This is a genomic window from Streptomyces polyasparticus (genome assembly GCF_014493765.1).
Lineage (GTDB): Bacteria > Actinomycetota > Actinomycetes > Streptomycetales > Streptomycetaceae > Streptomyces > Streptomyces polyasparticus.
Genome location: NZ_JACTVJ010000006.1, coordinates 738,690 through 794,787 on the forward strand (window position 1 = coordinate 738,690; position 56,098 = coordinate 794,787).

The 56,098-nt window shown below is 71.1% G+C and carries 53 protein-coding genes and 1 pseudogene (2 of these 54 only partly in view); 30 read left to right on the top strand and 24 right to left on the bottom strand.

All coding sequences use genetic code 11. The features are described from left to right. The 13 genes from H9Y04_RS15235 to hypE form a co-directional block, all read left to right on the top strand. Positions 1-85, top strand: partial view of a D-sedoheptulose-7-phosphate isomerase gene (locus H9Y04_RS15235; protein ID WP_187814348.1) — the 3' end only. It extends 521 nt beyond the left edge of the window; the window shows 85 of its 606 coding nt (coding positions 522-606); its start codon lies off the left edge, out of view; the stop codon is at positions 83-85. A 74-nt stretch (positions 86-159) separates the two neighbouring features. Then, a complete protein-coding gene (locus tag H9Y04_RS15240) occupies positions 160-354 on the top strand; it encodes a HypC/HybG/HupF family hydrogenase formation chaperone (RefSeq protein WP_214661201.1) in 195 nt (64 codons plus the stop codon). Next, the gene (locus tag H9Y04_RS15245; protein ID WP_187814350.1) at positions 347-1,051 is read left to right on the top strand and encodes a D-sedoheptulose-7-phosphate isomerase; all 705 of its coding nucleotides are present in this window, start codon (positions 347-349) and stop codon (positions 1,049-1,051) included. Before H9Y04_RS15240 ends, H9Y04_RS15245 begins: the two co-directional genes overlap by 8 nt. 11 nt (positions 1,052-1,062) lie before the next feature. Then, positions 1,063-2,133: an NADH-quinone oxidoreductase subunit B family protein gene (locus H9Y04_RS15250; protein ID WP_187814351.1), complete on the top strand. Its 1,071-nt coding sequence runs from the start codon at positions 1,063-1,065 to the stop codon at positions 2,131-2,133. Continuing rightward, complete coding sequence (locus H9Y04_RS15255) at positions 2,123-3,895, top strand: nickel-dependent hydrogenase large subunit (protein ID WP_187814352.1); 1,773 nt, start codon at positions 2,123-2,125, stop codon at positions 3,893-3,895. The genes H9Y04_RS15250 and H9Y04_RS15255 overlap by 11 nt, the downstream gene beginning before the upstream one ends. A gap of 3 nt (positions 3,896-3,898) precedes the next feature. Continuing rightward, positions 3,899-4,426 (top strand): NifU-related iron-sulfur-binding protein, encoded by a 528-nt coding sequence (locus tag H9Y04_RS15260; RefSeq protein ID WP_187814353.1) that lies wholly within the window; start codon positions 3,899-3,901, stop codon positions 4,424-4,426. 8 nt (positions 4,427-4,434) lie between these two features. Then, on the top strand, positions 4,435-5,052 hold the full coding sequence (locus tag H9Y04_RS15265) for a DUF5947 family protein (protein ID WP_187814468.1): 618 nt from the start codon (positions 4,435-4,437) through the stop codon (positions 5,050-5,052). Then, a complete protein-coding gene (locus tag H9Y04_RS15270; RefSeq protein ID WP_187814354.1) occupies positions 5,049-6,284 on the top strand; it encodes a hypothetical protein in 1,236 nt (411 codons plus the stop codon). Before H9Y04_RS15265 ends, H9Y04_RS15270 begins: the two co-directional genes overlap by 4 nt. A 5-nt stretch (positions 6,285-6,289) precedes the next feature. Continuing rightward, the gene (locus H9Y04_RS15275; protein WP_187814469.1) at positions 6,290-6,808 is read left to right on the top strand and encodes a hydrogenase maturation protease; all 519 of its coding nucleotides are present in this window, start codon (positions 6,290-6,292) and stop codon (positions 6,806-6,808) included. Further along, positions 6,801-7,067 carry a hydrogenase maturation nickel metallochaperone HypA/HybF gene (locus tag H9Y04_RS15280; protein WP_187814355.1) on the top strand — a complete coding sequence of 89 codons (267 nt, stop codon included), beginning with the start codon at positions 6,801-6,803 and terminating at the stop codon, positions 7,065-7,067. The genes H9Y04_RS15275 and H9Y04_RS15280 overlap by 8 nt, the downstream gene beginning before the upstream one ends. Position 7,068: 1 nt before the next feature. Continuing rightward, positions 7,069-7,317 carry a HypC/HybG/HupF family hydrogenase formation chaperone gene (locus H9Y04_RS15285; RefSeq protein WP_214661202.1) on the top strand — a complete coding sequence of 83 codons (249 nt, stop codon included), beginning with the start codon at positions 7,069-7,071 and terminating at the stop codon, positions 7,315-7,317. Continuing rightward, positions 7,317-8,444 carry a hydrogenase formation protein HypD gene (hypD, locus tag H9Y04_RS15290; RefSeq protein ID WP_187814357.1) on the top strand — a complete coding sequence of 376 codons (1,128 nt, stop codon included), beginning with the start codon at positions 7,317-7,319 and terminating at the stop codon, positions 8,442-8,444. Before H9Y04_RS15285 ends, hypD begins: the two co-directional genes overlap by 1 nt. Beyond that, positions 8,441-9,538 (top strand): hydrogenase expression/formation protein HypE, encoded by a 1,098-nt coding sequence (gene hypE / locus H9Y04_RS15295; RefSeq protein WP_187814358.1) that lies wholly within the window; start codon positions 8,441-8,443, stop codon positions 9,536-9,538. Before hypD ends, hypE begins: the two co-directional genes overlap by 4 nt. A gap of 38 nt (positions 9,539-9,576) precedes the next feature. Here hypE and hypF read toward each other — a convergent pair whose 3' ends face one another. Next, positions 9,577-11,937, bottom strand: coding sequence for a carbamoyltransferase HypF (hypF, locus tag H9Y04_RS15300; protein WP_187814359.1), 2,361 nt, complete (start codon positions 11,935-11,937; stop codon positions 9,577-9,579). Positions 11,938-12,438: 501 nt separating this feature from the next. On the opposite strand from hypF, the gene H9Y04_RS15305 reads away from it, so the two are divergent. Further along, the gene (locus H9Y04_RS15305) at positions 12,439-12,882 is read left to right on the top strand and encodes an ATP-binding protein (RefSeq protein WP_187814360.1); all 444 of its coding nucleotides are present in this window, start codon (positions 12,439-12,441) and stop codon (positions 12,880-12,882) included. Between the two features lie 86 nt (positions 12,883-12,968). On the opposite strand, the gene H9Y04_RS15310 is transcribed toward H9Y04_RS15305, so the two are convergent. Next, on the bottom strand, positions 12,969-13,559 hold the full coding sequence (locus H9Y04_RS15310; RefSeq protein ID WP_187814361.1) for a class I SAM-dependent methyltransferase: 591 nt from the start codon (positions 13,557-13,559) through the stop codon (positions 12,969-12,971). Positions 13,560-14,021: 462 nt separating this feature from the next. Here H9Y04_RS15310 and H9Y04_RS15320 point away from each other — a divergent pair, with 462 nt between their 5' ends. Further along, on the top strand, positions 14,022-14,654 hold the full coding sequence (locus H9Y04_RS15320; RefSeq protein ID WP_187814362.1) for a VOC family protein: 633 nt from the start codon (positions 14,022-14,024) through the stop codon (positions 14,652-14,654). 46 nt (positions 14,655-14,700) lie between these two features. Here the strand turns inward: H9Y04_RS15320 and H9Y04_RS15325 are convergent, their stop codons facing one another. Together H9Y04_RS15325 and H9Y04_RS15330 are read right to left on the bottom strand one after the other, a co-directional pair. Beyond that, on the bottom strand, positions 14,701-14,925 hold the full coding sequence (locus H9Y04_RS15325; RefSeq protein ID WP_187814363.1) for a hypothetical protein: 225 nt from the start codon (positions 14,923-14,925) through the stop codon (positions 14,701-14,703). Positions 14,926-15,298: 373 nt separating this feature from the next. Then, positions 15,299-18,658 carry an ATP-binding protein gene (locus H9Y04_RS15330; RefSeq protein WP_187814364.1) on the bottom strand — a complete coding sequence of 1,120 codons (3,360 nt, stop codon included), beginning with the start codon at positions 18,656-18,658 and terminating at the stop codon, positions 15,299-15,301. 165 nt (positions 18,659-18,823) lie between these two features. Between H9Y04_RS15330 and H9Y04_RS15335 the strand changes: the two genes are divergently transcribed. Both H9Y04_RS15335 and H9Y04_RS15340 read left to right on the top strand, forming a co-directional pair. Then, complete coding sequence (locus H9Y04_RS15335) at positions 18,824-19,465, top strand: hemerythrin domain-containing protein (protein ID WP_187814365.1); 642 nt, start codon at positions 18,824-18,826, stop codon at positions 19,463-19,465. A gap of 131 nt (positions 19,466-19,596) precedes the next feature. Further along, positions 19,597-20,037: a DUF4267 domain-containing protein gene (locus tag H9Y04_RS15340; protein WP_187814366.1), complete on the top strand. Its 441-nt coding sequence runs from the start codon at positions 19,597-19,599 to the stop codon at positions 20,035-20,037. Positions 20,038-20,119: 82 nt separating this feature from the next. Here H9Y04_RS15340 and H9Y04_RS15345 read toward each other — a convergent pair whose 3' ends face one another. Both H9Y04_RS15345 and H9Y04_RS15350 read right to left on the bottom strand, forming a co-directional pair. Beyond that, entirely contained in the window at positions 20,120-20,983 is an 864-nt protein-coding gene (locus tag H9Y04_RS15345; protein WP_187814367.1) for a fructosamine kinase family protein, read from the bottom strand. A gap of 39 nt (positions 20,984-21,022) precedes the next feature. After that, a complete protein-coding gene (locus H9Y04_RS15350; RefSeq protein ID WP_187814368.1) occupies positions 21,023-22,009 on the bottom strand; it encodes a glutathione S-transferase family protein in 987 nt (328 codons plus the stop codon). 107 nt (positions 22,010-22,116) lie between these two features. Between H9Y04_RS15350 and H9Y04_RS15355 the strand changes: the two genes are divergently transcribed. Beyond that, on the top strand, positions 22,117-22,878 hold the full coding sequence (locus H9Y04_RS15355; protein WP_187814369.1) for a DUF899 family protein: 762 nt from the start codon (positions 22,117-22,119) through the stop codon (positions 22,876-22,878). Positions 22,879-22,898: 20 nt separating this feature from the next. Here the strand turns inward: H9Y04_RS15355 and H9Y04_RS15360 are convergent, their stop codons facing one another. Both H9Y04_RS15360 and H9Y04_RS15365 read right to left on the bottom strand, forming a co-directional pair. After that, complete coding sequence (locus H9Y04_RS15360) at positions 22,899-23,270, bottom strand: VOC family protein (RefSeq protein WP_187814370.1); 372 nt, start codon at positions 23,268-23,270, stop codon at positions 22,899-22,901. Positions 23,271-23,393: 123 nt separating this feature from the next. Continuing rightward, complete coding sequence (locus tag H9Y04_RS15365; RefSeq protein WP_187814371.1) at positions 23,394-23,780, bottom strand: ArsR/SmtB family transcription factor; 387 nt, start codon at positions 23,778-23,780, stop codon at positions 23,394-23,396. A 145-nt stretch (positions 23,781-23,925) separates the two neighbouring features. On the opposite strand from H9Y04_RS15365, the gene H9Y04_RS15370 reads away from it, so the two are divergent. Next, complete coding sequence (locus H9Y04_RS15370) at positions 23,926-25,992, top strand: heavy metal translocating P-type ATPase (protein WP_187814372.1); 2,067 nt, start codon at positions 23,926-23,928, stop codon at positions 25,990-25,992. Positions 25,993-26,082: 90 nt separating this feature from the next. Then, positions 26,083-26,319, top strand: a complete 237-nt coding sequence (locus tag H9Y04_RS15375) for a WhiB family transcriptional regulator (protein WP_187814373.1) — start codon at positions 26,083-26,085, stop codon at positions 26,317-26,319. A 24-nt stretch (positions 26,320-26,343) separates the two neighbouring features. Here the strand turns inward: H9Y04_RS15375 and H9Y04_RS15380 are convergent, their stop codons facing one another. Then, complete coding sequence (locus H9Y04_RS15380) at positions 26,344-28,695, bottom strand: glycoside hydrolase family 65 protein (RefSeq protein WP_187814374.1); 2,352 nt, start codon at positions 28,693-28,695, stop codon at positions 26,344-26,346. A 177-nt stretch (positions 28,696-28,872) separates the two neighbouring features. Further along, a complete protein-coding gene (locus H9Y04_RS15385) occupies positions 28,873-29,763 on the bottom strand; it encodes an RNA polymerase sigma-70 factor (RefSeq protein ID WP_187814375.1) in 891 nt (296 codons plus the stop codon). Positions 29,764-29,999: 236 nt separating this feature from the next. Between H9Y04_RS15385 and H9Y04_RS15390 the strand changes: the two genes are divergently transcribed. Beyond that, positions 30,000-30,479: a Dps family protein gene (locus H9Y04_RS15390; protein WP_187814376.1), complete on the top strand. Its 480-nt coding sequence runs from the start codon at positions 30,000-30,002 to the stop codon at positions 30,477-30,479. On the opposite strand, the gene H9Y04_RS15395 is transcribed toward H9Y04_RS15390, so the two are convergent. Further along, complete coding sequence (locus H9Y04_RS15395) at positions 30,476-30,808, bottom strand: hypothetical protein (RefSeq protein ID WP_187814377.1); 333 nt, start codon at positions 30,806-30,808, stop codon at positions 30,476-30,478. The two genes, H9Y04_RS15390 and H9Y04_RS15395, sit on opposite strands and share 4 nt — an antisense overlap. Positions 30,809-30,990: 182 nt before the next feature. Then, positions 30,991-31,164, bottom strand: a pseudogene (locus tag H9Y04_RS15400) (RNA polymerase sigma factor); the annotation flags it as partial. Positions 31,165-31,306: 142 nt separating this feature from the next. On the opposite strand from H9Y04_RS15400, the gene H9Y04_RS15405 reads away from it, so the two are divergent. Further along, a complete protein-coding gene (locus H9Y04_RS15405) occupies positions 31,307-31,693 on the top strand; it encodes a DUF6479 family protein (protein WP_236070808.1) in 387 nt (128 codons plus the stop codon). 245 nt (positions 31,694-31,938) lie between these two features. After that, complete coding sequence (locus H9Y04_RS15410) at positions 31,939-32,955, top strand: SDR family oxidoreductase (RefSeq protein ID WP_438818105.1); 1,017 nt, start codon at positions 31,939-31,941, stop codon at positions 32,953-32,955. Positions 32,956-32,999: 44 nt separating this feature from the next. Here H9Y04_RS15410 and H9Y04_RS15415 read toward each other — a convergent pair whose 3' ends face one another. The 3 genes from H9Y04_RS15415 to H9Y04_RS15425 form a co-directional block, all read right to left on the bottom strand. After that, positions 33,000-33,962 carry an LLM class F420-dependent oxidoreductase gene (locus H9Y04_RS15415; protein WP_187814378.1) on the bottom strand — a complete coding sequence of 321 codons (963 nt, stop codon included), beginning with the start codon at positions 33,960-33,962 and terminating at the stop codon, positions 33,000-33,002. A gap of 83 nt (positions 33,963-34,045) precedes the next feature. After that, positions 34,046-35,155 (bottom strand): baeRF2 domain-containing protein, encoded by a 1,110-nt coding sequence (locus tag H9Y04_RS15420; protein ID WP_187814379.1) that lies wholly within the window; start codon positions 35,153-35,155, stop codon positions 34,046-34,048. 110 nt (positions 35,156-35,265) lie between these two features. After that, positions 35,266-36,270 carry a Ppx/GppA family phosphatase gene (locus H9Y04_RS15425; protein WP_187814380.1) on the bottom strand — a complete coding sequence of 335 codons (1,005 nt, stop codon included), beginning with the start codon at positions 36,268-36,270 and terminating at the stop codon, positions 35,266-35,268. Between the two features lie 142 nt (positions 36,271-36,412). Between H9Y04_RS15425 and H9Y04_RS15430 the strand changes: the two genes are divergently transcribed. Together H9Y04_RS15430 and H9Y04_RS15435 are read left to right on the top strand one after the other, a co-directional pair. After that, a complete protein-coding gene (locus H9Y04_RS15430; protein WP_187814381.1) occupies positions 36,413-36,577 on the top strand; it encodes a hypothetical protein in 165 nt (54 codons plus the stop codon). 44 nt (positions 36,578-36,621) lie between these two features. Beyond that, positions 36,622-38,433, top strand: a complete 1,812-nt coding sequence (locus tag H9Y04_RS15435) for a thiamine pyrophosphate-requiring protein (protein WP_187814382.1) — start codon at positions 36,622-36,624, stop codon at positions 38,431-38,433. A gap of 40 nt (positions 38,434-38,473) precedes the next feature. Here the strand turns inward: H9Y04_RS15435 and H9Y04_RS15440 are convergent, their stop codons facing one another. After that, on the bottom strand, positions 38,474-39,457 hold the full coding sequence (locus H9Y04_RS15440; RefSeq protein ID WP_187814383.1) for a helix-turn-helix domain-containing protein: 984 nt from the start codon (positions 39,455-39,457) through the stop codon (positions 38,474-38,476). A gap of 120 nt (positions 39,458-39,577) precedes the next feature. Between H9Y04_RS15440 and H9Y04_RS15445 the strand changes: the two genes are divergently transcribed. Then, positions 39,578-40,990, top strand: coding sequence for an aminopeptidase P family protein (locus H9Y04_RS15445; RefSeq protein WP_187814384.1), 1,413 nt, complete (start codon positions 39,578-39,580; stop codon positions 40,988-40,990). A 43-nt stretch (positions 40,991-41,033) separates the two neighbouring features. On the opposite strand, the gene H9Y04_RS15450 is transcribed toward H9Y04_RS15445, so the two are convergent. From H9Y04_RS15450 to H9Y04_RS15470, 5 genes are all read right to left on the bottom strand, one after another. Next, the gene (locus H9Y04_RS15450; RefSeq protein WP_187814385.1) at positions 41,034-42,431 is read right to left on the bottom strand and encodes an FAD-binding oxidoreductase; all 1,398 of its coding nucleotides are present in this window, start codon (positions 42,429-42,431) and stop codon (positions 41,034-41,036) included. Positions 42,432-42,542: 111 nt separating this feature from the next. Further along, entirely contained in the window at positions 42,543-45,125 is a 2,583-nt protein-coding gene (locus tag H9Y04_RS15455) for an ATP-binding protein (protein WP_214661203.1), read from the bottom strand. 94 nt (positions 45,126-45,219) lie between these two features. Further along, on the bottom strand, positions 45,220-46,149 hold the full coding sequence (locus H9Y04_RS15460) for a phosphatase domain-containing protein (protein ID WP_308800986.1): 930 nt from the start codon (positions 46,147-46,149) through the stop codon (positions 45,220-45,222). A gap of 3 nt (positions 46,150-46,152) precedes the next feature. Continuing rightward, positions 46,153-47,358, bottom strand: a complete 1,206-nt coding sequence (locus tag H9Y04_RS15465; RefSeq protein ID WP_187814387.1) for an RNA ligase — start codon at positions 47,356-47,358, stop codon at positions 46,153-46,155. 106 nt (positions 47,359-47,464) lie between these two features. Continuing rightward, positions 47,465-48,169, bottom strand: a complete 705-nt coding sequence (locus tag H9Y04_RS15470; protein WP_187814388.1) for an NAD(P)-dependent oxidoreductase — start codon at positions 48,167-48,169, stop codon at positions 47,465-47,467. A 219-nt stretch (positions 48,170-48,388) separates the two neighbouring features. Here H9Y04_RS15470 and sigJ point away from each other — a divergent pair, with 219 nt between their 5' ends. Then, complete coding sequence (gene sigJ / locus H9Y04_RS15475) at positions 48,389-49,354, top strand: RNA polymerase sigma factor SigJ (RefSeq protein ID WP_187814389.1); 966 nt, start codon at positions 48,389-48,391, stop codon at positions 49,352-49,354. Positions 49,355-49,390: 36 nt separating this feature from the next. Further along, positions 49,391-50,836, top strand: coding sequence for a glyceraldehyde-3-phosphate dehydrogenase (locus H9Y04_RS15480; protein WP_187814390.1), 1,446 nt, complete (start codon positions 49,391-49,393; stop codon positions 50,834-50,836). A gap of 70 nt (positions 50,837-50,906) precedes the next feature. Here H9Y04_RS15480 and H9Y04_RS15485 read toward each other — a convergent pair whose 3' ends face one another. Further along, positions 50,907-52,424 (bottom strand): peptide MFS transporter, encoded by a 1,518-nt coding sequence (locus tag H9Y04_RS15485; protein ID WP_187814391.1) that lies wholly within the window; start codon positions 52,422-52,424, stop codon positions 50,907-50,909. A gap of 313 nt (positions 52,425-52,737) precedes the next feature. On the opposite strand from H9Y04_RS15485, the gene H9Y04_RS15490 reads away from it, so the two are divergent. Both H9Y04_RS15490 and H9Y04_RS15495 read left to right on the top strand, forming a co-directional pair. Further along, the gene (locus H9Y04_RS15490) at positions 52,738-53,505 is read left to right on the top strand and encodes a YqjF family protein (RefSeq protein ID WP_187814392.1); all 768 of its coding nucleotides are present in this window, start codon (positions 52,738-52,740) and stop codon (positions 53,503-53,505) included. Between the two features lie 127 nt (positions 53,506-53,632). Beyond that, positions 53,633-54,964, top strand: a complete 1,332-nt coding sequence (locus tag H9Y04_RS15495; RefSeq protein ID WP_187814393.1) for a glycoside hydrolase family 18 protein — start codon at positions 53,633-53,635, stop codon at positions 54,962-54,964. 73 nt (positions 54,965-55,037) lie between these two features. Here the strand turns inward: H9Y04_RS15495 and H9Y04_RS15500 are convergent, their stop codons facing one another. Further along, positions 55,038-55,826, bottom strand: a complete 789-nt coding sequence (locus tag H9Y04_RS15500) for a phosphatase PAP2 family protein (RefSeq protein ID WP_187814394.1) — start codon at positions 55,824-55,826, stop codon at positions 55,038-55,040. After that, positions 55,823-56,098, bottom strand: the 3' portion of a protein-coding gene (locus H9Y04_RS15505; RefSeq protein ID WP_187814395.1) for a DUF421 domain-containing protein. 294 nt of this gene lie beyond the right edge of the window; only the last 276 of its 570 coding nucleotides appear in the window; its start codon lies off the right edge, out of view — the gene reads right to left on this strand; its stop codon occupies positions 55,823-55,825. The genes H9Y04_RS15500 and H9Y04_RS15505 overlap by 4 nt, the downstream gene beginning before the upstream one ends.

The following is a 56,098-nucleotide window of genomic DNA, read 5'->3' on the forward strand; positions in this document are numbered from 1 at the left end:
GGAGGTCCACATGACCTACTACCACCTGCTGTGGGAACTCACACAGATCATTCTGGAGCGGCACGAGTCGGTGCGGACCGCATGAGCGGGCGCGGAGAACAGACGCAACGGCCGTGTCTTGGCGATGTCTGTACGACCTGTTCGGACGAAGCGGTCCCGATGCGGCTGGTGAAGCTGCTGCCCGGCGAGCTGGCGCTGGCCGAGGCCGGGGGAGCGGTGCAGGAGATCAGCGTGGCGCTCGTCTCGGCGGAGGCCGGCGACCTCGTACTCGTCCACGCCGGAGAGGCCATCGCCCGGATCGAGCACGCGGCGGCGCAGACAGGCGCCGAACTCGGGGAGGTGCCGGATGAGTGACGGACCGGGCGCCGGCGAAGTGCCGGACACCATACGGGAGTTGTACCCCTTCCTCTACGAAGGGTCGACGGAGCCCGACGCCGTGCCGGCCGAGGTGATGCATGCGGTGCGGGACAAGGCAGCGGAGCTCATCGCGCTCCGGCGCACCGTGGTGGCGGCCTGCGCCGGACAGATCGCCGCGTGCGCAGGGGCCATGGCGGAGCGGTTCGCGGCCGGCGGGCGCCTGTTCACGTTCGGCAACGGTGGAAGCAGTACGGACGCGCAGGGTTTGGCCACCACGTTCCTGCACCCGCCGCCCGGCTCCTCGGTCCTGCCGGCCCTGTCGCTGACCAGCGACGCGGCCGTCGTCACCGCGCTGTCCAACGACGTCGGATTCGAGTGGGTCTTCGCCCGCCAGCTGGCGGCCGTCGGACGGCGAGCCGATATCGCCGTGGGTCTGACGACCAGCGGCGGTTCGGCGAACGTCCTCCGCGCCTTCGAGGAAGCCGCGCGGCAGGGGCTGTTGACCGTCGCGCTGGCGGGACGTGACGGGGGCCGTCTGGCCGGACTCGATGTCCTCGACCACCTGTTCGTCGTGCCGTCGGATTCCGTCCACCGCATCCAAGAGGCGCAGGCGACTGTGTGCCACACGCTGTGGGAGGTCACCCAGCAAGCACTGGGCGGCGCGCGGGACATGGTGCGAGGTGAGGCGCGGTGATCGCGCACGGCATGTCTGCCGAGGACCCGTTGGTCCACCTTCTGTGGATCAACGCGGGGCTCAGCTGCGACGGAGACTCCGTCGCGCTGACTGCGGCCACCCAGCCGAGCATCGAGGAGATCGCGACGCGGGCGCTCCCCGGCCTACCTCGGGTCGCGCTGCACTGGCCGTTGCTCGACTACGAGTGCGGTCCTCAGGGCGGGGCCGAGGACTTCATGGGCTGGTTCCACCGGGCCGCCCGTGGCGAACTGGATCCGTTCGTGCTGGTCGTCGAGGGATCCGTTCCGAACGAGGCGGTGAAGCGGGAGGGTTACTGGACCGGCTTCGGCAACGACCCGGCGACGGGCCAGCCCATCACCGTGTGCGAGTGGCTCGACCGGTTGACTCCCATGGCCACGGCGGTCGTCGCGGCGGGCACGTGCGCCGCGTATGGCGGCGTCCACGCCATGGCGGGCAACCCGACCGGCGCCATGGGCCTGCCCGACTACCTCGGCTGGCAGTGGCGGTCGAAGGCGGACATCCCGATCGTCTGCGTGCCGGGCTGCCCGGTCCAGCCGGACAGCTTCGCGGAGACCTTGGTCCATCTCCTGTACCAGATCACCGGTCAGGCTCCCGCGATCGAGCTGGACGACAGCCTCCGCCCCACCTGGCTGTTCGGGCGCACTGTGCACGAGAACTGCGGTCTCGCCGGCTACTACGAGCAGGGCGGTTTCGCCGCCGGGTACGGGCAGGAACAGTGCCTGGTGAAGATCGGCTGCTGGGGCCCCGCCGTCAAGTGCAATGTGCCCCGGCGCGGTTGGATCAACGGCGTCGGTGGCTGCCCCAACGTCGGAGGTGTCTGCATCGCGTGCACCATGCCGGGTTTCCCCGACCACTTCATGCCGTTCATGGACGAGCCGCACGGCATGCCGACACCACCGCCCTCGGAGGGCTTGTACGCGACCTTCGTACGGACGCTGCGCACCGTCGTCCTGTACGAGGCCGAGAAGGAACCGGAGTGGCGCCGACCTGGCGGCTCACTCGCCACGGGCTACACGGCGCCTTGGGAAGACGCCGGAGGGGATGGCGAGCATGGCGGATGACGGTCTGGTCGAGATGGCGTGGGATCCCATCACCCGCATCGTGGGGAGCCTCGGCATCCATACGAAGATCGACTTCGGACGGGGGCGCGTCGCGGAGTGTCACAGCACCTCGTCGATCTTCCGCGGTTACAGCGTCTTCATGCAGGGCAAGGACCCGCGGGACGCACACTTCATCAGCAGTCGTATCTGCGGCATCTGCGGTGACAACCACGCCACGTGCTCCGTGTACGCGCAGCAGATGGCCTATGGAATCCGTCCGCCGCACCTTGCGGAGTGGATCCTGAATCTCGGCGAATCCGCCGAGTACATGTTCGACCACAATCTCTTCCAGGAGAACATGGTCGGCGTCGACTACTGCGAGCGCATGGTCCGCGAGACCAACCCCGGAGTGCTGGCGCTGGCCGAGCGCACCGAGGCCCCCCACGCGGCCGAGCACGGATACCGGACGATCGCCGCCATCATGCGCTCGCTCAACCCGATGGAGGGGGAGTTCTACCGCCAGGCGCTCCAAGTCAGCCGTTCCACCCGGGAGATGTTCTGCCTGATGGAGGGACGGCACGTGCATCCCTCGACGGTGTACCCGGGCGGTGTCGGCACCATCGCCTCGGTGCAGTTGTTCACCGACTACCTCACCCGGCTGATGCGGTACGTCGAGTTCATGAAGAAGGTCGTCCCCATGCACGACGACCTCTTCGACTTCATCTACCAGGCCATGCCGGGATACGAGGAGGTCGGCCGCCGGCGCGTACTGCTCGCGTGCTGGGGAGGTATGAACGACCCGGCGCACTGCGACTTCCGCTACGAGACGATGAACGAGTGGGGCCGTCGGATGTTCATCACTCCCGGCGTCGTGGTGGACGGCCGGCTGGTGACCAACGACCTGGTGGACATCAACCTCGGCATCCGCATCCTGCTGGGCAGTTCCTTCTACGACGACTGGGACGACCGGGAACCGTTCGTGACCCACGATCCGCTGGGCAACCCCGTGGACCGACGGCATCCCTGGAACCAGCACACCGTCCCGCGACCCCAGAAGCGCGACTTCGACGGCAACTACACCTGGGTGATGTCGCCCCGCTGGTTCGACGGGACCGAGCACCTGGCCCTCGACACCGGGGGAGGCCCGCTGGCCAGGCTGTGGTCGACGGCTCTGGCCGGTCTCGTCGACATCGGCTACATCAAGGCCACGGGGCGCAGCGTCCTCATCAACCTGCCGCGCACCGCCAACAAGCCCGAGACCACCTTCGAGTGGCGGGTCCCGGAGCACCGCGGCGAGCCGCTCAGCAACGCCATCGAACGCAACCGGGCCCGCACCTACTTCCAGGCGTACGCCGCCGCCATGGCCCTGCACTTCGCGGAGCGGGCCCTCGCCGAGGTACGCGGCGGCCGCACCGACACCTGGAGCCCGTTCGAGGTGCCGGACGACGCCGTCGGCTGCGGATTCAGCGAGGCGGTCCGAGGCGCCCTGTCCCATCACATGGTCATCAGGGACGGCAAGATCGCGAACTACCACCCGTATCCTCCGACGCCGTGGAACGCCAGCGGCCGGGACATCCACGGCACGCCCGGACCGTTCGAGGACGCGGTGCAGAACACCCCGATCTTCGAGGAGAACCCGCCGGAGACGTTCAAGGGCATCGACATCATGCGCACCGTGCGCAGCTTCGACCCGTGCATGCCCTGCGGCGTCCACCTCTACCTCGGCAAGGGGCGCGTCCTGAGGAAGTCGCACTCACCCACCGCATACACCGCGGGGAGCTGACCCATGGACGAACTGCGCGCTGTCGAGGCCCGAGTGGCGGAGCTCGTCCGCCGGCTCTCCGCCACACCTCAGGTGGGCGATCAGGCCGAGGAACTCGTCCGACTGCTGATGCGGCTGTATGGGGCCGGGCTCGCCCGCATCACTGCGCTGCTGTCGCCCGAGGACGTGGCCCGGCTCACCGCTGATGACCTCGTGGGCAGTCTGCTCATCCTGCACGATCTGCATCCGCGGCCCACCGTCGCGCGCGTCGAGGAGGCGCTGGCGAAGGCCCGGGCCCAGGTGGGTGCCGACCCGGACGGCATCGTGCTGCTCGGCGTCGAGGACCGCGACGTGATCCGGGTCCGACTGGGTGCTGCCGTCGGCAGGTGCCCCTCTTCCCTGAGCGCCGTACGGCAGATCGTGGACCAGGCGGTTGCGGCAGTGGCTCCCGAAGTGGCCGAGATCCGGCTTGAGCCGTCGCCACGCGAGCCCGAACTCCTGCAGATCCTCCCCGGCCCACCGCGCTCGCATGATGCGGCAGCCCCGCGGTGACCGCCGGGATGGGCCTGCGCCGCTTCCTTGACGCGCCGACGGCGGAGACGCGGCCGGCTGCGCCCGGCTGCGAACTGTGTGGCGCCTCCATCCGTAGCTCCGGGCATGCCCACGCCGTGGACCTCGACGCCCGCCGACTGCTGTGTGTCTGCACGGCATGCCGGCTGCTCCTCACCGACCGGGGTGGCGCCCGGGGGCGCTACCGGACCGTGCCCGACCGTTATCGCCGGGTCCCCGATTTCACGGTGACCCGGGCCCAGTGGGAGGAGCTCGGGATCCCCGTCCGGTTCTGCTTCACATTCCGCAACTCGCGTCTCGGGCAGTACGTGGCCCAGTACCCGAGCCCCGCCGGAGCTACGGAGGCGCTTTTGCCGACTGCGGTCTGGCAGAGGGTGCTGGCGGCGAACCCACCCGCCTCCGAAGCCGCCGACGATGTCGAGGCACTGCTGCTGCGCCGCCAAGATCACCATGTCGAGTGCCATCTGGTGCCCATCGACGCCTGCTACCGGCTGGTCGCGCGCGTGCGCACGCACTGGCAGGGCTTCGACGGACGCGGTCGGGTACGTGCCGAGACGGACGCGTTCTTCGAGCACCTGCAAGCCCGGGAGCAGGGAGGCATCCGGTGAGTGACGACGTCTCCGCGACGGAGCCGACGGGATTCGAGCACGCCCGTGCGGTGGCCGACGCGATCCTCTTTGAGGGATACGTCCTGTACCCCTACCGCGCCAGCGCGCCCAAGAACCGGATGCGCTGGCAGTTCGGTGTGCTGGCGCCACCCGGTTCGGACCGGTCGGAGACCACGTTCGCGCAGACCGAGTGTCTCGCCGTGGTGACCGGGCCGCAGCCGTCGCTCGTCGTCAAGGTCAGGTTCCTCCAGGCCGAGCGGAGATCGGCGTACGGCTCGGGTGAACCGCCCTGGGACGAGGGAGTGGTGCGCGAGGTCGACGCTCGTGTGTCTCTCACCCCGGGCACCGTCCGCACCTTCCCCTTCCACATGCCCGGGCGGCAGACGCCGGAGCGCACCCGGCAACCACTGTCCGGTCTTCTGCGCATCGAGACCTCATGCCCGCCCTGCGACGGGCTGCACTCGGTGCGGATACGGGTGGAGAACCACTCGGCCGGACCTGTCGCCCCCAGGTCGCGGATGCTGCTCGGCTCCCTCATCGGCACGCACACCCTCATCGCGGCCGACCAGGCCCGCTTCCTGTCGCTTGCGGACCCGCCGGCATGGGCCGCACAGGCAGCCGCCGGGTGCGACAACCGGCACACGTGGCCGGTCCTTGTCGACGACACGACGGTGCTCTCCAGCCCGATCATCCTGGAGGACCGCCCGCGGATCGCGCCGGAGAGCACCGCCGATTTCTACGACGCCACGGAGATCGACGAGTTGCTGACTTTGCGCACACTGACTCTCACCGACGAGGAGAAGCGCGCGGCACGGGCCACCGATGCCCGGGCGGCGGCGATCGTCGATCACGCCGAGGCCATGACGGGACCCGAACTGGAGCGGCTGCACGGCAGGCTGCGGCGCCTCGACGAGGTCGACGGCCCGAATCCGTCCCCGGGGGATACGGCAGCAGGCTGGGACGAGCCCGCAGCGGAGGCGGAGCAGGGCGTGGCGGTTCGCGGCGGCCGGGCCGTCGCGGGTGCCCGCGTGCGCCTGTGCCCCGGCAGCCGACGCGCCGATGCCCAAGACATGTTCCTGCACGGCCGGACGGCCCGCGTCGCAGCCGTGCTCCATGACGTCGACGGCGGCCGGCATGTGGCCGTGATCCTCGACGACGACCCGGCGGCGGAACTGCACGACGCGGTCGGCCGCCACTGGCATTTCGCACCGGACGAGGTGGAGTTGCTGTGAGAGTCATGGTCGCGGGCGTGGGCAACGTGTTCCTGCGGGACGACGGTTTCGGCGTGGAAGTCGTACGGCGCCTCGCCTCGGTCCCGTTGCCCGAGGGAACGCGGGTGGCCGACTTCGGTATTCGCGGGGTGCACCTCGCGCACGAGCTGATGAACGGCTACGAGGGCCTGGTCCTCGTCGACGCGTTGCCGAGCGGCCACCCCCCGGGCACGGTCTGCCTCCTGGATCCGGAACTTCCCGGCCCAGAGGAGCGGATGCCGGGCCTGGGACCGCCGGTGGACGCGCACGACATGGGGCCCGAGGCGGTCCTGTGCCTGATACGACAGCTCGGCGTACGGGTGCCGTGGATGCGCGTGGTGGGTTGTGAACCCGCCGACCTCGGCGAGGGAATGGGGCTCAGCCCCGCCGTGGACGGGGCGGTCGACGAGGCCGTGCGCCTTGTGAGGAATCTGCTCGGAGAGGCCTCGGTGCGCGCCGAGGACTGCGATCCCGAAGAGGAGAAGGAGGCGAAGGGCCGTGCATGAGACCGGACTGTGCGAGGCAATTCTCGACGCTGTGGAGCGCCGGGCGAAAGGACGCCGGGTCACCGGGGTGAAGGTGCGGATCGGCACCCTGCACGCGGTGTCGGCGCCTGCCCTGGCCCAGTCGTTCGAGCTGGTGTCGGCCGGCAGCGTCGCCGACGGCGCTGTGATCGACCTGGTCCCGGTGGACGGTGACACGTTCGTCCTGGAATCGATCCGGCTCGCGGAGGGGACGGGCGATGTGCCTCGGCATCCCGGGTGAGGTGATCGAAATCGTCGGTGGACAGCCGGACTTGGCGCTGGTCGAGGTCAGCGGAGTGCGCCGCGCCGTGAACATCGCGCTCTTGGAGGACGACGGAATAGCACCCGGCGACTGGATCCTCATCCACGTCGGGTTCGCACTGTCCAAGATCGACGAGGAAGAGGCCCGCGCGGCCATGGAGTTCCTCGAAGGTCTCGGACAGGCCTACGAGGACGAGATCACCGCACTGCGGGATTCGGGAGACGACTGATGCGCTACGTCGACGAGTACCGGGACGCCGACAAGGCCCGAGTGCTGGCGGCAGAGATCGCCGACCTGTGCGCGGCGGACCGCACGTACACCTTCATGGAGGTGTGCGGCGGGCACACGCACACCATCTACAAGCACGGCATCGAGGACCACCTTCCCGACAACGTCCACCTCGTCCACGGGCCGGGCTGTCCGGTCTGCGTGATCCCGATGGGCCGGGTCGACGACGCCATCCACATCGCGCAGCAGCCCGACGTCATCATGACGACGTTCGGGGACATGATGCGGGTGCCCGGCGGCAGCGCCTCGTTCCTCGACGCCAAGGCAGCGGGCGCCGACATCCGCATGGTCTACTCGCCGCTGGACGCGCTCAGGATCGCCCGCGCCCACCCGGACAAGCGGGTGGTCTTCATGGCGATCGGCTTCGAGACGACGGCCCCGTCGACCGCCGTGACCGTGCTGCGCGCCGCAGCCGAAGGCCTCGACAACTTCTCGGTGTTCTGCAACCACGTCACGATCATCCCGGCGATCAAGGCGATCCTGGACTCTCCCGACCAGCGCCTGGACGGGTTCCTCGGCCCCGGGCACGTCTCCACGGTCATCGGTTGCCGGCCGTACGAGTTCATCGCCGAGCTTCACCGCAAGCCGCTGGTCGTCGCGGGCTTCGAGCCGCTGGACATCCTGCGCTCGGTCCACCTGCTGCTGCGGCAGCTCGCCGAGGGGCGTGCCGCCGTCGAGAACCAGTACGGCCGCGTCGTGCCCTGGGACGGAAACCTCAAGGCACTGCGGGCCCTGGGCCAAGTCATGGAACTGCGACCGCACTTCGAATGGCGCGGCCTGGGGTTCATCTCGCACTCCGCGCTGCGCCTGAAGGACGCGTACGCCGCCCACGACGCGGAACGGCTCTTCGACGTACCCGGGGTCCGGGTCGCCGACCCGAAGGCCTGCCAGTGCGGAGAGGTACTCAAGGGGGTGCTCAAGCCCTGGCAGTGCAAGGTCTTCGGCACCGCCTGCACACCCGAGACCCCGATCGGCACCTGCATGGTCTCCTCCGAAGGGGCCTGCGCCGCGTACTACAACTTCGGCAGGTTCACCCGCGCCGCGGTACGGGAGGCGACTCGGTCATGACCACGGACCAGGGAGCCCAGGGCCGGCAGGAACAAGAGGTGTTGCGGCGCATCGAGCGTGCGCGTGGCCGCCCCGCCCGGCTGCGGGACGAGCGCATCACCCTTGCCCACGGGGCAGGTGGCAAGGCCACGCACACCCTCATCGAGGCGGTTTTCCTGGCCGCTTTCCACAATCCGGTGCTGGAACGGCTGGAGGACCAGGCGGTGTGCGAGGCGGGCGGCGTCCGCCTCGCTTTCACCACGGACGCGTACGTGGTGTCCCCCCTCTTCTTCCCCGGCGGCGACATCGGGGACCTCGCGGTCAACGGAACAGTGAACGACCTGGCGATGTCCGGGGCGCGTCCGCTGTATCTCTCGGCGGGCTTCATCCTGGAAGAGGGCTTCCCCGTCGCGGATCTGACCCGGATCGCCGCCTCGATGGCGCAGGCTGCCACCGCAGCCGGCGTCCAGATCGTCACGGGCGACACCAAAGTCGTGGAGCGGGGCAAGGCCGACGGCTGCTACGTCACCACGGCCGGAGTCGGCGTGGTGGAGCACCCGTTCGAGCTGGGCGCCGCACAGGCCCGCCCCGGCGATGTGGTCCTGGTGTCCGGGCCGATCGGCGACCACGGGACTACGGTCCTTGTCGCCCGTGGCGAACTCGGCATCGAGAGCGACCTGGAATCCGACACCGCCCCGCTGGCCGGAGCGGTGGCGGCCCTGCTCGGCGCCTGCGGCAAGGACGTGCGATGCCTGCGCGACGCGACGCGCGGCGGTGTGGCCACGGTCCTCAACGAGATCGCGCGTGCCTCGGGCGTCGCCGTCGTCCTCGACGAGGACGCGGTGCCGGTGCGGCCCCAAGTGCGCGGCGCGGCGGAGATCCTCGGTCTCGATCCGCTCTACATCGCCTGCGAGGGCCGCATGGTCGCCGTCGTGGACGCGGCCCGCTCGCAGGAGGCTCTGGAGGCCCTGCGCGCCCACCCTCTCGGACGCGACGCGGCGCTCGTCGGCCGTGTCGTGGCGGATCCGGCGCCGCTGGTGCTGTGCAGGACCGCGTTCGGTGGCACCCGCATCGTGGACGTCCTCGTCGGCGACCCGCTGCCGCGCATCTGCTGAGCACGCGGACGGACCAGCATCCGAGCACGCGTCGTGGCTCAGCAGGGTCCGACCGCTTCACCCTCCCGGGTTCGCGCGGCCGCCACCGCTGCCTGCCCGAGACTGATCCCGCCGTCGTTCGGCGGGATATGGCGATGCGTCAGCACCCGGAAGCCGTGTCGGCGCAGCAAGTCAGTGGTGCGGTCGAGAAGGAGAGCGTTCTGGAAGACGCCTCCCGACAGTGCGACGAGCTCCAGCCCAGTGGTCTCGCGCAGGCCACAGCATCCGTCGAGGACCGCATGCGCGACGCCGTTGTGGAAGCGGGCCGCGATGACCTCGTTCGGGGTGCCCGCACGCACGTCGGCGACGACCTCACGGACCAGGTCGGTGCCGTGTACCAGGCCGTCGGCGCGCACGCGGGCGACGTAGGCCCCGGTGACCGATGGGTCGGCGCACCGCTCCAGTTCGACGGCCGCCTGTCCCTCGTAGGAGACCGCGTCCCGCAGATCCAGGAGCGCGGCGACGGCATCGAAGAGCCGCCCGACGCTGGACGTGGGAGGAGCGTGCACACCGGAGCGGGCGACCGCCCGCACCTCCTCCCAGCGGTCGGCGTTGCGCCGGCGGACGGCCAAGCCGTCACCGCGCCCGTCCCCGCAGGCGTCGAGGTAGACGACTGCCATCCGCCAGGGCTCGCGCACCGCGGCCTCGCCGCCGGGCAGCGGAACCGGCGTGAAGTGCCCCGCGCGACGGAAACCGGTCAGGTCGGCGACGAGGAACTCGCCGCCCCACAAGGTGTGGTCGGAGCCGTAGCCCAGGCCATCGAAGGCCACCCCGATGACCGGACCGCGCACACCGTTGTCGACCAGGCAGGAGGCAATGTGCGCATGGTGGTGCTGCACACCCACCAGCTCCGCTCCCCATGTGTCGGCGAGGTCGTGCGCGTACTTCGTCGACAGGTACTCGGGGTGCAGATCGTGGGCGATCACCTCCGGGTCTATTCCGAACAGTCGCCGGTGATGGGCGACGCCGTCGGTGAAGGACCGCAGCGCGTCAGGGTGCTTGAGGTCGCCCACGTGGGGGGAGACGACGGCGCGACGACCTCGCGCCAGGCAGAAAGTGCTCTTCAACTGGGCGCCGCAGGCCAGTACGGGGCGTTGGGCGGGCGACAGGAGCGCCAGTGGTTCGGGAGCGTGGCCGCGCGCCCGGCGCACCAGGTGAGCGCCGCCCGTGACGACCCGTACCACGGAGTCGTCGGCGCGCGCGTGGATCGGCCGGTCATGGGTGAGGAACGCATCGGCGATCCCCGCGAGCCGCCGGAGGGCGTCGGCTTCGTCGTACGCGATGGGCTCGTCGAAGAGGTTGCCGCTGGTGAGCACGTACGGCCTGGCCAGTTGCGCGCACAACAAGTGGTGCAGGGGGGTGTAGGGCAGCATCAGGCCCAGATCCCGGCAACCGGGCGCCACCGACGCGGCAAGTCCCGCGCCTGCCCGCCGCGGCAGCAGCACGATGGGGGCGCGCACGGATCGCAGCAGCCCGAGTCCCGTGTCCTCCACCTCGCACAGCCGTCGCGCCGTCGAGGTGTCGGGGACCATGACGGCGAACGGCTTCTCCTCGCGACGCTTACGGGATCGCAGAAGGCGCACAGCCGGTTCATTCACCGAGTCCACCGCGAGGTGATACCCGCCCAGCCCCTTCACCGCCAGGACCCGGCCCGCTCGCAGCATCTCGGCGGCCTCGGCAACGGGGTCGCCCGGGAGCGCCCGGCCGGTGGCGGCGTCTACGAGTCGAAGGGTGGGGCCGCACGCAGGGCAGCACAACGGCTGCGCGTGGAACCGCCGGTCGGAGGGGTCGTGGTACTCGCTCTCGCAGGCGGCGCACATCGCGAACGCCGCCATGGTCGTCCGTACACGGTCGTAGGGCAGGGACCGGACAACAGTGAAGCGGGGGCCGCAATTGGTGCAGTTGATGAACGGGTGGCGGAAGCGGCGGTCGGTCGGGTCGAAGAGCTCACGAAGACAGTCCGCGCAGGTGGCGATGTCCGGCGGAATCGACGCGTCGGCGACGTCTGCAGACGTGGATCGCCCATGGCTGTCGACGTTGGCGATCACGGACGTGCCGCTCCGACTGGCCGCGATGAGGAACGCGTCGCCCGTCTGCTCACCGGGACCCACCGGCTCGACGCTCTGGGCGCTGATCCGCTCGATCACGGACAGGGGCGGCGCCTCCCGCTCCAGCGCTTGCCGGAACCGCGCCAAGGACTCGGCGGTGCCCGCCGCTTCGATGAGAACTCCGCCGAGATCGTTGGCGACCAGGCCGGTGAGCCCGTGCCGGACGGCGATCGCGTGCACGAACGGCCGGAAGCCTACGCCCTGTACGACCCCTTCCACGCGGAGGCGGACACGTACGTACGGTGTGGTCACATGGCCATCGTGGCGCCGGTCACGCCTCCAGGCCGCTCATGTCCGAATGTGCAGGAACGCGGCAGAGGTCTGTCCACTTGCGGGCCCATCCGGGCAGCGCCCGCACTCGGTTCGGACCGAATTCACCCGAGCAGCGCGCGGTACGGCCGGGGTACTGGCACGAGGCTCGGACCGCAGCCACTCATCGGGCTGAGAGAGATTTCGAGAGCCAGGACGACGAGGCCTCCACTCGTGCGGCACGGCCCCGTCCGGCAATCTCGCACAGTCGCACACCGGCACGGACAACTCCTCGCCTCAAGAAGACCTTTCAGTGCCGTGCAGAACACTTGCGGGCAGTTCCGCACCGACCGGCCGGGGCCGTCCTCGCGACTGTCACCCTGGCCGCGGAACGGCGGCCTTCGGAAGCTGCGGAGCAGCAGCCCTCCGGAGATTCAGGCATCTGCCACCAGCTGAGCGCGGCGCCCCAGCGTCGGAGGCTTCGCAGAACGGAGCGTCACCGCGATGACCGCCTCCCAGTCGGCTCACCTCACCCTGGCCAGCGTGCGTTCCTCGGTGCGTGAGGCGCGCCTGTTCACGGCGCAGACCCTCTCCAAGTGGGGACTGCCCGACGACTCCGAGACCCACTTCGCCACGCAGTTGATCGTTTCCGAACTCGCTACCAACGCCGTGCTCCACACGTGCGGCCTGTCACCGACCTTCACCGTATGTCTGGTCTTGGACGAGAAGAGCACCCTGCACGTCAGGGTCACCGACAGCCATCCGGACTGGCCGCGCCACCTGCCGGCGGCCGAACAGCACGACAGTGGACGGGGCATGGCCATCGTCCGCACCCTGACGGCCGAGCGCGGCGGCCGGCTCGTCGTGCAGTCGACTGATGAGGGCGGCAAAGCCGTGCATGTGTCCTACCCCTGCCCTGAGGCCGCCCCGCGGCACCTTGCAGAGTGAGACGTCCCGGCCCGCCAAGTGGGGCCGAGGCGGAAGCGGTGCTGACTGAGCAGACCCGGGCGATCCACAACTCCCGGGGGAGTGTCTCAGCCCGTGAGGACGGCCACGAGGAACTCGGAACCGTCCTCGTAGGGGATCATGTCCCAAGTGGAGAGGAGCAGTTGAGGTGCCAGGCCGACTGCTTCGGCGTCCTGGAGAAATTGCTCGGGCGGGTAGCCGCGGTCGGTGCCGAACCCCACCACCGCTCGCCCGCCGTTGCTCAGATGCTTCTTGAACTGGCCAAGGACGGTGCGGCGGGTGGCGGGAGCGAGGAACGCCATCACGTTTCCGGCACACACGATGATGTCGAAGCCGTCGCCCGGGAGGTTGAGATCAGCCAGGTCGCCGACCAGCCACTGCGCACCGGGATGGTCGGCGCGGGCCGCGGCGACGAGGGTGGGGTCGAGGTCGACGCCCGTGACGTCGTGACCGGCCTTTGCCAGGTAGGCACCCACTCGGCCGGGCCCACAGCCCGCGTCGAGAATCCGCGCTCCGCGGCCCGCCATCGCGTCGATGAGACGGGCCTCACCATGGAGGTCGGCCCCCTCCTCGGCGAGCTTCCTGAACCGGTCGATGTACCACTGTGAGTGCCCCGGGTTCTCCTTGAGGAGCGCGAGCCAGCCGTTCTCGTTGTTCACCCCGCCAACTATGCCTCACCAACATCCCGCGCCCTGCGGGACCGCGCTGCAGGCATGCCCGCACCCGCTGTGGCCCGCGGCGACGCTGCCCGGCCGTGACCACCCACGACAACGGCCGGCAGGGACCATTCGCGCTCACATGGACCTTTCTGAAGCCACCGCGGGAACGGCCCAGCGCCTCGATCGGCGCGCTGGGCTGCCTCGCAAGTCCCGGGCGGCGGCGCGCCGCTGTGCGCTCCGGCCTTCGCGATTCAGTAGGCGACGGGGCGGCGGAACGCGGCGGGAGGTGCCGTACTGTCCCGCGGGCGAACATTCGCTCGCAGCCCATCGTCGCAGCTCACGGCCTTGCTCGTGTCCCGCGGTGTCCCACGCCCATCGCCGGTACGGCCGACCTCCGCTGAGATGAGGAACACACCGGCCGCACACCGGCCGGCTCACCCACTCGACGAAGGAGCCTGTCCCATGGCGCTCACCGCAACCACCGCCGCCCTCACGGCAATCAGCCTCGAAGTACCCGACATCGAGCAGGCCGAGCGCTTCTACGCGGCCTTCGGCGTCGAGTCGCTCCTGGCGCTGCGTGAGGCCGTCGGGCCGACGTCCGGGTTCCGCGGCTTCACCCTCGCCCTCACGGTTTCGCAGCCCGCCACGGTCGACCACTTCATCAGCCGTGCCCTGGAGGCGGGCGCCACGGCCGTCAAGCCCGCGGCCAAGTCCCTGTGGGGGTACGGAGGCGTGGTGCAGGCTCCGGACGGAACGATCTGGAAGATCGCCACGTCGGCGCGGAAGAACACCGAGCCGGCCGCGTTCGAGATCGACGAAGTCGTCCTGCTGCTCGGCGTCGAGGACGTGAAGGCCAGCCGGCAGTTCTATGCCGATCGCGGGCTGCCGGTCGGCCGCTCGTTCGGGGGCAAGTACGCCGAGTTCGCCACCGGCGCGGAGAGCGTCGCCAAGCTCGCGCTGTACAAGCGCACGGGACTGGCCAAGGACCTCGGTGTGCCCGCTGACGGCACCGGCTCCCACCGCCTGATGCTGACCGGAACGTTCGGCGCGTTCACCGACCCCGACGGATTCCGTTGGGAAGCGCCCGAGGCATGACAGCGCACCGTGTCGCATCCGCTGCGAGCGCAGCCGGCAGCCCACCTCACCATGTCGTCCGCCCGTCGGGGCTGCGCGTTGCCCCGTACGGGTCCTGGTCGGCGGTCGTGGCCCCGAGGCCGACGCGCATGACGTGGCGCATGCGCCACAGCGGGTTCCAGAGGTTGACCGTGCTCTCGCGGACGGACTCCAGGTTCTCCCCCTGCCGGGCCGTGCCTCCGTCGAGACGCATCAACAGGCCGTGGAGTTCGACGAGATGGCGGTTCGCCATGCCGTCGGCCCCGGCAACTGCGCCGCGCCTTTGGACCCAGGCCCCGGCACGAACAACGGGGCTTCGATGCCGAGGACGTTGACCAGGTACCGGCTGTAGTACTGGTCTATACAGAACTCCGGTGCCCACCGCACAGGGAAGGCCCGCAGCCGCCAGAACTACGGCGCCATGCTCGCCAGACCGTGCAGGGCGCGTGTCGCCGTGCTGTTCGGCCGCGCCGGCAGCACGCCGTTGCCACCGCGGCCTATCCGCACACCGCGCGGCTGCGCACCTCGGTCCGGCGCCATCTGCGGCTGGTCGACCCCCGCACGCGGGCATGCCCGGCCACCGCGGGCATGCCCAGTGGTTCCCGCCGCGGAGTCGCGGTGATTTCCTAAGCGGACATGTAGGCCCGCGCGTCAGCCGACCAGTGCGGGGCGTTCCAGGCGTTGGCGATCTCCGCGGCGCGGGTGAAGTGGGCGGCGGCCTCGTCGTCGCGGCCGAGGAGGAGGGCGAGTTCGCCGAGGGTGTGCGCGACCGGGCGCACGGCCAGCGAGACGCTCTCGGCGCCGGCCGGGGGTCCGTCGCGGTGGGGGAGCAGGTCCGCGTAGATCTGCTCGGCGGCGTCGCGGTCCCCGACCGCGACGATCGCCATGGCGCGCAGGCTCGTCAGGAACGTGAAGAAGAAGTCGGGCCGGATCGGGGTCGGTGACGTGCGGGTCCGGCGCGCCTCGTCCTCGTGGCCTGCGGCATGGAGGGCGAGCGTGAACAAGTCGGCGACCATCGGGCCGAGTTGATCGTGGAGCTCGCGCACTTCGTCCAGATGGCCGCCGAGCGTCCCGTCGTTGAGCCGGACCGTCGCCCGCGCGAGGCCGAGGAAGCCGGTGTGCACCGATCCGGTCTGCTGCATACGGCCGACGGCCTCGGCATAGCGCTGCTCGGCTTCGGCGAACCGGCCCTCGATGAGCGCCAGGGACGCGAGCGCGATCTCGGCGGCGCTGATCGCCTCCGGCATCCGGTACGCGCGGGCCAGGTCGAGCGCCTCGCGGACCACGGAGCGTACGGTCGCAGGGGCGTTGGCCGCGGCGGCGTGCGCGGCCAGGCCGAGCAGTCCGGTCACGCGGTAGACCGGCAGATCGTGCTCGGTGCCGATCTCCACCAGCTCGTCCGAGTACTCCTGCCGCCTGGTGTCCTCGGCCAGGACCAGGAGCGCCGCGGCCCGCAGCCGGGGGTCCGAGGTGAGGCCGAGCGCCTCGCGTGCCGCGGCGGTGACTGTCGGATCGTCCTCGCCCACCAGCTCGTTGGCGTACGCGACCAGGAGATGGAAGCGTGCCTCGGGATCGAGACCGGGCCGCTTGAGCAGGCGGCCGAGGCGCTCGACGACGGGGCGGTCGACGGTGCCGTACGTGCGGGCCTGCCAGGGTGTGGGCTCGGTCCAGGCCGTGAACGCGGCGATCACCAGATCGTCGCGGCCGACCGACTCGGCGTACTCCACGGCCTGTTCGCGCGTCTGCCGGGCCGCGGCCACGGCCCCGGCCCGGATCTGCGCGCGCAGCAGCCGGCCGAACAGGTCCACGCGTTCGTCCGGATCGGCACAGCCCGCGACCGCGTCGGCGAGCAGCGCGGCGGCGACGTCGTGGGCGAAGCGCGCCTCGGCCAGTTCCGCGGCCCGCACGCAGTAGCCGACCGCCTTCGGCGAGCCCGCCCTCGCGTAATGGTGGGCGAGCGCCGCGATATCCCCGCTGCCTTCCAGGGCGGCCGCGATCCGGCCGTGCATCCGCGCGGCCCGCAGCCGGCTGACATCGGCGACCAGCGTGTCCCTGACCAGCGCATGCACGAACCGGACGCGCCCGGGCCCGGGCTCGTCGAGCAGTCCGGCGATCACGCCCGCGTCGAGCGCGTCGAGCACGCCGTCCTCGTCGGTGTCGGCGGCCCGTACGAGCACGTCCACCGCGCACTCCCGGCCGGCCACGGCCGCCAGGCGCAGGACGGCCACACCGCTCTCGGGAAGCCTGGCGAGGCGGCGCCGCAGCACGTCCCGTACGCCCTCGGGGACCTCCGAGAGCGCGACCAGCGCGCCCTCGCCGGTAAGGAGCCGTGCGCTCTCGCGCACATAGAACGGGTTGCCGCCGGTCCGCTCGGCGATCCCGGCCACGGTCGTGTCGTCGGCCGCGCACTCCGCGCGTACGAGCCGGGCGACGGCGTCGCCGTCGAGTCCGGGCAGGTCGATCCGCAGCGGCGCGGTGCGGGCCAGGGAGCCGAGCGTCGCGGTGAGGCGCTCGCTCTCGTCCGCGCGGTAGGCGGCGACGACCAGGACCGGGGCCCGTACGCCGACGCTGCCGCCGAGCAGTTCAAGGGTGGCGGCGTCCGCCCAGTGCAGATCGTCGAGGACGACGGCCACCGGCCGGCCGGCGGCGGCCGCGGAGAGCCAATTCCATACGGCCTGCCGCAGCCGGAACCGTCCGGCCGTCGCGTCGCCGTCCACCGGTGCGGAGTCGGAGAGCAAGGGCGCCAGGTCCTGGGCGAACTCCCCGGCGGGCACGCTCGCGGCCACCTCCCGCAGCGCCTCCACCCAGGCCCACGCGGGCGGCGCGCTGTCCACTTCGGGACAGCGGCCGGTGGCCATGAGCCACCCGTCCTGTACGAGCCGTGCGCGGAGTCGGCCGAGGAGCGCGGACTTGCCGAGCCCCGCCTCGCCGGTGACGAGTGCGACGCGGACCCCGCCGGCGGCGGCCTCGCCGGCGGCCGTCATCAGCGCGGCGAGTTCGGTGTCGCGGCCGACGAACAGCGGCGCGGCGGGCCCGGCATCCGACGGTCGCGACACGACGGGTGCGGGCTGGGGTTCACGGGGGAGTCGGGCCGCGGGGCCCGTCGGTACCGCTGAGCGCAGGATGTCCATGCGCTGGGTGAGGATCGCCTCCTCGACGGCCGCGAGATCGGGGCCGGGGTCGAGGCCCAGCTCGTCGGCGAAGACGGTGCGGGCGCGGCGGAGCGCGGCCAGGGCGTCGGCCTGGCGGCCGCTGCCCCACAGCGCCAGGGCGAGCATGCGCCAGCCCTCCTCGCGCAGCGGAGCGTCGCGGGTGAGGCCCTCCGCCTCGGGCACCACGGCGGCGGGGTCGCCAAGCCGCAGTCCTGCCGCGGTGCGCAACTCACGGGCGACCAGGCGGAGTTCGTCGAGCCGGGCGGTCTCGGCCGCGGCCCACGGTGCATCGGCGACCTCGGCGAACGCGGGGCCCTGCCACAGGTCGAGTGCCTCGTCCAGGCGCGCGCGGACGTCATGGGGGCGAGGCATTGCTGAAGCGGACCGTGGTCCGTTACGGTGGGAAGGTGTAAACGGACCGCGGTCCTCTTGCTTTGGGGGTTCCACATGGCGGCGCTCATCTCCCTCGACGAGACCCGCGAACGCCCGTGCCTCGTCGAGCAGTTCCTCGAACCGCCAGGCGTCCACCGCCCCGGGCGGCAGCCGCAGTGCGTAGCCGGGTGCCGCGCTCACGAGGAGGCGTGCGGGGGTCCGCGGAGGGCGGCCCGGTTCGAGCAGGCGGCGCAGATTCGACACGTATGCCTGCAGTGATGCCAGGGCGCGTGACGGCGGTTCGCCGTGCCACAGGTCCTCGACGAGGCGGTCGACCGGCACGACCTGTCCGCGCGCCGCCACGAGGAGGGCGAGCACACCGCGCTGCCGCGGGCCGCCGAGGGGCACGGACTCACCGCTCACCTCGGCCGCGAACGAGCCCAACACCCGGATCATGACCATGACTTGAGCATCGTACGCGCGTTCGCTCCAAGCCTGTGACGTGGGCTCCAAGTCGGTTCCAAGTGCCTTCCAAAACCCGGGGCGCAGTCTTGAGCACATCGAACAGCCGAGGGGCCGGAACAGACGGACCAAGGCCAGGGACAGACGGATGAAGGGCAGCAGCAGATGAGCGTCGACACCAAGGACATGGAGATCGTCCACCGCGCGTTCCGCCGCGAGTCGAGGCTCTTCATCGAGCTCGTCGCGGCCGTCGCCCCCGGCGACACCGCCCGCGCCAAGGTGATCGCCGACCACTTCCGTATCTACCGGCTGGGACTGAAGAATCACCACGAGGGCGAGGATGAGCTGCTGTGGCCGCTGCTCCTGGCGCGGGTCGATCTGCAGGCGGACATCGTCCTGCGGATGGAGGACCAGCACGAGCGCGTCTCGGCCACGCTGGCCCGCCTCGACACGCTGGTTCCGCAGTGGGAGGCCGGCGCCGGGGCCGACGAGCGCGACGCCCTCGTGGCGGCCCTGGCCGATCACCGGGCGGTTCTGCTCGAGCACCTCGACGACGAGGAGGCCGAGCTCCTTCCGCTCGCCGCGGACCACCTCAGCGAACAGGAGTGGGCGGCGCTGGGTGACCACATGGTGGCCAGCACGCCCAAGCTGACGCTGCTCACGCTCTTCGGCCTCGTCCTGGAGGACGCGAACCCGGAGGAGCGCGCCACGCTCCTGTCGGTTCTGCCGGCACCGGTACGCGGCGTCTGGCGCGTGATCGGCCGCCCCCGCTTCGTCCGCCACATCCGCCGTGTCCGCGCGGCCTGACACCGGCCCGCTTCCCACGGCACGCACCACCCGCATCCGGCACGCACCACCTGTACCTGGCATGTGCCACCCGCACCTGGCCCGCACCCGCAACGCACCCGAATCCGACCTGATTTCGCAAGGAGACCACCATGTCGCTCAAGGCCGTCAACACCACCGCGACCGCAGCTCTCGTCCTCTTCACCTTCTGGTTCGGCGGGCAGTACATCCTGACCCCCGAGACCGTCGCGCCCACCTTCGGCCTGCCGAGCTGGCCCGCCGGTGACGGCGGCGGCTTCCTCGTCCTCAAGGGCATCCGTGACGTCGGAGGCGGCCTGGTCCTCGGTGCGCTGCTGCTCACCGGACACCGCCGCGCCCTGGGCTGGGCCATCCTGGCCGAATCCCTCATCCCCTTCGGTGACATGAGCAATGTGCTCGCCCACCAGGGCTCCACGAGTGCCGCGTTGGGTATGCACGGCGCGACCGCGGCGGGGATGGCTGTCCTCGGCCTGCTGCTCCTGCGGGAGACCCGCAAGGTCACCACGGCCCCGGAGCGCGCTCAGGAGTCCGCCCCGGAACTCGCGACGCGTTGAGCGAGGGAAGCGGAACCCGGCCGGCTGCCCCGACCTCGAAGGTCAAGGCAGCCGGCCGGGTTCGCCCGTGTCCGCGGGCGGGTCACAGGAGAAGCGCGGAGCGGGCCGCGGCCAGGGCCTGCTCGGCATAGCCGCGGCCGAACAGCACCGTGTGCACCAGGAGCGGGAACAGCTGGTGCAGTCCGATACGCGCCGGCCGGCCGGCACGGAGCGGGGCGATCTCCTCGTACCCCTCGACGATCTGGGGAAGATACGGGCAGCCGAAGAGGTCGAGCATGGCCAGGTCCGTCTCCCGGTGGCCGCCGTGTGCCGCAGGGTCGATGAGATACGGGTGCCCGTCGGCGCCCCACAGGACATTGCCGTTCCACAGATCGCCGTGCAGCCGAGCGGGGGGTTCGGCGGGTCCCGCGAGGTCCGGCAGCCGGTCGCAGAGCTCCTCGACCGCCCTGGCCTCGCCCGGTCGGAGCGTGCCTTCGTCGACCGCGCGTCGCAGGTACGGCAGGACGCGCTGCTCCGCGTACCAGACCGGCCAGCTGACCCCCGGGCTGTTGTGCATCGGCGCCTGTCCGATGTACGCGTCGGCGGGTCCGCCGGGCGGCGGGGCGCCGAACGCGGGTGCGCCCGCGGTGTGCAGGCGGGCCAGGCCGCGCCCCAACTCCCGTGCTGCCGTGGGGTCCGGGCCGCCCGTCACCACCCGCTCGGTCACCAGCCACCGCTCGTCCCAGCCGAAGACCGTAGGCACCCGCACGGATTCCGCGTCCGCGAGCCACATCAAACCCGTGGCCTCGGCCCGCGTCGCTTGCGGCGCGCGGTTCTCCTTCACCATGACCGTGCGGCCGTCGACGAGCTCCACGACACGGAGGGCTCCTGAGCCGGCCCGTACCGCGGACACCGCGGCGCCGGTGTGCAGTGCGGCCGCCGCCGCGGGATCGGTGGGGGATGACATCCGGCCAGGGTAGGCCGCGCACAGGGGGGTGCGCGTGACTCAGACCAGCGGCGGTACCCGCTCCCCGGCAGGCGGCGGACCCGGCGGGGTGCCCTCGCCGAACGGCCGCCCGCCCAGCTCGTCCCGGCCGTGCGGGGTCAGCCAGCCGCTCGGGTCCGGTCCCTGCGGAACGATCCCGGTCGGATTGATCGTGCGGTGCACACCGTAGTAGTGGGTCTTGATCTGGTCGAAGTCGATGGTGTCGCCGAAGCCGGGCGTCTGGAAGAGATCACGGGTGTACGCCCACAGGGCAGGCAGCTCGGTGAGCTTGTGCCGGTTGCACTTGAAGTGGCCGTGGTAGACGGCGTCGAAACGGACCAGCGTGGGGAAGAGCCGTACGTCCGCCTCGGTGATCGTGTCGCCCACCAGGTAGCGCCGGTGCGCCAGACGCTCCTCCAACCAGTCGAGCCGGTCCCAGAGTTGGCGGTACGCCTTGTCGTACGCCTCCTGCGAGGTGGCGAAACCGCACCGGTAGACACCGTTGTTGACGTCCTTGAACACCTTCGCGGCCACGTCGTCGATCTCGTCGCGCAGCTTCTCCGGATACAGATCGGGTGCACCGTCTCGCTGATGCTCCGACCACTCGCTCCCGAGATCCAGGGTGATCTGCGCGAAGTCGTTGGTGACCACCTTCCCGGTGGGGATGTCGACGATCGCGGGCACGGTGATGCCGCGCGGGTAGTCGGGATCCCGCTTGAAGAACGCCTCCTGCAGACGCTCGATCCCCAGCACGGGGTCCTTGCCGCCGGGGTCCAGATGGAACGACCAGCTGCGCTCGTCGTGCAGCGGTCCGGCGATCCCCATCGACAGGACGCCCTCGAGGCCCATCAACCGCCGTACGATCGCCGCTCTGTTGGCCCAGGGGCAGGCACGGGCGATGACCAGGCGATAGCGCCCCGGCTCCACGGGGCAGCCGTCGCGGCCGTCGGCCGTGATCCGCGTCGTGATGTAGTTCTGATCCCTCTTGAACTCGCCATCACCAGCCATACACAGAGCCTAACCGCCGATGAGTTCCGGTGGCGCCCGGAGTCATCTCCGATGACCGGAACGCGGCGTCGTGAGGCGCCGCCCGCACCTACCGCCACGGAGATCTCATGACGACCGAACTGCCCGGCCGCCCGCCCGTAGCCGACCTGGCCACCTGGCAGGCCGCACGCGACGAGCTGCTGGTGCGCGAGAAGGCCCATACGCGGGAAGGCGACGCGATCGCGGCCGCGAGGCGGCGGCTGCCGATGGTGGAGTTCGACGGCAGTGTCGAGGTGGTGGGGCCCGACGGGCCCGTGCCCTTCACCGACCTGTTCCAGGGCCGCGAGGAGCTCGTGGTCTACAAGCACATGTGGTACGACGGCGCGCCCCACCAGGGACAGTGCGAGGGGTGCACGACCACGGCCTGGCACATCGACGACTCGGTGTATCTCAACGCGCGCGACGTCTCGTTCGCCGTCGTGACCACGGGAGCCTGGGACGAGGTCGCCCCGTTCGTGGAGTTCATGGGCTACACCCAGCCCTGGTACTCGGTGCTTGGCATCGACGGCCCGGCCGGCGGCGAGATGGGCTACCTCACGAGCTATCTGCGCGACGGCGACCGTACGTTCCTCACGTACTCGACGACGGGCCGCGGCAACGAGCGGGTCAACCCCGCCCTCGGGCTGCTCGACATGACGCCGTACGGCCGCGGCGAGCAGTGGGAGGACAACCCCGAGGGCCGGCCCAAGGGGCGCGACGCCTGCTGGACCTGGCGCATGGACGCCGAGGGCAACCCCACCTGGGGCCCGACGGGCCGCCCGACGCCGCAGTGGTCCCGTCCCGGCGCGACCCCGGTGGAGACGCTGGGCCGGAACGGGCACTGTCACTGAGCTTGCAAGCGGACGGCTCCTCAGGCGCGGCAGAAGCAGAACGGATGGCCGGCCGGATCCGCGTACACGCGGAAGCCGCGGCGGCCGTTGTCGTCGTCGAGGTCCAGAGGCATGGCGCCGAGTGCCAGTGCCTGGGCCTCGGCTTCGGCCATGTCCGTGACCGTCAGATCCAGGTGCAGCTGCTGGGAGTTGGTATCGGCGCGCGGCCACTGGGGCGGCTGGTGACCCGGCACGCGCTGGAACGCGATGCGGTGACCGCCGGGCGCGTGCAGCTCGATCCAGTTCTCGTTGTCGTGCTTGATCTCTCCGCCGATCAGCGCCGCGTAGAAGCCGGCGAGCGCTGCCGGGTCGGGGCAGTCGACGGCGACCAGGCAGTAGGTGGCGACGGGCATGTGCTCCTCCTCCGATGGCACGCGGTGCGGGTGCTTTTCGCGGCGAGTGCCCGCCGGTGGAGGTCTGATGCCGTGTGGATGCCGGTGGAGGTCTGATGCCCCAGTGGCCTCCGGTGTCCCGGCTCAGCCCGCTCCGACCGCGCTGACGTCGGAGCCGGTCGCGTCGGGCAGGCCGAGGCGGAGGTGCTCGACGTGGAAGAGCGCCTGCTCGAGGAGTGCGGCGACATGGTTGTCGTGCAGCGCGTAGATGACCGAGCGCCCGCGGCGCTCGCCGGTCACCAGACCGAGGTTGCGCAGCAGCCGCAACTGGTGGGAGCAGGCCGACTGTTCCATCCCCACCGCGTCCGCGAGCTCGGTCGCCGCGCAGGGTCCCTCCTGCAGGCGGGCCAGGATGCGCAGCCGCGAGGGTGTGGCCAGGGCCTGGAGCGTGGCCGCCACATCGGCGGCGCCCACGGCCTCCAGGCGCTCACGCGCGGTGGCGGCGGTGTTGTGATCAGCTCCATGGCCCATGAGGGGCAGTCTATGGGCACCCATACATGAATACCTCTTCATCTATTCCTGTATGGTGAGGATGCGACCCCGGGCACCGCCGCGTGCCGCGCCGGGGTGTGCCCGTTCGCGTCCGTTTCCCGCGCCCCAGAAGGTGCACCGCCTGATGACCTCCACCTTGAATCCGTCGCCCCTGGCGTCGGCCACACCCTCGGCCGGCCCGCCGGGCCCGGGGCGCACCCGCCTCCTCGCGCTCCCCGAGGTGCGCTGGGCCGCCACGGCCACCGCGCTCTTCCTGCTCGCCCTGCCCCTGCAGCTGACCGGCGCCCCCGCCTGGACGTGGGGCCCGCTGTACGCACTCGCCTACGTCACCGGCGGCTGGGAGCCGGCCTGGGCAGGGGTGAAGGCGCTGCGGGACAAGAGCCTCGACGTCGACCTGCTGATGATCGTCGCCGCGCTCGGCGCCGCCTCGATCGGGCAGGTGATGGACGGTGCGCTCCTGATCGTGATCTTCGCGAGCTCGGGCGCCCTCGAGGCGCTGGCCACCGCCCGTACGGCCGACTCGGTCCGCGGGCTCCTCGGGCTCGCGCCCGCCACGGCGGTACGGCTGGGGCGCGACGGCTCCGAACAGACGCTGCCCGTAGCGGAGTTGGTAGTGGGCGACACGATTCTCGTACGGCCGGGAGACCGCGTGGGCGCCGACGGCCGGGTCCTCGACGGGGCGAGCGACGTGGACCAGGCGACCATCACCGGCGAACCGCTCCCCGTGGCCAAGGGGGCGGGCGACGAGGTGTTCGCCGGCACGGTGAACGGTGCGGGTGCTCTGCGCGTACGGGTGGAGCGCGACGCCTCCGACTCGGTGATCGCCCGGATCGTACGGATGGTGCAGGAGGCCTCCGAGACCAAGGCGCCGACCCAGCTGTTCATCGAGAAGGTCGAACAGCGGTATTCGCTCGGCATGGTGGCGGCGACCCTGGCCGTGTTCCTCGTCCCGTTCGCGTGGGGCGAGCCGCTGACCGAAGCGCTCCTGCGGGCCATGACCTTCATGATCGTGGCTTCGCCGTGCGCGGTGGTCCTGGCGACCATGCCGCCCCTGCTCGCCGCGATCGCCAACGCGGGACGGCACGGTGTGCTGGTCAAGTCGGCCGTGGTGATGGAACGCCTCGGACAGGTGGACGCCGTCGCCATGGACAAGACCGGCACGCTCACCGAGGGCGCGCCCCTGGTCACCGAGGTCCGTCCGCTCTCCGTATCCGCGCTGGACGAGGACGAGCTGCTGGCCCTGGCCGCATCCGCCGAGTACCCCAGTGAGCATCCGCTGGCGCGGGCCGTCGTGGCGGCGGCGCGCGAGAAGGGGCTGAGGCTCGGTGCGACCGGTGCGTTCGTTTCCGTGCCGGGCGTCGGTGTGAGGGCGACGGTCGACGGCAGGGAAGTGGCGGTCGGGGCGCCTGACCGTCCGGCGCGAAGCGCCACCGCGGCAGGCGCGGATTCCGAGGCTGTCCGGCGCGAGGCGGCGGAGGGTGGACGGCGCGAAGTGTCCGAGGCGGTCCAGTGCGAAGCATCCGAGGCCGGCCAGCGTGAAACCGCGCGAATCGTCGGCGAGTTGCAGCACCGCGGCCGCACCGTCGTCCTGGTCCGTGTGGACGGCGAGCCCGTCGGAGTACTGGGTCTCGCCGACCGGCTGCGCCCGGGCGCAGCCGCCGCCGTGCGGTCCCTGACGGAACTCACGGGCGAGGCGCCCTTGTTGCTGACCGGCGATCACGCGCGGTCCGCCGCCGCGACCGCGGCCGAGGCGGGCATCGAGGACGTACGCGCCGGGCTGCTTCCCCAGCACAAGGTGGACTCCGTAAGAGAGTTGGCGGCGGCGGGGCGCAAGGTCCTCGTCGTGGGCGACGGCGTCAACGACGCCCCGGCGCTGGCCGCCGCGCACGCCGGTGTCGCGATGGGCCGGGCCGGCTCGGACCTCGCTCTGGAGACCGCGGACGCGGTGATCGTCCGCGATGAACTCGCCGCGGTTCCCGCGGTGATCGCCCTGTCCCGCCGGGCGCGGCAGGTGGTCGTGCAGAACCTCGTGATCGCCGGGGTGTTCATCACGGTCCTGGTCGGCTGGGATCTGGCGGGCACCCTGCCGCTGCCCCTGGGTGTCGCGGGCCACGAGGGATCCACCGTCCTTGTCGGCCTCAACGGACTGCGGCTGCTGCGGGAACGGGCCTGGAGCCGGGCCGCCGCCTGAGGGCCCGTTTCCGAAATTCCTTCCACGGCCCGCCCATCGCGCGCGATACGTGGGGTACCCGCGAGGCTCCGGTGCCGTGAAGGGATGGACATGAAGTGGATGGAGCGGGCCGCATGCGTGGGGGAGGACCCTGAGCTGTTCTTCCCCGTGGGCACGACGGGGCCCGGACTGCGCGACGTACGGAAGGCGAAAGCCGTGTGCCGCCGGTGCCCGGTGGCCGGACAGTGCCTGGACTGGGCGTTGCGCATGGGACAGACGACGGGCGTATGGGGCGGGACATCGGAGACCGAACGGGCCCGGATGCTGCGGGCCGCACGCCTGCGCTGACGATCGCTCGTCGCTCGTCGCGCGTCAGTCGCGTGCGAAGGGCACCGGCTCCCTGCCCTTCGGCTGGCCGGGTGCCCGCCGTGGAGTGTGCTCGGGCAGCGCCCTGGTCTGTGTGTCCCCGTCGGCCAGGCGCACCTTCTCGCCGTGATGGCGGATCACCAGGGGCTCGCCGCTGAGCAGGGTGTACTCCGCCGCGTCCCGCGTGACGCGTACGGAGATCCGGCGACCGAAGGCCGTGACACGGAACGCGAGCCGGAACAGATGGTCCGGCAGCCGCGGCGCGAAGGACAGCATGCCGTCCTGGCGGCGCAGCCCGCCGAACCCCGCGACGAGCGCGATCCAACTGCCCGCGAGCGAGGCGAGATGGAGTCCGTCGCGGGTGTTGTGCTCCAGATCGAGCAGATCGATGAGCGAGGTCTCGCCGAGATAGTTGTAGGCCAGATCGAGATGTCCCGTACGGGCGGCGATCACGGCCTGGCAGGCGGCCGAGAGGGACGAGTCCCGCACCGTCAGCTCCTCGTAGTATGCGAAGGCCCGCGCCGTCTCCTCCTCGGCGAACGCGTCCCCGCGCAAGAAGAGGGCGAGCACCAGATCCGCCTGCTTGATCACCTGGCTGCGGTACAGCGCGAAGTAGTGGAAGTGGTGCATCAGCGGGTACTGGTCGGGATGCGTGGCCGCGAAGTCCCAGCGGTCGCGGCGGGTGAACCCGGCCGCCTGCTCGTGCACTTGGAGCTCTTTGCCGTACGGCACGGCCATCGCGTCGGCGGCCCGGCGCCAGCAGCGGATCTGGCCCTCGTCGACGCCGAGGCGGCGGGCCGCGTCCGGGTGGCGTTCCACGGTGTCGGCGGCGTCGCGCAGATTCTGCTGGGCCATGAGGTTCGTGTAGAGGTTGTCGTCCATGAGGGCGCTGTACTCGTCGGGACCCGTCACGCCGTCGATATGGAACACACCCGCATCGTCGTGATGCCCGAGCGAGTGCCACAGGCGGGCGCTGTTCACCAACAGGTCCACGCCGATGTCCCGTTCGAAGTCCTCGTCGCCCGTGCATGCCGCATAGCGCACCGCGGCCGAGGCGATGGCCGCGTTCACATGGAAGGCGGCCGCCCCGGCCGGCCAGTACCCCGAGCACTCACGGCCGGCGATCGTGCGCCAGGGGAACGCGGCGCCCGCCAGGCCCAGTTCCCTCGCGCGCTCCTGTGCCGAGCCCAGCGTGCTGTGCCGCCAGCGCAGGGCCTGCGCCACGGCCGCGGGGTCGGTGTAGGTGAGGATCGGCAGGATGTACGCCTCGGTGTCCCAGAAGCAGTGCCCCTCGTAGCCGGGACCGGTCAACCCCTTGGCGGGGATGGGCTGTTCCTCGGCCCGGTCGCCGGCCTGAAGGACATGGAAGAGGGCGAACCGTACGGCCTGCTGGATCCGCTGGTCCCCGCGCACCTCGACATCCGCGCGGTCCCAGAACTCGTCGAGCCGCTGCCTCTGTTCGTCCGCGAGCCCCTGCCATCCGGTGTGCCGGGCGGCCGCGAGTGCGGCGTCCACCTGGTCCCGCAGCGCCGGCAGCGAGCGCGTACGGGACCAGCCGTACGCCACCGACTTGTCCACCCGCAGACGCTGGCCAGGCCGCAGCCGGCCGACCACGGTGTAGCGGGCGAGGTCGGGTTCGGCCTCGGACGAGCCCTGCCAGCCGTCGGGTCCGTCGACATGGTGCTCGGCGGCCACCGCCACGCGCAGAGCGCTCTTGGCGGTCTTGTGGATCAGGCACAGATAGGCGTCGGTGGCGAAGTGCTCCTCCGGGCACAGGGGGGACTGCAGCATCGTGGCGCCCCGTGGATCGCCGTCGGTCGGCGGCAGTTCCTCGTTGGCCACCAGCTCCGACTGCACCACGACCCGCGTCTCGTGCGAGAGCGGCTCCACCTCGTAGCGGATCGCGGCCACCGCGCGCTGGGTCAGCGAGACGAGCCGGGTGGAGCGCACCCGCACCCGGCGACCCGCGGGCGAGGTCCAGTCGACGGTGCGGCTCAACTGGCCCGTACGGAAGTCGAGCGTGCGCTCGTGGTGGTGGAGCGTGCCGTAGCGCAGATCGAAGGGCTCGTCGTCGACGAGCAGTCGCATCAGCTTGCCGTTGGTGACGTTGATGACGGACTCGCCGACATCCGGGAAGCCGTAGGCCTCCTCCGCGTACGGCATCGGGCGCAGTTCGAAGACACCGTTGAGATAGCTGCCGGGCAGGCCGTGCGGCTCGCCCTCGTCGAGATTGCCGCGCCAGCCGATATGGCCGTTGGAGAGCGCGAAGAGGGACTCGGTCTGCGGCAGGACGTCCAGGTGCAGGGACCGCTCCCGTACCTGCCAGGGCTCGGTGGTGAAGCCGGACTGCGTGATCACGGGCGGTCCTCCGCCCGTGCGCCGCCGGCCATGGACTCGATACGGGTCATCGGGGCCGGGTACCGCACAGGTGGCGGATCAAGCGCGGGCGGGGGATCAAGGCAGGAGGGCGGATCAAGGCAGGGTGCGGATCAAGACAGTTCGGCGGACTGGGCCCGGGCGCACCCGGGCCTGCCGTCACCGGCCGACCGGCGTCTCGTCCGCCATGCGCGAGAGCTTCTCCGGATTGCGCACCAGGTACAGGCCCGTGACGAGGCCCTCGTCGATGCGTACGGTGAGCACCCCGTCGAGCTCGTCGCCGATCCGGACGACCAGAGCCGGATGGCCGTTGACCTGGACGGCTTCGAGCGTGCCGCTCTCCCTGAGCCGGGGCAGCGCCTGCCGCAGGAACGGTCCGACCTGAGCGGCGCCGACGAGCGGTGCGAGGGCGGCCTGCCTGACCCCGCCGCCGTCCGTCAGCATCACCACGTCCGGCGCCAGCTTGTCGAAGAGACCCTGCAGATCACCGGTCTCGACCGCGGCCCTGAACGCCTCGAGCGCATCCTGGGCCGCATCGGGGGTGACGGTGGCACGCGGCCTGCGCGCCGCGACATGGCCCCGGGCCCGGTGCGCGATCTGGCGTACGGCCGCGGGGGACTTGTCGACCGCGGCGGCGATCTCCTCGTAGCCGAGCGCGAAGACCTCCCGCAGCACGAACACGGCGCGCTCGGTGGGGGCGAGGGTCTCCAGGACGAGCAGCATGGCCGTCGAGACGCTCTCGGCGAGCTCCACGTTCTCGGCCACGTCGGGCGTGGTGAGCAGCGGTTCGGGCAGCCACGGACCGATGTAGTCCTCCTTGCGGCGCTTGAGCGAACGCAGCCGCATGAGGGCCTGCCGGGTGGTGATCCGCACGAGATACGCCCGCGGCTTCCGCACCTCGTCGAGGCCCACGCCGGTCCACTTGAGCCAGGTCTCCTGGAGCACGTCCTCGGCGTCCGCGGCCGAGCCGAGCATCTCGTACGCGACGGTGAACAGCAGATTGCGGTGCTCGACGAAGGCGGTCGTGGCAGGGTCGGCGGGCCGGCTCATCTTCGGTTCCTCGGTGGGTTCGGGTGCGGGTGGTCCACGCGACCGGTCGCGTGTCACCCAGGAGATGCCGGGCGGCGCGGATCTGTGACAACGCCGGTGAAGATCGCAGGATTCCGATCCGAAAACACTTGTGTGTTACGTCACTTGGGCCCCGTATCCCGGAAGGTGCCGCATGGCCGCCAAGCGGCGGGGCACTCGGCCGGGCAGCATTCCCTCTCGTCACAGGAGGTCCGCCGATGACTGCCGTGACCGGCCCGCTGTCCGACTCCGCCCGCAAGGCGACCGGGGAGGTCCTGCAGGGCGCGCTCGTCGATCTGCTGGATCTGTTGCTGATCGCCAAGCAGGCGCACTGGAACATCCTCGGGCCCAGGTTCCGCTCGATCCACCTCCAGCTGGACGAGGTCGTCGCCACCGCCCGCAGCTATGCGGACACCATCGCCGAACGCGCTTCGACCATCGGCGTGCCGCCCGACGGCAGGGCCGCGACGCTGGCCCAGTACTCGGGCCTGGCCCAGCCGCCGGACGGCTGGCTGCAGGAGAGCGCCGTGGTCGAACTGCTCATCGACGTGCTCGGCGAGACGGTCCGGCGGATGCGCGAGCGCATCACGCTGACCGGGGACACCGACCTGGTGAGCCAGGACGTACTGCTCGGCCTGACCGCCCAGTTGGAGAAGCACCACTGGATGTTCCAGGCCGAGCGGCCCATGTCCCGTTAGAAGCAGGGGGAGGCAGGGGCAGGGGTGCACGCCCTCCGCGTCCACGATGCCGCGCTCCAGGACCGCGGACGCGCCCAGGAACGCGCCCGCCTCGCCGCGTTCGCCTCCGCGGCCGCGGCGATCCGGTCGAGCAGCACGACAGCGCCGCGCGGGTTCTGCGCCTCGATTCGGGTGCCCCGCGCGGAATCGCCGGACTGTTCGCCGGATCCGGTGGCGAGGGTGACGACCAGGGCCCCGGCGACCGCGAGCGCGGCCGGTACGAGCAGGGCCGGGCGCACCCAGGTGCGGCGCACGGGTGCGGCGGTGGAGGTCCGGTCGCTGTCGATCAACTGCGTGAGCTTGTCCTTGTGGTGGCGATGAACGCCCGCAGGCAGCTCTCGCTCGGGCGGGACGGGAAGCAGCGCGGCGACTCATCTCGTACGGCCTGCCGGGGCCGGATTCCGAATGGATCGGGCGGGTCATCGGGTTGTCTCCTGTACGGGCAGTGCCGCTAACGCGGCGCCACTGTTCTTCTCTCCGCGGCGGCCAGTTGGCGTGCGTCGTCGATACGGCCCGCGGCCTCCTCGGCGAAGTCCGCGACCGGTGGGGGCGCGTTGGCGGCGATGCCGAGCAGCCATGGCTTGAGCGAGCCGCCCTCCGGCTCCACGCGCTCCCGGGTGCGCCATACGTCGAGAAACGTGGCGGCTCTCCGCGACCTGCGGCGGGTTCCCGTGGCCCGGGTCACAGGGATGCGGGGCCGAAATGAGAGGCGGAGGCCGAGAGGGGGCGGGTGTCGAAAGGCGGTGCGTGCCCGGAGGGCGGGCGGGTACTCGCGGGGGATGAACGCCATGAACACCGCAACGCACGTGATGAGCTCGGGCTGGGCCGAGAGTGCGGCCACCCGGGGTACCGCGGCCGGCTTCGTGCTGCCGCTGGTGGGGCTGGCCGTGGTGGGCATGCTGATCGGCGCGGTCGTGTGGGGCCGGCGCCGGCAGGCGCGCGCACCACGGCCGCCACGCCCCGAGGAGCAGCCGCATCTGCCCGACGGCCGGCCGTCAGGCCCGGTACAGGAGGTACGGGAGCCGGATGAACTGCCGCACGGGGACCGCCGTTTGACCCCGTACCAGGTGCGGCACTCCGGCACCAGGCGCAGCCCGGACAGCGAACCGCCCACCTGGAGCGGCGGCAGCAGCGGGGCCTTCGGCAGCGGAGGGCCCGGCGGCAAGAAGGGGTGAGGCACGACGGCGCTCGTACGGGCAGTGCTCGGCAAGGACGTCAGGGGAGTCCGACTCCGGAGAGCGTCCTAGGAGGGCTTCATCACACGTATCCGAGCGCCGCGTGTTTGAGGCGGCCGGGCTGGGTTACCCGTCGGCCGGCTGAGTGGCCGAGGGACTGTGGCTTGCGGCCGCGGCGGCGCCTGGGACGGCGGTGGTCGCGACCGCGGCCCAGTCCCTTCAGCGCGTGAAGGGCGGGGTGCACAGTGAAGGGAATCCACCGGCGCAGGACCGTGGTCGTGACCGGAGCGAGCGCCGGGGTGGGGAGGGCGGTCGCACGGGCCTTCGGCGCCCGCGGCGACCGGGTCGCCCTGCTCGCCCGCGGCCGCGCGGGGCTCGCGGCGGTGGCGGACGAGGTGCGTGAGGCCGGCGGGAAGGCCCTCGCGGTGCCCGTGGACGTGTCCGACGCCAAGGCGCTCGACGCGGCGGCCGACCAGGTCGAGGCCGAGTTCGGCCCCATCGACGTCTGGGTGAACAACGCCTTCGCCGGTATCTTCGCGCCCTTCCCCGAGATCACCCCCGACGAGTTCCGCCGCGTCACCGAAGTGACGTATCTGGGCTGTGTGTTCGGCACGCGGGCCGCGCTGCGCCGGATGCTGCCCCGCGACCGGGGCACCATCGTGCAGGTGGGTTCGGCCCTCGCGTACCGCGGTATTCCGCTGCAGTCCGCGTACTGCGGTGCCAAGCACGCCATCCAGGGCTTCAACGAGTCCCTGCGCTGCGAACTCCTGCACCACGGCAGCCAGGTGCACACCACGATGGTGCAGTTGCCCGCGGTCAACACCCCGCAGTTCGACTGGGTGATCAGCAGGATGCCCGGCCGTTCGCGTCCCGTGGCGCCGGTGTACCAGCCCGAGACCGCCGCGCGGGCCGTGGTGTTCGCGGCGGCGCATCCCCGGCGGCGGGAGTACTGGATCGGCGGGTCCACGGCGGCGACGCTGATCGCCAACGCCGTGGCGCCCGGCCTGCTCGACCGCTACCTCGCCCGCACCGCGTACGCGGCGCAGCACGAGGAGCGGGACGGCTATGTGTTCGGCAACCTCTGGTCGCCGGCCGACGGGCCCGGGGGAGCGGACGCCGGGGCGCACGGACGTTTCGACGAGGAGGCGCGGAGCAGGAGCGCACAGGCCTGGTTCTCACGGCAGCGCAACCGGCTCGCGGTGGCGGCGGCCCTGGGAGCCGTCGTCGCGATGGGGCGGCGGGCCCGGAGCCGGACGACATGAGGCCGGGAGCCGGACGACGCGAGGCCTGGAGCCGGACGATGTGATCAGTTCGCGCCCTGCACCTGCGGCAGCACCTTCGTCCGGTAGAAGTCGAAGAAACCCCGCTGATCCGGCCCGACTTGGCCCACGTACACCCGGTCGAAGCCCGCATCGGTGAAGGCGGAAAGCGCGGACACATGCGCCTCCACGTCGTCGCCGCAGACCATCGCGTCCGCCACCTGCTCCTCGGTGACCAGCGGCTCCAGCTGTTCGAAGTGGCGCGGCGAGGGCAGGATCTGGCCCATCTCGCCGGGCAGCAGCTGATTCGCCCACAGGCGGCGCACCGTCCGTACGGCCTCGTCGCGGTCGCCGCCGTAACAGACCTTCACACCGCCGCTGACGGGCTTCGCCCCGCCGCCGCCCTTGCGGAAGCGGGCGACGAGCGCGGCGTCCGGCGTCATCGTGATGTAGCCGTCTCCGACGCGCGACGCGAGAGAGGTGGCCTTGGCGCCGAAGCCCGAGATGTCGATCGGCACGGGCTCGTCGGGCACGGTGTACAGGCGGGCGTTCTCCACGGTGTAGTGCTTGCCGTAGTGGCTGACCTCCTTGCCCGTGAACAGCTGCCGCATCACCTGCACCGCCTCTTCGAGCATGTCGAGTCGCACATGCGTGGGCGGCCAACGGGTGCCGAGAATATGCTCGTTGAGCGCTTCACCGGAGCCGACGCCGAGCCGGAACCGACCGCCGGTCATCACCGCGCTGGTCGCCGCGGCCTGGGCGACCACCGCAGGGTGCATCCGCACGGTCGGGCAGGTCACCGCGGTGCCGATCGGCAGCGAGACGGCCTCCGCCAGCGCACCGATCACCGACCAGACGAAGGGGCTCTGGCCCTGCGCGTCGTTCCACGGATGGAAGTGGTCGGAGATCCACAGGGAGTCGAACCCTGCCTGCTCGGCCATCCGCGCCTGCTCGACGAGCTCCGCGGGGCCGAACTCCTCGGTCGCCAGGAAGTATCCGTACTCGGCCATGTGCTCACCTCCGGGTGCATGACGGCCGGGTACCTTCCGGCCGGTCCGGGAAACCTGCGTTCCGCCTCACCGGGACCGGACGGTCAGCCCCACCGCAGCAGTGCGCCGAGCCCGCCCGCCGGGCCGCGCTGCGGCGGCACCGCGAGCGCCTCGGCCCCGGTCGCGGCCGCTGAGCGCAGGAGGGCGTCGTCCGCGCGGGCCGGTTCGGGATGGCGTTCGCCCAGGTACGGCACGTCGGAGCGGCGCACCGCCAGCTGGTCGGGCTCGGGGCCCACCCACACCGTGCGGTGCAGATCCGCTCCGGTGGGTTCCAGAAGCAGCTCCGCGATGCGGTGTTCACGGGCGGCCTCGACCAGCGCGGGCACGCCTTCCGCGGCCGTCTGCTCACCGGTGTGCGCGCTGCGTCCTGCCTCGAAGCGTTCCAGATCGGCGGCGACACGGCCTCGTTCGTACTCCGTCATGGCCCGCTGTACGTCCTCGTCGAGCAGCCGGGTGTCCGCGCCGGCCGCGCGTCCCCCGTGCTCGGACTCGACGGCCCGCGCGCGCAGCTGCTGCGGCAACTGCTCGTACACCGCCCGCCGTTCACGCTCGCCGCCGACCAGGATCACCAGGTCGGCGCGGGTCTCCTCGTGGTGCGCGGCCAGCGCCTGCGCGGTCAGGGCGGCGTTCTGCTTCCAGGTGTTCTCGACCTTCGTCTGGAAGTGCCGCTCGGACCAGTCGCCCGTTGGGGTGCGGTGCAGCGGCCAGTCGTGGCCCGCGATCTCACCGCTGAAGCGCGCGCCGGAGGGGCCGCGCAGCTCGAAGTCGGCCCCCTTGCGGTCGATGTACGCGACCAGGCAGACCAGGTCCTCGCCGTTGAGGTCCACCAGCGGGGCGACGCGGGGCAGCGGGCCCCAGGCGACATGGGTGCCCGCGGGCGGGGTCAGGAGCGGCGGGTCGAGGACGACCTCACCCTGGGCGGCGAAGATCGCCCGCCCGGCGGGCGCGTGCGGATCGCCGAGCCCTTCGACGGCTTCCTGTACGGCGCGGCAGGTGGGCCCGTCCGCGCCCTGCGCCGCGAGGCTGCGGACCGCCGCCTGGGCCTCCAGACGGCGGTCGGCGGCAGTGGACTGCGTAGGGCGTGAGGTGTCGGCGTAGACCGAGGCCCAGGGGCCGGGCCGCGCGAACAGCGGATTGAGAAAAGCGAGATCCATGGCTGGCTCCAGGAGGGTAGTGACGGTTCGCCCTCGGGGGTCCCCGCCGGGTACCCAGCCATCGCGCAGTGACACGATCGTTTTCCCGCACCTCCTGCGTATCCGGTCTCTCAGCCGGGAAGCGCCACCCTCAACTCCGCCGGACGCACGGGAGGTTCGCCGGCGTCCAGGTCGGACAGGGCGGGCCACCACCCGGATCCGTCCTCCATCTGGCGCAGCAGAATCCCCTCCCGTACGGCCCAGGGGGAGATCGTCACCTTGTCGATCCCGGTCAGCTCCATCACGGTGTGGGCGACCAAGGCCCCCGCGAGGGACTGCCGGGAGCGCGCGGCCGAGATACCCCGCAGCCGTGCGCGGCCCGACGCGGGCAGGGCCGCGAGCCGCTGCACCGCCTCCGCCAGGTCGTCCCGGCTCAACTCCCGTCGTACGAAGGGGCCATGACGCCCGGGCGGCGCCCCGCACAGCCGGGCCAGCTGCTGGAACGTACGGGACGCCGCGACGCTCGTCCGCGGTGACTCCCACCGCACCCGGGCCGCGACATCGCGCAGTTGATGGCGCACCGCCCGGCGCATCGCCCGCAGTGCCTTCTTCGGCGGCGGATCGTCCGAGTCGCAGTATTCGCGCGTGAGCCGTCCGGCCCCCAGCGGCAGCGACACCGCGAACTCGGGCAACCGGCCGCGTCCCACGGCTACTTCGAGCGAGCCGCCGCCGATGTCGAGCATCGCCAGGGGCCCGGCCCGCCAGCCCATCCACCGCCGCGCCCCGAGAAACGTCAGCTCGGCCTCCACCTCGCCGGGCAGCACATGCAGGCAGACGCCGGTCTTCTGGCGTACGGTCCCCAGCACCTCGGCCCGGTTGGGCGCGTCGCGCACCACCGCCGTCGCGAAGGCGAACGGGTCGGGCGCGCCCCAGCGCTCACTCTGCTCCCGCACCGAGGCCACGGCCTCGGACACCGCCGCAAGCGCGGTGGGCGGCAACACGCCGCCTTCCCCCAGGTGTTCGGCCAGTCGGAGCCGCACCTTGGCCGTGTGCACCGGCAGCGGTGCACCGCCTTCCACGTCCGCGACCATCAGCCGCACCGTATTGGACCCCACGTCGATCACCGCGGTTCGCATGCGCGAGTGAGTACCCCGAAACGCGCTGAACAGTCCGGTGGAGCGGTCCGGTGTGTGAGGCGGGCCGTGCAGGGTAACCGGCGACGACGCCCCAGGCCCGTACCTCCCAGGACTCCATGGACGACGGAAGGCGGTGGAGGCCATGCCCCGCGCCCCCGACCGAAGCGCCCGGCGCCTCGCCGGACAGGTGGTCACCCTCGCCGAGTTGCTCACGCAGCGTGACCGGCGGCTCATGGGGCGGGCCGGGGCGGCCACGGCGCTCGCGCTCGCCCTCGCCGGACACCGCCTGGCGAGCCGGCGCAGCTGAGCACGAGACAGCACGAGACCCCACACCCACGAAAGGTTTCCGCCGTGTCCACCAAGGTCTCCGACTTCATCCTCCAGCGACTGCGCACCTGGGACGTCGAGCATGTCTTCGCCTACCCGGGAGACGGCATCAACGGACTGCTCGCCGCCTGGGGACGCGCCGACAACAAGCCCGTGTTCATTCAGTCACGGCACGAGGAGATGTCCGCGCTCGAAGCCGTCGGCTACGCCAAGTTCACCGGCCGGGTCGGGGTGTGCGCGGCGACCTCGGGGCCCGGCGCCATCCACCTGCTCAACGGTCTCTACGACGCGAAGCTCGACCATGTGCCGGTCGTCGCGATCGTGGGACAGACCAACCGGAGCGCGATGGGCGGCTCGTACCAGCAGGAGGTCGATCTCCTGAGCCTCTTCAAGGACGTGGCGGGCGACTACTGCGAGATGATCACCGTCCCGCAGCAGCTGCCCAACGCCCTCGACCGCGCGCTGCGCACCGCACAGGCCAAGCGCACCGTGACCGCGCTGATCATCCCGGCCGACGTACAGGAACTCGACTACGAGGCACCCGAGCACGCCTTCAAGATGGTCCCGTCCAGCCTGGGGATGCCGCACTACGCGCCCGTGCCCGCCGACGCCGAACTGGCCAGGGCGGCCGAGCTTCTCAACGCGGGCGACAAGGTCGCCGTCCTCATCGGACAGGGCGCGCGCGGCGCACAGGAACAGGTGAAGGAACTGGCGGACGTGCTGCAGGCGGGCGTCGCCAAGGCACTGCTCGGCAAGGACGCGCTGCCCGACGACCTGCCGTATGTCACCGGATCCATCGGCCTGCTCGGCACCCGGCCCAGCTACGAGCTGATGCAGGACTGCGACACCCTGCTCGTGATCGGATCGAGCTTCCCGTACAGCCAGTTCCTGCCGGAGTTCGGGCAGGCGCGCGCGGTGCAGATCGACATCGACCCGTTCATGGTCGGCCTGCGCTACCCCTTCGAGATCAACCTGGTGGGGGACTCCCGCGCGACCCTGGAGCGGCTGCTGCCCCTCCTGGAGCGCAAGAAGCCCGGGAAGTGGCGCAGGAAGATCGAGAAGGACACGGCCCGCTGGTGGGAGGTCATGGAGCGGCGCGCCGCCGTGGACGCCGACCCCGTCAACCCCGAGTACGTCGTGCACGCCCTGGACAAGCTGCTGCCCGACGACGTGATCCTCACGGCCGACTCCGGCTCGTCCGCGAACTGGTACGCCCGCCATCTGCGGCTGCGCGGTTCCATGCGCGGCTCGCTGTCCGGCACGCTCGCGACGATGGGTCCGGCCGTCCCGTACGCGATCGGCGCCAAGTTCGCGCATCCCGGACGTCCCGCGATCGCGCTCGTCGGTGACGGTGCGATGCAGATGAACGGGCTCGCGGAACTCATCACCGTCGCCAAGTACTGGGAGCAGTGGAGCGATCCCCGGCTGATCGTCGCGGTCCTCAACAACCAGGATCTGAACCAGGTGACCTGGGAGATGCGCGCGATGACCGGCGCCCCGCAGTTCCTGCCCTCGCAGTCCATCCCGGACGTCGCCTACGCGGACTTCGCCCGCTCGCTCGGCCTGTCCGGCGCGCGGATCGAGAAGCCCGTGGACGTGGAGGGCGCCTGGCAGCACGCGCTGGCCGCCGACCGCCCGTACGTCCTGGACTTCCGTACCGACCCGGCCGTACCGCCGATCCCGCCGCACGCGACGCTCGACCAGATCGAGGCGGCCGCCGTCTCCATCCTCAAGGGCGACAGCGACCGCACCGGGATGATCCGGCAGGGCTTCAAGGCGAAGGTGCAGGAGATGCTGCCCGGGACGCGGCACCGCTCGAACGAAGAGAAGCCCTAGTCACCGAAGAGAAGTCCTGGTCACCGAAGAGAAGTCCTGGTCACAGCCACCCGTGACGCTGCGCCTGCAGCGCCATCTGGAAGCGGTTCGCGGCGCCCAGCTGCGCCATCAGGATCTGCAGCCGGCGGAAGAAGGTGCGGCGGCTGATGCCGAGTTCGCGGGCGATGACCTCGTCGGCCGCGCCGCTCGCGAGCAGCCAGAGCAGTCGGCGGTCGGCAGGCGGCAGGCCGCCGGGCCGGGTGGTGCGGCCGTGGAAGGGCAGGGCGCCCTGCCAGGACTGCTCGAACAGCGCGATCAGCGCCGAGAGCAGTCCGCACGGCTGCACCACCAGCATCGTGTTGTGCACGTCCGCCTCGGTGATCGACAGCGAGACGAGCGCGTACGCATCGTCGATGATCACGAGCTTGACCGGGACCGACGGCAGCACCCGGGCCTGTTCCCCGGCCTTGACGCACGGCTCGACGACCTGCGCGAGATGGCCCGGATGCTCCAGGGACGCCCGCGAGTAGACGACGCGCTGGGTCACGCCGCGCGCGAGGGTGGCCAGCGCGTCCTCGGTCGCGCCGGTCAGCGGGAAGTACGGCGGTGACTCGAACTGGCGGATCTGCGTCCGGGCGCTCGCCCAGGCCTGGCGGATCCGCGGACCGATCGCCTCACCGGTGACCACCTCCACGAGATCGTCGTTGTACGCCGCCAGCCGCTGCCGCCGGAAGGACTCGAACGCCCCGCCCACGGCGATCCGCGACTCCTCGACCTCCGCGGCCCGGTGCCGGGCGAGGAGCTCCAGACCCGCGGTGGGCGGCACCGGGGCCACCACGTCCGGGCCCTTCGCGCCCGGGCTCGCCAGCCCCGCGTCCACCAGCGCCCCGTACGCACGGCCGAGCTCCGCGCCGGCCAGACCGGCGGCTGCGCCCACCTCGTCCAGCGGTGCGGGGGCGACATCGAGCAGCGCCAGATAGAGCCGGGCCGCCGTGTCGTCGAGGCCCAGGGACCGCAGCGCCTGGCCGAGCTTCTCGTGCGTCATGCACAGCATTATCCGGGGCGTGATGGCAGATCCGTGCCAGTGGCACTGCCGAGCCCCCGACGGCTGGGACAGCGGCTAGCTTTCCAGCGCGTACCGAGTCCTCGAAGAAGGGTGTACGACGTGGCGAAGCGCCGGAAGAACGGGCTCTACACGGAGATCTCCGAAGAGCTCTCCGCCCTGATGCGCTCGGGCTGGGCCGACACCGAGCGGCACGACCTCGAGCCCGACGCGCAGGCGCCGTACGCGGCCCGCCGTCGCGCCGCGCTGTCCGCGCGCTTCCCCGGCGAGCGCCTCGTCATCCCGTCGGGGAACCTCAAGTCCCGCTCCAACGACGACACGTACCCTTTCCGCGCCTACACCGGCTATGTGCACATGACCGGTGACCAGGCCCGCGACGGCGCTCTCGTCCTGGAACCCCGCGCGGACGGCGGCCACGACGCGTACTGCTACCAGCTGCCGCGCGACAGCCGTGACGACGACGAGTTCTGGAGCGGCTACCACGCCGAACTGTGGATGGGCCGCCGCCGCTCCCTCGCCGAGTCCGCGCGCGTGCTCGGCCTGGCCTGCCGCGACGTCCGCAGCGCGGCCGAGGACCTGGCCGCCGCCGGCGAGGTGCCGACGCGTATCGTCCGCGGCATCGACCCGGCCCTGGAAGCCGCCGTCAGCACCGACGAGGAGCGTGACGCCGACCTGGAGCAGGCGCTCAGCGATCTGCGCCTCGTCAAGGACGAGTGGGAGATCGGCGAGATGCGGCAGGCCGTGGACTCCACGGTGCGCGGCTTCACGGATGTCGTCGGCGACCTGTCGACGGCCGTCGCCACCTCCGAGCGCTGGATCGAGGGGACCTTCTACCGCCGCGCCCGCCTCGAAGGCAACCACGTCGGCTACGGCTCCATCTGCGCCGCCGGAGACCACGCCACGATCATGCACTGGACCGACAACGACGGCCCGGTGCGTCCCGGCGACCTGCTCCTGCTCGACGCCGGCGTCGAGTCGCGCACGCTCTACACCGCCGACGTCACCCGCACCCTGCCGATCAGCGGCACCTTCAGCGCGGTGCAGCGCAAGGTCTACGACGCCGTGTACGAGGCACAGGAGGCCGGGATCGCGGCGGTCAAGCCGGGCGCCGCCTACCGCGACTTCCACGAGGCGGCCCAGCGCCACCTCGCCGCCCGGCTCGTCGAGTGGGGCTTCATCGAGGGCCCGGCGGAGCGCGCGTACGAGCTCGGTCTGCAGCGCCGCTTCACGATGGCCGGCACCGGCCACATGCTCGGCCTCGACGTCCACGACTGCGCGCACGCCCGCAACGAGGAGTACTTGGACGGCGTCCTGGAGCCCGGCATGATCCTCACGGTCGAGCCCGGTCTGTACTTCCAGCCCGACGACCTGACCGTCCCCGAAGAGTGGCGCGGGATCGGCGTACGGATCGAGGACGACCTCCTCGTCACCGCCGACGGCAACGAGAACCTCTCGGCGGGCCTGCCGCGCTCGGCGGACGAAGTCGAGGCATGGATGGCCGAGTTCGCGGGCTGAGCGCATGGGTGCCGGGGCCTTGGCCCCGGCACCCGTCGGCTGCTTACGGCCGCACCGCCGGCCGGATGTTCTGGTTCAGCCGGAACAGATTCTCCGGGTCGTACGCGGCCTTGATCCGTGCAAGGCGCGCGTAGTTGTCGCGGTAGCTGGCCCGCACCCGCTCCTGGCCCTCGTCCATCATCATGTTCACGTACGCGCCGCCCGCCGAGTACGGGTGCAGCGCCTCGAAGTAGTCCACGGTCCAGCGCCTGATCAGCTCCGCGTTGGCGGGATCGGGGTCCACGCCGGCGTACACGGAGGCCCAGGTCGACCTGCGGTAGCTCCACGGGGTGTCCGCCGGAGCGTGATCGTGGACGGCTCCGTCGATCGGGTACAGGTGCATCGTGGACTGCCCGGTCGGCAGCTCGGCACCGAACTTGGCGTGCAGCGCCACCGCCTCGTCGGGGATCTCGTCGACGAAGTCCGCGCGCCAGTACCACTGGTCGCCGGGCGGGTACAGGCCGTCGAAGGCCGACTGCAGCGCCGGATGCGGCATCTCCTGCGGTCCGTGCAGCAGCGGTTCGGGCAGCACGTCGAGCAGCGGCGCCATCGCCTGGGCGGCGGCCTCGGTGTCGCCGCCCGCCCAGCACCACACGACCGCGGCTGTCTTGCGGCCCTGGATCGCCTCCGGGAACGGCGGCGCCGGCGGTACGCACCCGTACATGAAGAATCCGTTGAGCTCGCGCGGCGCGGACGGCAGGAAGTCCCGGTAGGCGGCGAGGACTTCGGTGCCCAGCTCGACGGGCCAGAAGGTCGGTCCTGCGACGACCATGCTCAGTTCGTGCAGCCGGAACAAGAACGAGGTCACCACCCCGAAGTTGCCCCCGCCGCCGCGGATCGCCCAGTACAGATCGCTGTTCTCGTCCGCGCTCGCCCGCACCGACTCGCCGTTCGCGAGGACCACGTCCGCTTCCAGCAGATTGTCGATGGACAGACCGTACTTGCGGGTGAGGTGACCGAGGCCGCCGCCGAGCGTGATCCCGCCGACGCCGGTCGTGGAGATGATGCCGCTGGGCGTGGCGAATCCATGGGCGTTCGTGGCACGGTCCACCTCGCCCCACACGCAGCCGCCGCCCACGCGGACGGTGTGTGCCCGCGGATCGACGCTGATGTCCTTGAGCGGGGAGAGGTCGAGCACCACCCCGTCGTCGCAGGTGCCGAGCCCGGCGCCGTGGTGACCGCCGCCACGGACGGCGAGCAGCAGCTGATGGTCGCGGGCGAAGCCGATGACGCTGCGCACATCGGTCGCGTCCGTGCAGCTCGCGATGAGCGCGGGACGCCGGTCGATCATCGCGTTGTAGACGGCGCGCGCGGAGTCGTACCCGGCGTCGTCCGGACCCGTCAACTTCCCCTGGAACCCCGACAGTTCCTGTCGGGCTGCCTGGATCGGTGTCTTCCCCATGAGATCCCCCGTTGGCTGCGGACCCCGAACAGGTCCGATTTGCACGTTTCTAGTACGGGGCCGGGGGCGCCGATATCCGTGAGGACCACTCAGGTCGTGCCGGGCACCTACCTACGTCAGCCCCAACTCGCCTGCCCGTGCGGTCGCTTCGCGCCGGGTGCGGGCGCCCAGCTTCTCCAGGACCGCGGAGACATGGTTGTCGACGGTGCGTACCGAGACCACCAGGCGGTCGGCGATCTGCGGGTTCGTCAGGCCCTCGACCATCAGGCGCAGCACCTGCAGCTGCCGCTCGGTGAGCCCCGCGGGATTGACCCGGGTCGCCGCGAGCGGACCGCGCGGGATCCGCCGCACCCCGAGCACGCGCAGCTCGGACCTGACGTGGCGGGACAGCGGCTGCGCGCCCAAAGCGTCCAGGAGGGCGAGCGCGGCCAACTTGTCGTCCACCGCCGGACTTTCGGCGAGCGCCGCCGCGTACTCGTACGGACAGCCCGCCTTGTGCCAGAGATCGGCGGCCGCGCGCCACTGCCCGGCGCTCTGCAACGCGTACGGATGGCCGGACTCGTCCGGCGGGACCGGATGCCCGGCCCGGGTCAGCCAGTAACCCAGCTCACCGCGATGGGCGGGGGAGTCGAGCGCGCAGGCCTGCTCGTACGTGCCGAGCGCGGCCTCGACCGTGCCCGCGAGGTCACCGCGCAGCCAGGCCGCCTCGGCCCGCGCCGCCGCGACCGGGCCGGTGCGCTGCAGCTCGCGGGCGCGCACCGCCATCTCCCAGGCCTGAGCGAGCAGTTCGTCACCGCCCTCGGCGCCGCGTCGGATGCGGACGCGTGCGAGCACCGTCAGCGCGGGGCAGCGGCCCGGCACGTGGTCGTGCACGCCGAGCTCCGCGTACCGCTCGGCCTCGCCCCAGTCGGCGGCCGCGAACCGGCGCAAGGCCAGTTCCACCTGCAGATAGCTGAGAAACCCCAAGTGCTCGGCCCGGTCGGCGAGTTCGAGCGCCGCCGGGAAGTATCGGTCGGCCTCCGCGTACTCCAGGCGTTCCAGGAGGTTCCAGATCAGGTTCGCGTACGCCCGGCAGGCGTGCTCCACCTCGCCGGCGCCCAGCGCCACCTGCAGCGCCTCCTCCAGCTGGGCACGGCCGTGCGGGTCGCCGGTGCGCCAGAGCGAGCAGCCGACGTTGTTGAGCGCGTGCGAGAGGATCGCCGCGTCGTCGCTCGCGCGGGCCAGGCCGATGGCACGCGTCCCGAACTCGACGGCCTCGGTGTGCCGTTCGGACAGCATGTGCAGCTGCGCGGTGTTGCTCAGGGCCAACGCGAGCAGCCGTGGATCGTCCGCCGTTTCGAGTACGGCGATGGCCTCCTGTGCGGCCTTCTGCGCGGCCTCGGCGTCACCGGCCCACCAGTGGATCCGCGACAGCCAGCGCAGATCCGCGCCGAGCGCCCGGATGTCCGCGAGGGAGCGGCGCAGCGCCACCGCCTCGCGCTGCGCGGCGACGGCGGCCGCGGAGTCGGCGATCGTATAGCTCTCGACGGCGAACTGTTCGAGCAGAGTGGCGAGTTCGGCGGGCGCATAGCGTCCCCGGTCGCGCAGTACCAGGCGCAGGTGGGCGGCCGCCTCGCGGTGCGCGCCCGTACGGGAGGCGTCGGCGGCGGCCGCAGGCCCGTACTGGGCGATGTCGTCCGCGTCGCCGGCCTGCGCCGCGTGGTGCACGATCCGCGACGGATCGGCGCCGGGGCTCGCGACGAGCGCGCGCAGCACCGCGCGGTTCAGGGCGATCCGGCGCGCGGCGGGCAGCGAGTCGGCGATCGCCCGGCGGATCAACTCGTGCCGGAACACCACGCGTTCGGGCGTCACGGAAAGCAGCCCGTGCTGCTCACCATCCGCGAGAGCGGTCATCGGATGGTCCAGGAGCACCTCCGCGAGGCGGTGCTCCACCGCCGAGGGCACCACGGCCAGCTGCTCCAAGGCGTCCCGCGCCCCGGCGTCAAGACCGCGCAGCCTGGCCAGGACCGCATCCACCACCGTGGGCGGCGCGCAGCCCGTGTTGCCCGCCGCGAGCACTTCGGCCACGAAGAACGGATTGCCGGAGGTCACCTCGTACACCTGGAAAGGGTCGAGGCCCTCGGCCTCGCTCATCCGGGCCACGGCCTCCCGCGACAGTCGGGGCAGCGGCAGCCGGAGCACCCGGTCCGCCCGCGAGGCCTGGCCGAGCAGCTGCCGCAGTGGATGCTCGCGGCCCAACTCGTCGTCCCGGTAGGTCAGGACGAGCAGCGCGGGCAGCCGCTCCACCCGCCGGACAAGAAAGCGCAGCGCGTCGAGCGAGGCCTCGTCGGCCCAGTGCACGTCCTCGACGGCGAGTACCACCGGAAGCGGAGCCGTGGTCAGCTCCGAGCGCAGGGCGTCGTACACCCGATGGCGGTCGCCCGCTCCCCGCAGCGCCTTCGCCAGCTCCTCGCCCACCGGTTCAGGGCCGCCGACCAGATCGCGGAAGGGCCCGAGCGGACGTCCGGTGGCCAGGTCGTCGCACTGGCCCACGAGCATCCGCGCCTGCCGGGGGAGCACCGCGGACATGGCCCTGACCAGGCTCGACTTCCCGATGCCGGCCTCGCCGAAGACGAGCGCCACCGCACCGGCCCCGTCGGCCGCCTCGCGCGCGGCATCAGCGAGCCGGCCCAACTCGTGGTCACGCTCGAGCATCCCCCGGTCCACGGCGCAATTCTGGCACGGCGGGACGGTTCGGACAGGGGTTGTCCGAACCGTCCGTCAGCCGGAACCGGAGGAATCAACCACCCTAGAAATCGCCGTAGTTGACCTGCCAGGTCGGCAGTCCCATCCGTCGCCACACCGCCACCACGCGGTCGCGGTCGTCCAGCGACACCCGCACCGCGAACCGGTCGCGGACATGCGCGTCGAACAGCTCCGCCTTCACCAGGTCGTCGCGGCGATGGTCGCCGCGCGCCCGCATCCACAGCTCGTCGTACGGCACTTCGTGACGCGCGAGCCAGGCCTCGGTGATCTCCCGGTGCTCCTCGCCGCGGCCGGAGAGCAGCACGATCACATCGCTGTCGGCGGCCCGGAACGCGCGCAGCGCCCGCCGTACCGACTCGTTGAGCGTGTCCTCGTCGCAGCGCGTGAAGTCGTACGGCCCGCGCTCGCCGCGCATCGCGAGCGTGCCGTCGATGTCGCACATCACCGTGGCGGGCAGCGCCGGGTCGGCCACGTACGGCCTGACCTCGGGCTCGTCGTTGAGCCACTCGGCGGTCAGCCGCCAGCCGCCCTTGGTGGCCTTGAGATGCTTGTCCGCGAGGATGCGGATGATCTCCTCGCCCACCTCGCGCGGACGTCCCGCGTCCCGGCGGATGCACTCCTCGACGGGCACATCGGTGAAGTCGTGCACCACGAAGGTGCCCTTGCCCGCGACCGCGGCCTTCAGACGCTTCGGGATGTGCGGGGTGAGATGCGTGTTGTCGACGACCACGTCGAAACCGCCCTCGACCGCCGCGCGCACCGCCGCGTCCTGGATCTCCAGGACCGTCTGCTCATGCGCGTACGAACGCCGCTGCTCGGGCGAGGGCACGTCCAGCATCACGCGCAGATCGTCCAGATTGACCCGGCGCATCCGCCCGCCGGACTCCTCCTGCAGCTTGCGCGCGGCGGTCGTCTTGCCCGAAGCGGGCAGCCCGGTCATCACGTGCACTACGGGCTTGGTTGCCTCGGACACGGTTCAGTTCTCCTCGTCGTTCTTGAAGGGGTCGGCGGCCTCGGGCCGTACGGAACGGTAAGTGACCAGCTCGGTCGTGCGCGCGTCGAGACGCAGGAACATCGCGGAACGCAGGTTCTTCTCGGGCAGCGCCTGTGCCGCACGAGCGAACGCGCCCCGGTCGGTGCCCAGGTGAGCGATGCCCTCGTACGCCTCGTCGATCGCCCGCTCGCGCGCCACGACCTCGCGCTCGAACCCGGCGATCAGCTCCCGCACCCAGGCGTCGAACTCGTCCGGCACCTGCTCGAGCAGCGCGTCGAGCGGCTTGGGGTCCGCCTCGATCTCCGCGGCCGTGCAGTTGAGGGCCTGCGCCACCTGCTTGGCGGGCAGGTGCGCGAAGCGCTGGACACCATGGCTGCGCCAGATGTCCCGCTCGGTGACACCGGTGATGACCTTGTGCAGGCGCACGTACTCGGCGAGCTTGGCCTTGGCCCGTACCCCCGACGCGAACCGCAGCACGAAGCCCTCGGCATCCGTGCCGGTGGCGCTCGCGCCGCCGGGCAGCGTGTTGGCCTCGGTCAGCGCGATCAGCTCGGCGAGCGGCATCGCGGGCCAGACCCGGACCACCGAACCGATCCCGTCCCAGTGCTTCGCCGCCTCGGTGAGCGGGAGCTCGGTGCCGTCCACGCCGAACGCCGCGAGCAGCACCAGGTCACGGCGGTCGCCGTAGTCCACGACGATGCGGTTCTGCGGGTACAGGATCTCCGCGAGGTACGTCACCCCGGGGACGAGGCCCGCAAGGTCGAGACCGTCGAGCCTGCGCTGCGCCCAGGTCGCCTGGTCGCTGATGAACGAGCCCTTCGAGGCCACATGCCAGCGGCCCGCGTAATGGAAGACCACCGCGAGGCTGCCGTCGACCTTGTCGTACACCTCGAACGGCTCGTCCGGCAGCGCCGGCGCGTAGGGCTGACCGCTCGCGTGCTCGCCGACGTTGAAGAACTTCGCCAGCGGCAGCGCGACGATCTCGCCCGTGGCGTCATCGGCCACCAAGCCGCGGCAGCGCGTGGTCACCGCGGTCCAGGCCCGCTCGTACTGCGCGCTGCGCGTGTACGTGTAGATCGAAAGCGGCAGCTCGGGGTGCGGCTTGCGGGTGACGTGCCCGGCTTCGAGCGCGGCCGCAAGCTCGTCGCGCGGCAGCAGCTCGTCCAGGGTCAGGGGCGCCCCGCTCATCATGTTCCTCCCGGTTCGTGGAGCCCGATCCTCTCCTGCTGCAGGCGCTCGACGAAAGCGAATTAGCTGGTGGAACCGGGTGCCGGCGGGCCACCACCTTGTCCGGTCAGCCGGCCTTCTTACCGCCGAAAGCCTCCTTCCGGAGAAGCTCGACGAAGGTCGGCGCTCCTTGCGTGGTGCGTACGTCGACGAACGCGTGGACGTCGAGGCCGTCGACCGCCCTGCGTACCAAGGCGTGTGCGAGGTCGGAGCGGGAGGTGAACCGGCCGGGGAGACGGGTTGCGGCGACCTGGTAGCCGGAGACGGCGTCCGCGTCGAAGAGGCCGCCGGGGCGGACCACCGTCCAGTCGAGGTTGCTGTCGCCCACGATCGCCTCCATGCGGCGCATGTCCTCGTACACGGTGCGGCCCATCGTCCGGGCGATCAACGGCTCGACGACCCGGCGGAAGAGGAATCCCTCGCCGGGTGCGGGCGTGTCGAACAGCACCGTGGACGTCACACAGACCAGTCGCCGGACGCCGTGCTCGGCCATCGCCTGGGTGATGTGGGTGCTGCCCTCGGAATAGAGGGAGACAGGGGTACGCCCGTAGGGCACCCCGAGCGATGAGATCACCGCGTGCTGTCCGGCCACCACGGCCTCGACGGCGACCGGGTCGCGCACGTCCGCGCCGACGACCCGCAGCCGGGGATCGGTGAGCGGGAAGTCCTCGGGGCGGCGGGTCGCGGCAGTGACCTCGTGACCGTCGGCGAGGGCCTGCGCGGTGGTCCGGCGACCGGTGGGGCCATTGGCTCCGAACACGACGAGCTTCATGAGGGGTGTCCCTTCGGTACGGACGACCGGAGTGTGCTCGGGAGCCCAACTCCCCGTCGTCCAGACGGTTTTGACACCTGGGAGGAGAGGGGCGGCAGCGAGTGTGACCTCTTGCGGACCGGCTGAGAGGTGACTCACACTTCCGGAATTCATGTCACGTTCTGCGGGCGAGGGGCCTCGTCGCAGGAAAGGGCGGACCTGGGTCAGGGGAGGCGTGGCATGACCGACCGTGCACCGCGGCAGACGGAGGCGGCGGCGACCGAAGCGGCGACGCAGGTCTTCGTCGACCATCGCGAGCTGCTGTTCTCCGTCGTCTACAACATCCTCGCCGGCGTGGCCGACACCGAGGACGTACTCCAGGAGACCTGGCTGTCCTGGGCGGGCCGGGACCGTGACCCACGGCAGGCGCCCGTCGAGAATCCGCGTGCCTACCTCGTGCGGATCGCGGTGAACCACGCGCTCGCCCGGCGGGCCCTGGTCGACCGCCGCCGTGAGACGTATGCCGGACCGTGGCTGCCGGAACCCCTCGTCGCCGACTCCCCGGTGGAGAACGCCGACGCGGGTGAGCGGGCGCTGCGCGGCGAGGCGGTGTCGATGGCGCTGCTCGTGGTGCTCGAGACGCTCAGTCCGCTGGAGCGTGCGGTGTTCGTCCTCAACGAGGTGTTCGGTTACGCGCATACGGAGATCGCGGAGATCCTCGACCGCAGTGCCTCGGCGGTACGCCAGCTCGCCCACCGTGCCCGCTCGCACGTACGCTCCCGGCGCCCGCGCTACGAGGCCCACCCGCGCATCCGGCGCCAGGTGACCGAGCGGTTCGTCGCGGCGGCACTCGGCGGTGATCTTGCGACGCTGCTTGAGATCTTGGCGCCGGACGTGACGCTGTGGACCGACGGGGGCGGCAAGGCCCGTTCGGCGCCGCGTCCGGTCAGGGGCCGCGACAAGGTCGCTCGCACGCTGGCCGGTTTCGCCGCGCGCCCGCCGGCCGACCTCGACATCCGCTACCGGAGCGTCAACGGTGATGAGGCCGCGGTGGTGTACGCGGACGAGGCCCCCTTCGCGGTGATGGTGATGGACCTGACCGCCGAGGGCGGCGAGGTGTCCGACGTGTACATCGTCACCAGTCCCGAGAAGCTCTCCGGGGCCCAACCGGCCCCCATTGATCGATCAAGGCGGCCAGGGGTTTAGCATGTGAGCGCCGCCTAGCTCGAAAGATAAATTCCTGTGACTGTCAACGACGACTCGTTCACCAACTGGAAGCACCGCGAGGAGATCGCGGAGTCGATGATCCCGCTCATCGGGAAGCTGCACCGCGAGCGGGACGTGACCGTCCTGCTGCACAGCCGCTCCCTGGTGAACAAGTCGGTGGTCTCGCTCCTGAAGACCCACCGCTTCGTGCGTCAGATAGCCGGCGAGGAGCTCTCGGTCACCGAGACGCTCCCGTTCCTGCAGGCCCTGACCACGCTGGACCTCGGCCCCTCGCAGATCGACATCGGCCGGCTCGCGGAGGAGTACCGCGCCGACGACCGTGGTCTGAGCATCGAGGAGTTCACCGCCCAGGCCGTGGCCGGTGCGACCGGTGAGAACAAGATCGAGTGCCGTGAGGGCCGCGATGTCGTGCTCTACGGCTTCGGCCGCATCGGCCGCCTCGTCGCCCGCCTCCTGATCGAGAAGGCCGGTTCCGGCAACGGCCTGCGGCTGCGCGCCATCGTCGTGCGCGGCGGCGGTGACCAGGACATCGTGAAGCGCGCTTCCCTGCTGCGCCGCGACTCGATCCACGGCCAGTTCCAGGGCACGATCACCGTCGACGAGGCGAACAGCACGATCGTCGCCAACGGCAACGAGATCAAGGTGATCTACGCCAACGACCCCTCCGAGGTCGACTACACGGCGTACGGCATCAAGGACGCCATCCTCATCGACAACACCGGCAAGTGGCGCGACCGCGAGGGCCTCTCGCAGCACCTGCGCCCCGGCGTCGACAAGGTCGTCCTGACCGCTCCCGGCAAGGGTGACGTCCCGAACATCGTGCACGGCGTCAACCACGACAGCCTGAAGCCGGACGAGCGGATCATCTCCTGCGCCTCCTGCACCACCAACGCCATCGTCCCGCCGCTCAAGGCCATGGACGACGAGTACGGCGTGCTGCGCGGCCACGTCGAGACGGTGCACTCGTTCACCAACGACCAGAACCTTCTGGACAACTACCACAAGGCCGACCGCCGCGGCCGCTCCGCGCCGCTCAACATGGTGATCACCGAGACCGGTGCAGCCTCGGCCGTCTCCAAGGCGCTCCCGGACCTGAAGGCGCACATCACCGGATCCTCGATCCGCGTGCCCGTGCCGGACGTCTCGATCGCGATCCTGAACCTGCAGCTGGCCCGTGAGACCACCCGCGAGGAGGTCCTCGACCACCTGCGCGAGGTGTCGCTGACCTCGCCGCTGCGCCGGCAGATCGACTTCATCTCCACGCCGGACGCGGTCTCCAGCGACTTCATCGGCTCGCGCCACGCCTCGATCGTGGACGCGGGCGCGACCAAGGTCGAGGGCGACAACGCGATCCTCTACCTCTGGTACGACAACGAGTTCGGCTACTCGTGCCAGGTGATCCGGGTCGTCCAGCACGTCTCGGGCGTCGAGTACCCGACGTATCCGGCGCCGGCCGTCTGAGCCATGCGTACGTGAAGGGCCGCCGGTGTTCCGGCGGCCCTTTGCGTTGTACGAGACGGTGTACGGACGGTCAGTTGATGGAGCCCATCAGCTTCTGCACCCGCCCGCGATAGGCCCAGATCCCCAGACCGGCGACCACCGCCACGGCGGCCTCGACACCGACCACGCCCCGGCTGTCCAGGTTCATGCCCGCCGTCGCGAGCAGCGACATCAGGGAGTCGCCCGCGGTCACGGCCAGGAAGAACACGCCCATCATCTGGGAGGCGTACTTGGCCGGGGACATCTTCGTGGTCAGGGAGAGACCGACGGGGGAGAGGCACAGCTCGCCGATGGTCTGCACGAAGTAGATCGCCACCAGCCACATCGCCGCGGCCTTCGCACCGTGCGCGGCGGTGGTCATCGGGATCAGGAACACGAAGAACGAGACGCCCGCGAGTACCAGGCCCGAGGAGAACTTCACGATGGTGCTCGGCTCCTTGCCACGGCGGTTCAGCCACAGCCAGGCGCTGGCGATCACCGGCGCGAGGGCCATGATCAGGACCGGGTTCACCGACTGGTACCAGGAGACGGGGAAGCTCCAGCCGAAGACCGTGTTCTGCGCGGAGTCGTCGGCGAACGTGGCCATCGTGTAGGAGCCCTGGTCGTAGATCGCCCAGAAGATCGCGGCGGCCACGAAGAACCAGATGAAACCGGACATCTTCGACTGCTCAAGCTGCGTCAGGCTCTTGTCCCGCTTGATGCGGACGAGGACCAGGATCGGGATCACGATGCCGAGCACGGACAGCGGGACCAGGATCCAGTTGTCGGTGATGTCCGTGAAGGACGCGACGATCACGTAGAACAGAACCGCCGCGGCGGCCGCGAGCAGCGACTTCTGGATCACGCTCTTGCGCTCGGCGGCGCTGAGCGGCTTGGGCACCACGTTCGAGACCTCGCTGAGGTGGCGGGTGCCGAACAGGAACTGAGCGAGGCCCAGGCCCATGCCGACCGCCGCGAGCGCGAAGCCCAAGTGCCAGCTGACCGTCTCGCCGACGGTGCCGATGATCAGCGGCGAGAACAGGCCGCCCAGGTTGATGCCCATGTAGAAGACGGTGAAGCCGCCGTCGCGGCGCGGGTCGTCCGGACCGTCGTAGAGGTGGCCGACCATCGTCGAGATATTGGCCTTGAGCAGGCCGGAACCCGCCGCGACGAAGGCCAGACCGAGGAAGAAGGTGGGCGCGCCGGGGACCGCGAGCAGCAGGTGGCCGATCATGATGCCGACGGCCGAGATGGTGACCGTCTTGCGCGGGCCCCAGACCCGGTCGCCGAACCAGCCGCCGGGCAGCGTGAGGAGGTAGACCATCGCCGAGTAGATCGCGAAGATCGAGGCCTCGGTCGCCACGGACATCCCGAGCCCGCCGCCCTGCATGCCCTTGGACGCGTCCGCGCCGCCCGAGATCAGGTAGAGCGGCAGCAGCGCGCGCATCCCGTAGAAGCTGAAGCGCTCCCACATCTCGGTCATGAAGAGGGTGGCGAGACCACGCGGGTGCCCGAAGAAGGTCTTCCCGGTGGGGTTGGGCGCGGGGGCCATGGTCAGGCTCGAAGCCATGGAGGGTTCCTCGATCGCTCGGGACGCGCGGGGTGAGCGGGTTCGCGCCCGGGTGGGTGGCCGGCACCGCCGCACGGCCTCGCCCTGCGCTCATGGGCTCCGAGAGGCCGTGTCCGACGGGATCCACGCCTCGTATGCCTCATTGCACCGAAGGCCCGGCCCACAGGTCAGTCACTGATATCCACTCTGACGACTGTGTCGGGGCCGCTTAAGTGCCATTTGTCCCTACGCGGAACATAAAGGCATCGGCCGAAAGTACGGGCCGCCCCGGGGCGCCCGGCAGGCCGCGCGGGCCGTCTGGGAAGCTGCCGGAGTGACGTACACGCCGGTGCGCCCCGAGCCCATCACCGCGGACCCGCCGGGATACCCGGCGCGTGCGCTGCTCACGCAGTCCTGGCTCGACCTGGCGTTCGTGCACTGGGCGGCCGACCCCGCGGACGTGGCCCCGCTGCTGCCCGCCGGCACCGTGCCCGACACCCTCGACGGCGCCACGTACGTCGGCCTGGTCGCCTTCCGTATGCACCGCGTCGGCTGGTTCCGGCTGCCCGGCGTCCCGTATCTCGGCAGCTTTCCTGAGACCAATGTCCGTCTCTACTCCGTCGACGGGCAGGGCCGCCGCGGCGTCGTCTTCCGCAGCCTCGACGCCTCCCGCCTCATCCCGGTCGCGGTGGGCCGCGCGGCCTTCGGTCTGCCGTATCTCTGGTCGAAGATGTCCGTACGCAGGGACGGCGACGTCCTCGTCTACGCCAGCCGCCGCCGCTGGCCCGGGCCCCGCGGTGCGCGCACCCGGATCGCGCTGCGGGTGGGGGAGCGGGTCGAGGAGCCGAGCGAGCTCGAGCACTTCCTCACCGCGCGCTGGGGCCTGCACAGCGCCTTCTTCGGCCGGTCCCTCTACCTGCCCAACAGCCACCCGCGCTGGCCGCTCCACCACGCGGAACTCCTCGACTGCGAGGACGAGTTGGTGGCGGCGTCCGGACTGCCGCGGCCCGTGGGCGCACCGGTCAGCGTGCTGTACTCGCCCGGCGTCCCGGTGGAGTTCGGGCGGCCGGGGCGGGGGCCGGCGGGTATTCCTACGCCCTGAGGCGCGTCGAGGTCATTCCTGCACGCCCTCTTGACCCTTTCTGGTCCAGACCAATAACTTCGGCGGGCCGACTCCCGTCAGTACCAGTGCAGTTGGCCTCGTCCGTCGACCAGGAATGAGCCAGCCCATGCGCCGAAGAATTCTGCCCCAGGCGGCCACGGCCGTCTGCCTCGTCGCCTTGATCGCCCCGCTCGCGCAGGCCCAGGAGGACCACGCGCCCGCAGCCGCCGCGAGCGACCGCGGCGGCTCCTCGCTCAAGCGGGTCGGCTACTTCACCCAGTGGGGTGTCTACGGCCGCGACTTCCAGGTGCAGGACCTGGACAAGAGTGGCGCCGCGGCCCGTCTCAGCCATATCAACTACGCCTTCGGCAATGTCAGTCCGCAGGGCAAGTGCTTCCTGAACCCCGTGCCCGGCGAGTCCGACCCCTGGGCGGACTACCAGCGCCCCCTCGACGCGGAGAACTCCGTCGACGGTGTGGCCGACACCGACACCCAGGCCCTCGCCGGCAACTTCAACCAGCTCAAGGAGCTGAAGGCCAAGCACCCCGGCCTCAAGGTGATGATCTCGCTCGGCGGCTGGTCCTGGTCCACCCACTTCTCCGACGCGGTACGAACTCCCGAGTCCCGTAAGGCATTTGTGCAGTCCTGCGTCGACCTCTATCTGAAGGGCAACCTGCCCCAGGACGGTGTACGCGGCGGAGAGGGCGCCGCCGCGGGCGTCTTCGACGGTGTGGACCTCGACTGGGAGTGGCCGGGCTCCGAGGGCGACGCGGACACCGTGTTCCGGCCCGAGGACAAGAAGAACTTCACGGCGCTCGTCGCCGAGTTCCGCAGCCGGCTCGACGCGCTCGGCCGCAAGAACCGCAAGCACTACGAGCTTTCGGCCTTCGTGCCCACCGCCGAAGCCAAGATCGACGCGGGCTTCGAGGTCGGCAAGATCATGAAGAACCTGGACTTCGTGACCCTGCAGGGCTACGACTTCCACGTCAGCGGCGAGAAGACCACCGCCCAGCAGTCCGCGCTCTTCTCGCGCAACGACTTCAGCGTCAACGGCACCGTGAACTCCTGGCTGGAACGCGGCGCACCCGCCCGCAAGCTGGTCGTCGGCATGCCCTTCTACGGGCAGGGCTGGACCGGAGTCAGCGGCGGCGGGGACGGCATGGGGCAGCCCGCCACCGGCCCCGCGCCCGCCAAGTGGGCCAACGGCTACGCCGATTACAAGGAACTCAAGGCGCTCGCCGCATCGGGCACGTACAAGATCCACCGCAATGTGCGCGAGGGCCACTCCTGGATCTTCGACGGCACGACGCTGTGGACCTACGACGACCCGGCCGTGCTCGCCCTGAAGTCGGCGTATGTGAAGGCCCGCGGCCTCGGCGGTGCGATGTTCTGGTCGCTCGACGCGGACACGCCGGACGGCGAACTGGTCCGCACCGTGGACCGCGCCCTCGGGCGCTGACACGGGCCGGCGCACCTTCGAACTCCGCCCGCCTGCCAGGGATACGACCCCGGGCAGGCGGGCGGTTCCATGGTCAGGAGCGCCGGCTCCGGACCGCGGGCGGATCGAGATGCGGGGCGACCCGCGGCAACTGCCACGGCAGCGCGCCGAACCACCAGTACGCCACCGCGAACCCGAAGCACACGCACAGCAGCCCGCCGACCGCGTCCAGCCAGTAGTGATTCGCCGTGGAGATGATCACCGCGAGCGTCGCGAGCGGATAGAGCACGCCGAGCACCCTCACCCAGGCCGGCCGCGCCAGCGCCACGATCATCGTGCCGCACCACGTGGACCAGCCGATATGCATCGAAGGCATCGAGGCATACGGGTTGGACACCGAGGCGTTGTGGCCGTCGTTGCTCATCGAGCCCCAGGTGTCGTGTACCAGCAGGGTGTCGATGAAGCCCCCGCCCTCCATGAGCCGCGGAGGCGCGAGCGGGAAGAAGTAGAAGCCCACCAGGGCCACCGCGGTGGTCGCGAACAGCGCGAGCCGCGCGGTCAGATAGCGGCCCGGGTGCCTGCGGTACAGCCACACCAGAACGCCGATCGTCACGATGAAGTGCAGCGTGGCGTAGTAGTAGTTCATGCCCACGATCAGCCAAGTGACCTTGTCCACCGCATGGTTGATCGCACGCTCGGCTGCGATGCCCAGCGTCTGCTCCGCGTCCCAGATCCGATGCGCGTTGCGCATCGCCGTGGCCCGCTCCTCAGGCACCGCGTTGCGGACCAGGGAGTACAGCCAGTAGCTGACCGCGATCAACAGGACCTCGAACCACAGCATCGGCCCCCGCGGGGTGCGCAGCCAGGTCCACAGGGCACTCATCCGCGCAGCCCGCCTTCTTCAAGACGCCGGCGCAGCGCGGCGATCTCGGCCCGCAGTGCCGCGATGTCGTTCTTGTCGGCCGCCTGGTCGCCGTCGCGCAGCGTCACCACGAGCGCGCCGCCCGGTTCGAGACTCACGGAGGTGGTCTCCGTGACGTCGTCGCCGCCCTGCCGCCGTACCGCGACATCCAGGTCCGTGGTCCGCAGCCCGTACCGCCGCACCTCGCGCCGCAGCCAGCGCCCGTCACGCGCCAGCTCCACCGGCCTGCCCTC

Excerpts from the sequence above, each read along its gene's own strand:
- H9Y04_RS15240 (WP_214661201.1), top strand. The coding sequence starts at position 160 with ATGCGGCTGGTGAAGCTGCTGCCCGGCGAGCTGGCGCTGGCCGAGGCC.
- H9Y04_RS15245 (WP_187814350.1), top strand. The coding sequence starts at position 347 with ATGAGTGACGGACCGGGCGCCGGCGAAGTGCCGGACACCATACGGGAG.
- H9Y04_RS15250 (WP_187814351.1), top strand. The coding sequence starts at position 1,063 with ATGTCTGCCGAGGACCCGTTGGTCCACCTTCTGTGGATCAACGCGGGG.
- H9Y04_RS15255 (WP_187814352.1), top strand. The coding sequence starts at position 2,123 with ATGGCGGATGACGGTCTGGTCGAGATGGCGTGGGATCCCATCACCCGC.
- H9Y04_RS15260 (WP_187814353.1), top strand. The coding sequence starts at position 3,899 with ATGGACGAACTGCGCGCTGTCGAGGCCCGAGTGGCGGAGCTCGTCCGC.
- H9Y04_RS15265 (WP_187814468.1), top strand. The coding sequence starts at position 4,435 with ATGGGCCTGCGCCGCTTCCTTGACGCGCCGACGGCGGAGACGCGGCCG.
- H9Y04_RS15275 (WP_187814469.1), top strand. The coding sequence starts at position 6,290 with ATGGTCGCGGGCGTGGGCAACGTGTTCCTGCGGGACGACGGTTTCGGC.
- hypD (WP_187814357.1), top strand. The coding sequence starts at position 7,317 with ATGCGCTACGTCGACGAGTACCGGGACGCCGACAAGGCCCGAGTGCTG.
- hypE (WP_187814358.1), top strand. The coding sequence starts at position 8,441 with ATGACCACGGACCAGGGAGCCCAGGGCCGGCAGGAACAAGAGGTGTTG.
- H9Y04_RS15305 (WP_187814360.1), top strand. The coding sequence starts at position 12,439 with ATGACCGCCTCCCAGTCGGCTCACCTCACCCTGGCCAGCGTGCGTTCC.
- H9Y04_RS15320 (WP_187814362.1), top strand. The coding sequence starts at position 14,022 with ATGGCGCTCACCGCAACCACCGCCGCCCTCACGGCAATCAGCCTCGAA.
- H9Y04_RS15325 (WP_187814363.1), bottom strand. The coding sequence starts at position 14,925 with ATGGCGAACCGCCATCTCGTCGAACTCCACGGCCTGTTGATGCGTCTC.
- H9Y04_RS15330 (WP_187814364.1), bottom strand. The coding sequence starts at position 18,658 with ATGGTCATGATCCGGGTGTTGGGCTCGTTCGCGGCCGAGGTGAGCGGT.
- H9Y04_RS15335 (WP_187814365.1), top strand. The coding sequence starts at position 18,824 with ATGAGCGTCGACACCAAGGACATGGAGATCGTCCACCGCGCGTTCCGC.
- H9Y04_RS15340 (WP_187814366.1), top strand. The coding sequence starts at position 19,597 with ATGTCGCTCAAGGCCGTCAACACCACCGCGACCGCAGCTCTCGTCCTC.
- H9Y04_RS15345 (WP_187814367.1), bottom strand. The coding sequence starts at position 20,983 with ATGTCATCCCCCACCGATCCCGCGGCGGCGGCCGCACTGCACACCGGC.
- H9Y04_RS15350 (WP_187814368.1), bottom strand. The coding sequence starts at position 22,009 with ATGGCTGGTGATGGCGAGTTCAAGAGGGATCAGAACTACATCACGACG.
- H9Y04_RS15355 (WP_187814369.1), top strand. The coding sequence starts at position 22,117 with ATGACGACCGAACTGCCCGGCCGCCCGCCCGTAGCCGACCTGGCCACC.
- H9Y04_RS15360 (WP_187814370.1), bottom strand. The coding sequence starts at position 23,270 with ATGCCCGTCGCCACCTACTGCCTGGTCGCCGTCGACTGCCCCGACCCG.
- H9Y04_RS15365 (WP_187814371.1), bottom strand. The coding sequence starts at position 23,780 with ATGGGCCATGGAGCTGATCACAACACCGCCGCCACCGCGCGTGAGCGC.
- H9Y04_RS15370 (WP_187814372.1), top strand. The coding sequence starts at position 23,926 with ATGACCTCCACCTTGAATCCGTCGCCCCTGGCGTCGGCCACACCCTCG.
- H9Y04_RS15375 (WP_187814373.1), top strand. The coding sequence starts at position 26,083 with ATGAAGTGGATGGAGCGGGCCGCATGCGTGGGGGAGGACCCTGAGCTG.
- H9Y04_RS15385 (WP_187814375.1), bottom strand. The coding sequence starts at position 29,763 with ATGAGCCGGCCCGCCGACCCTGCCACGACCGCCTTCGTCGAGCACCGC.
- H9Y04_RS15390 (WP_187814376.1), top strand. The coding sequence starts at position 30,000 with ATGACTGCCGTGACCGGCCCGCTGTCCGACTCCGCCCGCAAGGCGACC.
- H9Y04_RS15405 (WP_236070808.1), top strand. The coding sequence starts at position 31,307 with ATGAACACCGCAACGCACGTGATGAGCTCGGGCTGGGCCGAGAGTGCG.
- H9Y04_RS15415 (WP_187814378.1), bottom strand. The coding sequence starts at position 33,962 with ATGGCCGAGTACGGATACTTCCTGGCGACCGAGGAGTTCGGCCCCGCG.
- H9Y04_RS15420 (WP_187814379.1), bottom strand. The coding sequence starts at position 35,155 with ATGGATCTCGCTTTTCTCAATCCGCTGTTCGCGCGGCCCGGCCCCTGG.
- H9Y04_RS15425 (WP_187814380.1), bottom strand. The coding sequence starts at position 36,270 with ATGCGAACCGCGGTGATCGACGTGGGGTCCAATACGGTGCGGCTGATG.
- H9Y04_RS15430 (WP_187814381.1), top strand. The coding sequence starts at position 36,413 with ATGCCCCGCGCCCCCGACCGAAGCGCCCGGCGCCTCGCCGGACAGGTG.
- H9Y04_RS15440 (WP_187814383.1), bottom strand. The coding sequence starts at position 39,457 with ATGACGCACGAGAAGCTCGGCCAGGCGCTGCGGTCCCTGGGCCTCGAC.
- H9Y04_RS15450 (WP_187814385.1), bottom strand. The coding sequence starts at position 42,431 with ATGGGGAAGACACCGATCCAGGCAGCCCGACAGGAACTGTCGGGGTTC.
- H9Y04_RS15455 (WP_214661203.1), bottom strand. The coding sequence starts at position 45,125 with ATGCTCGAGCGTGACCACGAGTTGGGCCGGCTCGCTGATGCCGCGCGC.
- H9Y04_RS15465 (WP_187814387.1), bottom strand. The coding sequence starts at position 47,358 with ATGAGCGGGGCGCCCCTGACCCTGGACGAGCTGCTGCCGCGCGACGAG.
- H9Y04_RS15470 (WP_187814388.1), bottom strand. The coding sequence starts at position 48,169 with ATGAAGCTCGTCGTGTTCGGAGCCAATGGCCCCACCGGTCGCCGGACC.
- sigJ (WP_187814389.1), top strand. The coding sequence starts at position 48,389 with ATGACCGACCGTGCACCGCGGCAGACGGAGGCGGCGGCGACCGAAGCG.
- H9Y04_RS15485 (WP_187814391.1), bottom strand. The coding sequence starts at position 52,424 with ATGGCTTCGAGCCTGACCATGGCCCCCGCGCCCAACCCCACCGGGAAG.
- H9Y04_RS15495 (WP_187814393.1), top strand. The coding sequence starts at position 53,633 with ATGCGCCGAAGAATTCTGCCCCAGGCGGCCACGGCCGTCTGCCTCGTC.
- H9Y04_RS15500 (WP_187814394.1), bottom strand. The coding sequence starts at position 55,826 with ATGAGTGCCCTGTGGACCTGGCTGCGCACCCCGCGGGGGCCGATGCTG.